Raw genomic sequence first — 57671 nt, 5'->3', positions numbered from 1 at the left:
TTTAATGGCGGTTGTTGATCAACAATCTCAAATGCTGGCAAAGATAGTTTCCAATAAATTGCTGCCAACCTAAGCGCTAAAGCGCCACTTATTGCTAATACCATCGCAATTTGTTGCGATAATCCAAGGTAACTTAAACCACAAAATAAAGCACCGCCAAGCAGTGCAGCTGTCGCATAGATTTCTTGGCGTAAGATGAGTGGAATAACATTACATAATACGTCACGTATCATGCCACCAGCGCAACCTGTAATTATCCCCATAACCATTGCCACTGCCATTGGTGATTCATAACTCAGTGCTTTTTGAGTACCTAAAACAGCAAAGAGTGCTAAGCCAAACGCATCGGCTATAAGTAAAAAGCGTCGTGGGATTCTACTTGGTTGGCGCACCAGTAAAATAGTCAATAGCGCTGTGATGACGATAATAAATAGGTAGCTCACATCCGATAGCCAAAATACCGGAACATCGAGAATGATGTCTCTAATAGTGCCTCCACCTACGGCAGTAACTGCTGCTAAAACGATCACGCCAAAGGGGTCTAATTGATATCGTCCAGCCATCAATGCACCGGACAATGCAAACACAGCAACACCAAAAAGGTCTAGCCAGTAAATTAACGTCATTACCTGCTCGCTATTGTTTGACTAGTGGAAGGTTGTTTTCTTGCCAGAGTTTAATGTCACCAGCTAAATGTCTGACATTTGTGTAATTGTTTTGTTTTAGAACTTCTTCAGCTTTGGCAGCTCTTCGACCAGAGCGACAATGAACGACAATGAGCGCGGACTTATCACCATTAAGTTTGGCATCAAGTTCAGTTAGTTTATCTGAAAGTAAATTGTGGCTGATATTTAATGCACCTTGAATGTGGCCCTCGTCAAATTCTTCTTGTGTTCTAACGTCGAGGATGATCAGCGCCGGTGACTTTGGTGCACTTTGCATACTAAGCAGTTGCTGTTGGCTAACTTGCGGTGTTTCATTGGCCAACGCAATATTTATAGCGACGAGTGAAAGTAATAAGGTCAGCGTTTTAACTAGTATATTCATGTTGTCTCCCCGAGTATTGCTGATAGCACAATAACCGCTCTTTTGTTAACTGACAATAGCAAGTGAAACAAAGAATGCGCCAATAATTATGGTAAATAACTGTAATGTGAGTACTTGCTTATTGGCGTTTGCTATATCGTTGATGTCTGATGGTTTGGCTGAGTCGTTAAATGAAACTCGCCTAACTTTTTTGTCTTGATACATGGCAACACCACCTAAATTCGTGCCTAGCGCTAGGGCGAAAAGGTGAACTAAAAAATCATTATTTAAGACAAAAAAGTGACCTCTAGATAGTCGCCATTTAAGTAAAAAGTTTTGGCCAATTGTGGTGAGTAATAGCATGATGCCAAGGATACGTGAAGGGAGCCAAGTAATCAGGTTGACGACAATACGGATTGGTTTGCCAAAATGGTTGAAATCAGGCTGTTTAACATTCCACTGGTGATGCATTTCTAATAATAAACGATAGCAAATAGCGACTAATGCATCAGTAGATAAGAAGATGATAACAACAACAAACTGTTGCTGTAGGAAATGCAAAATTTGGGCTTCAATATTAGCTTTTGATAGACCTAGCGGTGAAAGGTTGTCGGTTTTACGAAGTAGCATCGATTGTGCAAGTTGCTTTGCTTTATAGTTGTTTTGTCCTCGAATTGCCTGTGCGATTTGCGTAGATTTACTTTTTAACCCAAAACCGCCGATTGCAAAATACAGCAACATTGCCTGCCAGAGTTCAGGGACTAAGACAAAGTCTTCAAATAACCATAGAATAATGACAATAGGTGGTAAGGTGATAAAAATAGAAACCAAGCCTGATATGACTTGCTGCCTCTCAGAATTACGGTCGGGTTTATTGACTTTCTCTGCCAGTTGTCGACAAAAGAATGCAAAGATATGCAGTGGCTCCACATCAGAGAACCGAGTGATGAGTGTTTTTAGTATGAAAACACTCATCAAAACGATGCATTGTGAAACAATAAACGGTAATTGTTCAAACCACTGCATTGAGATCAATGAGCCTATTAGTCTAAGTTTACGCTAGTCAGCTCATCAAGCATGTTATTAACCAATTGTGATGAGTTTACAGACGCTGTCTCTAGGTATGCTTCGAATGATGTAGGTGACTCTTTACCTGCAATATCTGACATTGAACGAATAATTACGAATGGCGTATTAAATTGCAAACAAGTCTGAGCTATTGCAGCGCCTTCCATTTCTACCGCGGCCATCGTAGGGAAGTTTCTACGTGCTTTAGCGATATCATCATCAGCTGTCATGAAAGTATCGCCTGTTGTAATAAGCCCAACTAATGCATTGATGTTTTCTAACTTGGCGATACCTTTTGTTGCTGCTTCAACAAGCGTTGGATGAGGGATGTAAGCAGGTGGATTTGCTGGTAACTGACCAATTTCATAACCAAATGCTGTTACATCCACGTCGTGGAAGCGAACTTCAGAGCTCACAACAATATCACCAACTTTTAAGCTTTGATCAAAGCCACCTGCGGAGCCTGTGTTAACAACATAGTCTGGGTTAAATTTATCGATAAGAATACATGTCGCTAGCGCAGCAGCAACTTTGCCAATACCAGATTGCACGATAACAACGTCGTGACCATTCAAATTACCTTGATAAAAGGTAAAGCCACCGTGTGACATTGTGCTCATGTCAGTCAATTGTGACTTTAAAATTGCAACTTCTGGCTCCATTGCGCCAATAATGCCTGCTTTCATAATTTTCTCGTTTAACTAAATGATAATTAGCAAATTATAGCTTGAGTCTGTTTAGCTGTAACTAGCAAAGTTTTACTCGAACTATAAAAAAACGGACTTAGTGTCCGTTTTTTATTTGTGTCAAAATTAGTGTGGTAGAGCAGCGCGTGGAGGTGCACTCAATTGGGCGGCTACTTGCTGATCAGCTGCCAAACTGGCCGCAGCCTGAGAAACTACGCCGGTATTCTTTGGTCGAGGTTTTAGCATTGGTGCTGGAATAACACGACCTTTGAAGCGAGGTTTAGGCGCTTTGTTACCTAGAATCTTGGAATTGATACAAGCACGAATCTCATCCAGCGTGTAATTGCCCTTCACCTTGATGCGGATATGTGGAATTGATGCAGCTTCTAGTGCACCAGATACAAACCAATCTTTTTTGATTTTGTAGCCTTTACCTTGAGTGTCAACCAAATCAATCGTGCCAAGTAATGCCATTGTCTCTTTGTCACAAATAACGAAATCTAAGTATTTGCCTTTTGCATTATTCGTTGCAGCTTGCGTTGCTTTTGCAGAAACGCCATTTCGCACCGTGACGATATCACTTAATTTCACTCGGTTGATTACGCGAAAGTCCTCACCCACTGCTTTTTCGAGTAGAAGGTGGAAGTGTTTTTCTGCAGGGGTAAATACTGCTTGTTTTTTGTCGAATGGAAATGGAAAGCTATTGTCATTAAGCTTGCTTGCTAATAAAGCAACAATAACAATTAAGCTGATCATGGCAAATAAAATGAGTTCCATAGATAACTCCTACAAAATTTTGACGTTGTTTGGTGTTATCTATGGGTAAGCAGGGAGTGTGCCAGATCTATCTTGATCTTTATTTCTTGATAAACTCGGCAATCAAGGCATACGTCTCGATACATTCATCCTCGACTAAATCATGTAATAACATATATGCATGAATCATGTCTTTGAAATGATGGTGTTCAATATCAGCGCCCGAATTTTTTGCGGATTCAACATACATTAAACCTTCATCTCTAAGTGGATCACAGCCTGCGGTGATGACTAACGTACTCGGCAACTTTGATGATAGTTCGTTATGAAGCGGTGAGGCCTTTTTCAAGCGCTCTAGCGCCATATCATGTTGAAAGTAGTTGTGGAAATACCAGTCTATTTTCTCTTTTTCTAATAGAAATCCTTGACCATTTTGCTCAAATGACTCACTTGTCATTGTGTAGTCAACACTCGGGTAAATTAATACTTGTTTGTCAATTTTTAACCCAATATCAAACTGGCTTTTCATTGCTAAAGAAGAGCAGATAGCCCCTCCTGCGCTATCACCAACAATGAATACCTTCTCTAGATAGTTAATTCCCAATAGCACTTGCGAAATGTTCTTTAAAACAAATTCACAGTCAGTTAGGCCTATCGGATAAGGGAATTCTGGTGCTAATCGGTAGTCAACCGCGATGACTATACATTGGCAACCGTCAGCAAGAAAGCGACTAATTGGATCGTAAAGCTCAATGCTACCACACATATGGCCTCCGCCATGAAAATGCAGTAATACAGGCAGCGGTGCGTCGGGTTGAGGGTGATATATCCGTAATGGAATTGAATAGCCATGGTGATCGATTGACTGTGAAGTAACTTTAGCGATTTCAGGGCCTTGGGGCATAAGATTAGCTAAGTTGTTTAAGTTTGTTCTCGTGGTTTCAACTTCATATGGAGCGCCTTTCATATCCGCAATCGCTTGATTTACTTGATTTAAAAACGGCTCTAATTTTTTGGATACCTTACCCCTCATAAACATTTTCCTCTTTTAGGAGCTTCTTGGGCTGAGTTTCCGGCAGAAAGAAACTGCCAACAAAAAATGTCAAGCTAAGTACACAAATCATCGACAACGATGGCGCGTAATCACCTTGATATACGTCGACTAACTTACCGAATGCCCAAAGGATGAAAGTAGCCAATAAATAACTGATTGAATAAAACAAACTAAAAATTACAGTAACACGACTCGATGTCATGTTAGATAACTCATGGGGAATAGAAACAAGTGCCGTTATTGGAAAGAAAATAAAGAACCCAAGAACAATCGCAGACATCATTTGAACATGTGGAGTTTGGCTAAAAGATAAGCCGATTAAACTAATCGTCATGATAAGCCCTGACCAGCGAATGACAGGAAGTCGCTGTTTTATCTTTTGGCTATATAGAATGCCTGCAATTGTGCCTATGATACCAAATCCAATCACCCACTTACTCTGGCTAATGCCAGCTTTCGGGTAAAAAGTAAAAAGGCAAATATAAAACGCCAGCAAACCCGAATAGGTAAAAGCATATGCCCAGTTAAATTTATCTTTTAACCCTTGCGTATAGGTGTATATTTCTTCTTTCTTTGTGTTTCCATCTGCGTCAGTGCGCTCTTGTGAATCAAATTCAACGAATAACCAGATGAGTGCCAACAATACACTTGCTATTGAAAACAGGGTCAAGCTTGCCTGCCAGCCACCGGTGAGCCTGTTGATATCATTCATCAGCCAAAGTACAACACCCGTACCAACGTTAAATGCAACTGCGTTTAACCCGTTGACTACAGGGCGTTCCTGCGGGGTAAACCATTGCAAAACAATTGGGTTAAAGTAGACAATCATAAAAGCGCCACCTAAACCGACAAGAAATCGACTGACGAGCAATATTTCATAATTGGGGGAATAAGGCGTGAAGACCCCGACAGCAATCAGTAAACTCGCTATAAAAAATGCCATCTTTACGCCGTATCGAACAGCTAACCAGGCCGCACAAAATGTCCCAACGATTTTGGCAAGCGTTACTGCACCACTAATGAAGCTAGCGTCTGCAAGGCTATCGATAGCCATTGATTGCATGATTTGCCCCATGCTCGCCGTACCACCAACCCAGGCCATGGCGAATAAAACGTAACTGAGAAATACGAGACCTTCAACAAGGTACTTATTGGTTATTTTCATAAAAGATTATTTGACGATAAAGATTACTGATTGTTAGGTTATCCCAAGAAAAAATAAAAATAAGTACTACCTTAGTGCACTATGGTAATTCAGATATCATGTTAAGCTGTCATCAGGTATAGGCTACTATCTCCATAAAATATAAGGACTTTGCTTGTTAGTTTGGCAATCGGTGGATACTTGGTTAGTGACGATCATATCTGTCGCCTATTTATTACTCTTATTCGTCGTTGCCTATTGGGGCCAAAAAGCCACATCGTGGGCAAGTAAACCCTGGGTATATGCTCTCTCTTTGGGAGTAAGCTGCACGTCTTGGGCGTTTTATGGGACTGTTGGGCAAGCTGCTCAAACTCGAGATTGGCTAGCACCTATTTACATTGGCACAATATTCTTCTTTGTGCTGGCTTGGCCGATGTTGCTTAAAACATTGCGCATTATTAAGCAGCAAAATTTAACATCATTAGCTGATTTTATCGCTTGTCGATATGATAAGTCTCCCAAAGTGGCCGCGTTAGTCTCTCTCGTCGCACTTGCAGGTCTTGTTCCTTATATAGCATTACAGCTTCGAGCAATAAGTGCGAGTTTTGATTTGCTTACCGGAACCTTTGAAATCGGGATCAGCACTGCGTTTATCGTGACGTTAGTGTTGATTGCTTTTAGTATTCTCTTCGGCACACAGCAAATCTCTGCGAGTAAACAAAATCCTGGCTTAGTGCTAGCGATCGCCTTTAGCTCAATCGTAAAATTACTGGCGTTGACGGCTATTGGCGTGTTTGCAACTTTTTATTTGTTTGATGGCTTCAATGATTTGGCATCTCGACAAACTGACATCGCTGAGCCGATAGCAAGCAACGGTTGGTATTTGGGAATAGCGCAAGCGTTATTAGGGGCTATAACCATTTTCATTTTGCCCCAGCAATTTCATATGACGATGATCGAAAATAGCCATGAGCGCGAACTTAGAACTGCCCGCTGGCTTTACCCTATGTATATCATCGCCATAAACGTATTTGTTTTGCCTATTGCACTTGCTGGCTTGTTGAGTTTTCCTGGCGGAAGTGTCAACCCAGATTCATTTGTTCTCAGTTTACCGCTATTTCATCAACAAGCATGGTTGGGGGTTATCGCCTATGTCGGTGGATTAGCTGCAGCGACGAGTATGGTTGTAGTGGCAGCAATAGTCTTGAGTACTATGATTTCCACAGAAATCTTAACGCCAATTATTTTGAAGTTTAAGTTGTATCAAAGTAACACGTCTCCTCAACTGTCAGGTTTATTACTAAACCTGAGACGTATTACCATTGCTGTTATTTTACTATTAGCTTTTACTTTCGAGCGGCTGGTTGGTCAACAAAGTCACTTAGCAAGCATTGGTTTGTTGTCGTTTGTTTTACTCTCTCAGTTCGCTCCTGCGGTGTTAGGCGCGCTTTATTGGCGAAAGGCAAACACTGTTGCTGCCTTATCAAGCATTATCGTTGGTAGCCTAGTATGGCTATATACTTTATTGCTTCCATTAGTGTTTCCGCTAGCGGCATGGGTAGTGGATGGGCCGCTTGGTATTACTTGGCTTAAGCCTCAGGCATTATTTGGTGTCGAGCAGCTAGATCATATTAGCCACGGCGTGTTTTTTAGCTTGTTGCTTAACTTTCTGTGTTTTGTGCTTGTCTCTTTATTTAGTCGCCGGAGTATTGGTGAAAAATTACAAGCAGAGGTATTTGTTAACAAAACTCGAGCTGCGAATGAAGACCTGTTAGCCACAAAAGACTTATACAGTTTGTTGCAGCGCTTTATCGATAAAGAGGCCGCCGACAGTTTACTTGCTTATGCTAAATCCAAAAAAATACCGTTAGATGAGAGAAGTGAAGTATTACTAGAGTACACACAACGGCAATTGTCAGGTGTCTTGGGCAGTGCATCAACGAGTATGGTGATGAAAGTCACTTCAAATAATGAAGAATTGCCTCTTGCTGAGGTGGTTAGCATTGTTGATGAAGCCAGTAAGATGTTCCAGTTTAATCGAGAATTGTTGCAATCAGGTGTAGAAAATATAGAGCAAGGTATTAGTGTTATTGACTCTGATATGCGATTGGTTGCTTGGAATAATCGTTACATAGAATTACTTGCCTATCCAGAGGAGTTGGTTGTTGCCGGTATGCCAATTGATGCCTTGATTCGATTTAATGTTGAGCGCGGTATTATTTCCGGCGACGAAGCCGACCGACTAGTCGCAAAACGTGTTGAGCATATGCGTTCTGGAAACAGACATTATGTCCAACGCACGATGCCAAATGGGACCGTGCTAGAAATTAGAGGGCAGCCCATGCCGGGCGGCGGATTTGTTAGTACATTTAGCGACATTACGGCCCATATTGAAGCTGAAAAAGCCTTGCAGCAAGCTAATGATTTGCTTGAAAAAAGAGTAGCAAAGCGCACTGCGGAATTACAAAAAGCTACTGCCCTAGCTGAAGCGGCAAATAGCAGTAAAACACGATTTCTAGCGGCGGCAAGCCATGATTTGATGCAGCCCTTTAATGCGTTAAGTTTATTTACATCGATGCTCAAAAAGAAGGTTGAAGGTGAGGAGCTAACGCAATTAGCGAGCCATATAGACGACTCGTTAAGCGTTGTTGAAGCATTATTGTCGGATTTGGTTGAAATATCTCGTTTGGATGGTGGTTCGGCTAAAACTGAAATCTCCACTTTTGATATTGCTGATTTGCTCCAACCTTTGAATAATGAATTTAGTCTACTGGCAAAGCAGGAGGGTATTTCACTTCACTTTGTCAGTAGTTCAACCATCATCGAAACAGATATTCGTCTCCTTAGAAGGATATTACAAAACTTGTTATCTAATGCTGTGCATTATTGCCCGAATGTATCGGACAGACCTAACCATCGAGGTAAGATCTTACTCGGTGTTCGCAGATTTAAAGACTTTATTCGAATCCAAGTTTGGGATAATGGCCCTGGTATACCGACAGAAAAACAACGAAAGATTTTTCAGGAGTTTGAGCGATTAGAGCAAAACAGGGAAGTACCTGGATTAGGTCTTGGGCTCGCAATTTCTGAGCGAATCGCGAGTTTGCTTGGGCTTAAGTTACAGCTGAAATCTGACGTTGGCAAAGGTACTTGTTTTATGATTGACGTGCCGCGCAGGTATCACTGTGCTAGCGTTGAAGCGTTAAACCGAGAGACGTCAGTAGAGGCGAAGCATGCCTCTCAAATGAAATTATCTGTCGCATTACTCGATAATGATCCCTTGATGTTAACGGCCTTGTCTACACAGTTGTCGGAGTGGGGATGCCATGTAATGACAGCAAAAGATGAGGAAAGTCTACAGCAAGCTCTATTGGCTTTTGAAGACAAACCACACTTAATCATTGGTGATTATCACTTGGATAACGATCAAAATGGTGTTGACGTTATTGAGCAGGTATTGGCTGAAAACAACTGGGCAATTCCATGTGTAATTTGCTCAGCTGATCCGTCAGAAGCTGTGCGTCAACATACGAGTGATGCAAACTTCCAGTTTTTAAGAAAGCCGGTTAAACCGATTGCGTTGAAGCGTTTAATTAAACAGCTAACGGAGTTATGAGGCGAGTTCATGCTCCGATGATGTAAGCATTAACTGCTGATACTTTAAGCCTGCTAACGTTCGGTTACTCACCTCAAGCTTGCTCAATATTGCAGAAACATGTTTTTTGACTGTTGTTTCTTTTATGTCGAGATCGTAAGCGATTTGTTTGTTCAGCTGTCCATCGGCTATTAGTTTTAAAACTACGTATTGTTGCGGGGTTAACTGCGCCAATTGTTTAGCAAGTTGCTGGTGATCGATATCGCTTGGGTGCTCTTCCGTCAATGTGATATTTTCAGGTAACCAAATTTCCCCATCTAATACGCGTGTTATTGCTGCACTGATTGTCCCAAGATCGGCAGACTTAGGAATAAAGGCTGCGGCACCAAAATTTATCGCTTTTTGCATGGTTTGAGGATTGTCCTCTGATGAAACCATAATCACAACGAGGTCTGGGTAATGATTTTGCAATTGGGCTAATCCGCTGAATCCATCATTGCCTGGCATATGCAAATCTAGAAAAACAATCTCTAAGCTAGGATGTTCTTCAACAAGTAACAGCAACTCTGAAAAGCTTTCAGCTTCAAACGTAGTTGTGTGCTTGAGACACTCAGCAATGGCTTGTTTAAGAGCGGCTCTGAACAATGGGTGGTCATCTGCTATAGCGATTTTTGCTGGCGACATCTTGGGTTCCTGGCACTAAAACTTTATTTGATTATGAAAAAAAGAGCTGACCTTTGCCAGCTCTTTATCTCGTTCACAACTTAAAATTGGTAACTAACCGTTAAGCTAATCGTTCTTGGGTCTCCATAGTAACCAATCAATGTATTATCTCCACCCAGACCTGGTAAGTAATTCCCATCTGGCGTTGGCGTAACAAATTGGTAGCCACCAATCATGTATTCCTCGTCCGTCACATTTTTCGCGTGAAGGCCTGCACTCCAGTTGCCATCAATGCTGTACCAATTGATGCCTAAATTAAGCAAGCCATAGCCGTCTTGTGTTAAGAGGCTGTTTTCCTCAAATAAAACATAATCATCTCGGTAGTAATAATTAGCATTGAAGATAAAGTCACCTAGGTTTGACTCTAGGGTGTAATTTGCACCGATATTATAAGTGTAATCTGGCGTATTAGAGATTGTGAAATTCTCTGATTTATCAAAAGGGTTACCGTTTTCATCGTAATCGATAACTTCTTTAAATTCTGAATCTATTGTACCAATGCTTGCGGTTAGCAATAAATTATCAGTCGCTAGGTAAGTCAATTCAGCTTCAATACCTGTTGCTTCTGAGGTACCAATATTACCCAAACGTTGATTTAGGTCAGCTGACGTTTCTCCAGGTAAGACCGAAATATATTGTCTGTCTTTATGATCAAGGGCAAATAATGTGACGTTGGCGCGTAAACGATTGTCAAGCCATTCACTTTTCATCCCTAATTCAAAAGAATCGACATCTTCAGGGTTTGCCGCTGGTTCAGCTGTTGTTGCTCTTGGGTTAAACGTACCTGACTTGAAACCCTGTGCAAAGCTGGCGAAAAACATTAAATCTCTGTTTGCTTGGTATTCAACACCAATGCGAGGCGTGAATTTTGACCAATCTTCTTCATCATTAAGTACTTCTGGGACTAATTCGCCTTCCGGTCTTACGTAGCCAGGAATCCAACCTGATTCCGGGTAAACGGTCGCGAAAATGAGTCCATTATTAACATACGCTTCCTTTTTATCTTTTGTGTAACGTGCGCCAGCGGTTACAGACCACTTATCTGTGAAATCGTATGATACTTGCGCATACGCTGCTGTGCTTGTTGAGTTATTACACCCTGTGACTTCTCGTGTTAAACCAGGTGCACCTAACGCGTTACCTAACACTTCAAGAATCGCTTCAAATTGACCACATGACTCGCCATCGTAGTAATATAAACCCGAGACAAATTTGTAGTTATCACCAAAGTGGTTTAACTGTAATTCATGAGAAGTTTGCTCATCATCGTACACTGCCGGTACGTCGAAGATGCGCAATGGCGTATTGTCAAAGTCGATATTCGTTGGTGAGTAACTTTCACGCTTTGCTGCTACATATTTAAGGTTTGTATCAGCGGAAAGCTCCCATTGGGCTGTAAAACTTAAGCCTTCTAATTCGACCTTATTCCATGTCGGTAAGCTTGTGTATGAGTCAAAGACGCTATCCGGTACCGGAGCATCCGTCAAAATACTAGGTAATAATCGATAACCACCCTTTGCGTTAGAATCATCTGTTGTTTTGTCGTAATTTAATCGGAAAAACAGGTCATCCGTTGGACGAAACTCTAATGTGAAGCGGCTAGCAATAATATCTTTATTGTAGTTTTCTGTGTCTTGGTTCGGTAGGTCTGATGCTAAATAGTCACCAAAACCATCGCGGTTTAATGTTGCTGCACCAAAACCAAAATAAAGTTTGTCTTCAATGAGAGGTAACTGACCCGTTACCTTTAAATCGCGCTGATCATAGCTACCTATTGTGCCTTGGATTTTTAACTCCATGTCACCAGACATTTCTTTGGTCACATATTTAATGGCGCTACCTATGGTATTCTTACCGTATAAAGTACCTTGTGGACCGCGCAAAACTTCTACTCGTTCAACGTCAAGTAAATCCAGAACAGCACCTTGCGGGCGCGCCATGTAGACGTCGTCGATATAGATACCTACACCTGGCTCATAGCCCCAAAGAGGGTCTTGTTGGCCTACGCCACGAATAAATGCGGTGATGGTCGAGTTTGTGCCTCGACTGCGTTGAAGAGTGGTATTAGGAGAAAATTGTTGAACTTCGGTTATGACTTCAATGCCGTTTTCGGCAAGTTCATCAGCACTTATAGAGGTAACCGCTACTGGAACTTCTTGAAGGTTTTCCACGGTTTTTCGCGCCGTGACTTCAATACGTTCTAGACCCTGATCTTCTGCTGAGTTACTTTCCGCTTCTTGTGCAAATGCAACACCACTCGATAGCGCTGCTGTTATTGCAAGAGCAAGATAACTCTTTTGCGTGACACCTTTGTTCATAATTTTCCCCGATTTATTATTTTTTATTTCATTTTAACGCTGGCTTTTTAGCTAGCTTTCTTAACTGCTTAAAACTCTATAACAAGAATCAGAAAAAATAATTTGTACTATAGTAGTATGCTAGTTAAGTTATTGAATATTATTGTTTAATTTGTGTTTTTTAGTCTTTCAGCCAAAATTTTACAATGTTTTTCGATGCACTTATCGGTGCTGGAAGTAAATATGCTGATGGTGATTCAAATGAATTTTCTTGTCGGTTTATCATTAAACCATGACCAAAGTTTTCAACTTCAATTAATTCAAGTACTGGAATATTTTGTGTATTCTCCCAGACCGTTTTTTTGAATCCCTGATGTTGTTTTTCTTGCTTTGTTAAGGAGACATTTTGAAAAGCTAGCCACTGAAGCGCACCGAAAGATGAATTTTTGGGGTTCACAACTGAGTCGGTTAAGCCAGTCCAAATTGTTAAACGTGGTAGCTCAATGTCAGTTGAACGACGCTTTTGTATTGTCTTTGCCATTAGCTCTGCTGACTGGTTTGGTCCTGAGCGCATGCACGATATAGCTTTAGTCAGATTATCTGCACATGGATAAGGAATTCCCGCAACAATCGCAACGCCATCTAACAATTCTGGATATTGATACATAAAAGCACTAGCCATAGCTCCACCCGCTGACAAGCCAGCTAAATACAGTTGTGTACTTTGTGTTTTTTTTTTAAATGCTAAAACCATATTCTTTAGCGAAAGCATTTCACCGCTGTCTAAATCTGTATCTTGAGTTGAAAACCAGTTAAAACAGGATTGAATGTTGTTTGTAGATGCCTGTTGTGGGATAAGTAAATTAAATCCTTCTTTTTTTGCAAGCCCCAAAAAGCCGCTGTTGCTAGCGAATGTTTTACCGTTTTGTACACAGCCGTGAAGCAATATAACGCCAATTTTTTTCTGGGTACTTGTGGAGTAATACGTTGCAGAGAGTTCACCAGGATTTTCGCCGAAGTTGTCAAGAGGGTGCAATTCAGCATGGGCTGCAAAGGTATTCATTGTGAATATTAAGAAAATTACATAGTAGGCAATCTTTCTCATTTATCATTCCTATAGCATTAAACATTATTAGTGAGTGTTATCTTCGCTAGATACACGAAATAAATACATGGCACTTTAGTGCCAGCTGCATATTAGGTATCTTTTGGGGGCTGGTAAGCACTTTTTAAGATATCAACAAACGCCTGGGCGGCAGTTGATAACGTGCCATACCGTGCGCATACTATGCCGACCTGGCGGCTAATCTCGGGATGTTTTAAGCGGCGACAGATTACTCCTTGCGCATGCAGTTGATCTCGATATAAGGAAGGGATTGCACTAACACCAAGACCTGTTGCGACCATTTGGCCGATTGTCGCTAGATGATTGGTTTCATATGCAATATTGATCGATTGACTGACTTCTTCTAATGAGGACTCAAGTAGATATCTGATGCTTGATGGTTTTTGAAGCGCAATAAAGGGTTGAGATTCTATATCCCGCCACGTCACAACTCGTTGTTTCGAGAGCTTATTAGCCTTGTGAATCGCAACAATAAAATTGTCAGTAAATAATGGGATAAATGTAAGAGCTTCTGAAGCTCCAGGGTCGAAACTGACCGCCAATTCTGCCTGACCTGTTTTGACTAAATCTATGGCTTGCTCGGCAATAACATCATGCAATTTTATCTCTATTGATGGATATGCTTCTCGAAAGTTCATCAGGTGATTTGGAAGAGCTGTGCTGGCAAAAGATGGCATTGCGGCTATTGATAGCTTTCCTTTATTCAGCGAAAACGTGTTGGCTATATCATCAAAAGTTTCGTCCCACTTGTGTAGCAACCTTTTAGCGATAGGTAAAAAATATGCGCCTTCTGGGGTGAGAGAAATTTTGCGTGTTGATCGTTTTATTAGATTACCGCCTATCACGTCTTCAAGCTTTTTTAATGCAATGCTAAGAGCAGGCTGAGATAAATGCATTATTTCAGCGGCTTCAGCGAAACTAAGTCGTTCTGCTGTTTCGATGAATATTCTCAATTGCTTGACGGTAATTTGGGAATAATCTTTTTTCATTTTAAATAAAGTTTATTAATCGATTGAATTTATAAATTAGATTAATGTTTTGATGTGGGCAATGATTTTCTTCAACTCATGAATTGAAGATGGGAGAAAAAATGTCTGGTTTTAATAAAGTTGTGTCGACTTACCAAGAAGCGATGCTTGGATTAGAAGATGGAATGACGGTCATTGCTGGCGGTTTTGGTTTGTGTGGAATACCTGAAAATCTTATTCAGGAGATTGCTAATAAAAAAACGCAAAATTTAACCTTAGTTTCGAATAACTGTGGCACGACTCATTATGGGCTCGGCGTCTTATTAGTTAATAAACAGATCAGGAAAATGGTCGCGTCATATGTTGGTGAGAATGAAGTGTTTGAGTCACAAATGATGTCTGGCGAGCTTGAAGTTGAGCTTACCCCGCAAGGAACTTTGGCTGAAAAAATGCGTGCTGGCGGTGCTGGTATTCCAGCATTTTTCACTGCTACAGGGTACGGTACACCTGTTGCTGAAGGGAAAGAAGTGAAAATGTTTGATGGACGGAACTACATACTCGAAGAAAGTATTACAGGGGATTTTGCGATCGTAAAAGCATGGAAAGCAGATACTTTTGGCAATTTGGTTTACCGAAAAACAGCGCGAAACTTTAATCCTATGGCAGCTACCGCTGGAAAAATCACGGTTGTTGAAGTTGAAGAAATTGTAGAACCCGGTCAACTTGATCCTGATGAGATTCACACGCCAGGTATTTATGTCGATAGGCTCATTAAGGGGCAATTTGAAAAACATATCGAGCAGCGTACAACGCGCGATTGTTAAAAGGAGAAAAACATGGCTTTAACGAGAGAGCAAATAGCAATGCGCGTCGCACAGGAGTTAAAAGACGGTTATTACGTTAATCTGGGGATCGGTATCCCTACTTTAGTAGCCAATTATGTGCCCAAGGAGATGGCAGTAATGTTGCAGTCTGAAAATGGGCTGTTAGGCATGGGAAGTTTTCCTTTAACAGGTGAGGTTGATCCAGACTTAATCAATGCGGGAAAACAGACTGTAACATCGGTCACAGGTGCTTCGATTTTCGATAGTGCTGAATCTTTCGCGATGATTCGCGGTGGTCATGTTGATTTGACCGTGCTTGGGGCTTTTGAGGTCGATGTAAACGGCAATATAGCGTCATATATGATACCTGGTCGATTGATTAAAGGGATGGGGGGCGCGATGGACTTGGTCGCCGGCGCCGATAATATTATTGTTACGATGACGCATGCATCAAAAGACGGAACGTCAAAGCTACTACAAAATTGTCAACTACCATTGACGGGTAAAGGCTGTATTAGAAAAGTACTTACTGACTTAGCTTTTATTGAAATCAGAGAAGGGAAGTTTCATCTTCTTGAACGCGCACCCGGCGTGAGTGTTCGACAAATTGTAGAACTTACACAAGGAGAGCTAGAGGTCCCTGAATATGTTCCTGAAATGAAATTTTAGGTACTAAAAAAGAAGCCATAACAAGAAGGGAGGAAATTAAACACTTGTTATGGCTTATAAACGAGCATTCTAATGTTTACTGGGCAGTCCAAGCTCCATCCATAGGTAACGAGGAGCCAGTGATTGCTTTAGCAGCATCACTGCATAGAAACCTAATGAATTCACCAATTTGCTGTGGTATCGCCATTTCTGGTAACGGCTGTTTTTCGGTGACGAGTGCATATCTTGCCTCTTCAAACGGTAACCCTTGCTGATTGGCAATATCTTCTATTTGTTTGTTAATTAATGGTGTATCCACCCAGCCTGGGCATATTGAGTTTGCTGTGATGCCGTTTTCCGCATTTTCTAAAGCGACGACCTTTGTTAAACCTATGATGCCGTGCTTTGCTGCGCAATATGCCGATTTGTTTTTGGAGGCGACCAAACCATGTACTGATGCGATATTAATGATGCGTCCCCAACGATTTTGGGTCATATGTGGTAAGGTTTGTTGTATGAGGTGAAACGCAGCGCTGAGGTTTATCGCTAAAATGTCATTCCATTTTTCAGTTGGAAAGGTTTCTGTTCTCTCTGTATGTTGGATACCCGCGTTATTAATTAAGATATCGATACCACCGAACACGTTGACTGCATCAGTAACTAATGAAGAAATTTCTGTTGGCTCTTTTAGATTGGCATTACTAAAATGCGTGTTAACTTTATATGTCTGCTCAAATTCAATAGCAAGTGCTTGACCTTCTTGATCTGAAAGTAAGCCGTGAATCACAAGGTTAACACCATGTTTTGCTAAGACATGAGCAGTAGCGAGGCCAATACCACTGGTTGAGCCGGTAATTAATGCGACTTTTTTGTCTAACATTGGACATTCTCATTAAATTAAATCAATGTTGAGTGTATGAGAATGTTAAATGAATTGATTTAGTACCTTAGTACCATAACTAGAAAGGGATAGTTTGAGCGAATAGTTTGAAAGCTATTCGCTCAACGATGTATTAGCTCGGGTAGTTTGATTTTAATGCATCATACACCTGAGTTTGAAAGTCAGGATGGGTAACATCTAAAGTATTAACCACGTCAGCTAACACTTCATTGTCTTCTTTGCCATTCCATACCTTAATATACGTGCCTTCTTTATAGCCGTGATCTTGGCGAAAGAAATTTAAGGTGTTTTTACCTACGTATTGGCGGAAAAGTTCAGTTAAATCCATATCCATCAAGCGCATGCAATCTGCAAATGCTAGACCGTTAAATGCCTTATTTGACACTGCATCTGCCGCTAAAGACTCTAACGCAATCTTAAAATCTGTTTCATTGCTACTTAATGCTAAATCAGCTGTTAGCTGCTGTGTCACTTTTTCTACATCACTCTCAGCCATGAGGCGAAGGCTTAATCCAAAGTGAAAAATATCAACAAGCTCAAGTTGCACTTGTGCGACATCGATTTCTTGGTGCTTCCACCATTTCCAGCCATGATGGTCTAGCATTTCGGCACATTCTACCCAAATTGCACGGTACCATTCATAGTTGTTGGCACGCCATGTTTCACTCACACGAGAGTTCATAGCATCTTGCATTTTTAACATTTGGCTAATTTGAACTTTAGCGGTTTCTAAGTTTGTCATCATATTCTCAATTAAGACTTTAATGGTAATAGTTTGCCTAATAGCGTGAGGCGAAACAAGGTCACAAAATAAAAAAACGCGAAACAGTGGTATCTACTTTTCTCTTTTGAATGTAACGAAGACGGTGCAATCTATTGAGTGATTTAATTTTTGACATCCACAAACTAGACCCGGCCGAACAGTGCTTAAGTAACGTTAGATAGCCGAGCCTCTCGGACTCAGAAAACCCCAGAAAGCTAGTTGTGGATATCTGGGCTATTAGCCTTTGAGTGATAGCTGTCTTGGTACAAGGTTATTTGATTTCTACCGGCGCGCTTTGCTTGGTATAGTGCTTTATCTGCATGGTCTATAAGCATATTGGGGTATATGCGGTATAAAGCGTCGCAATAAGAAATACCGACACTTACGGTTACATGGCTTAATCTGTCATCACGATGATTGTGTGGAATATTGAGTTGATTAATGCCTTGGCAAATGCGCTCTGCAACTGCTTTTGCATGTTCAACGCTGACATCACTTAACAGAACAATAAATTCCTCGCCGCCATATCGAGCAATGACATCTCCTGGTCTTCGAGCAATATCGGCAGACTTTAAGAATTCTGCGAGTTCAATTAAACAATTATCGCCAGCAAGGTGGCCGTAGTTGTCGTTATACGATTTAAAGTGATCGACATCAAATAGCAAAATGGATAATGATTTCTTGTCTCTAAGGTTTCGTTTCCATTCTTTTTCAAACACGGTATCAAAATGACGCCTATTAGAGAGCCCTGTCAGTGCGTCTGTAGCAGCCGTCTCTTTCAGGTCAGCCATTGCTTTCTTCAAATCTGCTTTGGCTTTTTCTAAATAATTTGTTCTGATTTTAACTTTTTTCTCAAGCGCTTTATTTAATCTGAGCGTCTGCAATTGCCATCTGCGCCTCATTCGCCAGATGACTGTTAGCATTATGAGGCATAAGCTGAATGTTATGACCATTACCACAACAAATACTTTTACTGTATGTTGAAAAGGCAACAATGCTTCAGCTGCGTCAATTTCCGTAGTAAAACCAATCCCTAATTTAGGCATCCATAGCCAAGTTCCCAAAACGGTAACGCCTCTGTAGTCTCTGTACCCATTTAAATTAAATCCATTGATGCCTTGAGTCGCTTGTTGCGCCATTTGAGTCAGTGGCTTTTCGTGGTCACTCGGATAAATAGGAGGATTCTCTAACAGATTAACCCCGGGATCTGTGATCTTGATACCATCACTGCCGTAAAGCGGTTGCAAATGCGTTAGCTGTAGTTGGCTTGTAAATCGACTTTCTGTGATCATTCGCGCGTCTTTATCGAATGCGTATGTCTCTCCTGTATCGCCGATTCTTCCAAGTGACGCAAGCTTGGACAGGTGCACACGAGGATTGAGGCGTATGGCTATGACATTATTGATATTTCCATTCGGCTCAATAATTGGGGTGATAATAAACATAGTCACCGAGTTATCTACCAAAACACCGTATTGGTTTTTCAGTTTGATGTCAGATAATAGTGGAGGCGTTAGCACGGTTGCTCCCTTGAATGCTGACGCTAAATGCTCGGGGTAGTGGTGTTCAATTAAGTTCGTTGTTCCAATATTGGCATCGCGTATTGACGCGAGGTTGACTCTGTCTGTAGCAATAATAAAGAAGCCAAGATCTTGGTTGTTTTGCAATATAGGGCGCATGTAATGTCGCAACTCAATGAGCGCTTGCTTTTTCGCTATATCATCATTTAAAAGCCTGGATTGCGTGAGTTTTATACTGTTATTAATAACGTTATCTGATCTTGCTATAGCTTTGATGTAGTTCTTTCGACCTTCGATGTAAACTTGTGTTGCTTTTTCTACTGTAAAGAGCACAGTCTCAAGTGAATCTTTGATGTAGGTTTTAAATTTGTTTTCTAGATGAGAAACCGTTAATACACTGATCCCGCTTATTACTACAAAGAAAATAGCTAAATAAAGAAAGTAAATACGGGAAAACTGACGGTTTTTCATAATCCAAACAACTGCTTGATGTGCGATTAATAAAGGGCTGTAGCTTAGTTAAGTATATCAGCTTTAGTTGTTTCTTGGTATAAAAAAACGCCACTGAGGTAAACTCAGTGGCGTTTTCTAATGATTAAACGTGGTAATTTGCTTTATGAAGCTTGTGTGAATTCGCACTCAAGCACAAAGTCTAAAATCCCCATCGCAGCTTTACGGCCTTGGTCTATCGCCGTTACTACAAGGTCCGAACCCAATACCATATCTCCTCCGGCAAAAACATTCTGCTTTGTTGTTTGCATCGCAAAATCAGATTGTTCATTTGCTAGAACACGGCCTCGTTCATCGATACTCACCCCTGCTTCCGTCATCCACTTCGGTGGGCTAGGTAGGAAACCAAACGCAATGACTACAGCATCGGCAGGCATGATAAATTCAGAGCCTTGTATTGCCTCAGGCGAACGACGACCGTTGGCGTCAGGTGCACCAAGTTGTGTTTTGACAAATTTAACCCCAGTAACAGCACCACTTTCATTAATTTCGATATCCAATGGTTGAAGGTTAAATTCAAACTTAACACCTTCTTCTTTGGCGTTTTGCACTTCTCGAGGTGAACCCGGCATATTTGCTTCATCACGTCGGTATGCACAAGTAACACTGCTCGCTCCTTGCCTAATTGAAGTACGGACACAGTCCATTGCTGTATCACCACCACCCAACACGACGACTTTTTTATCTGTCATATCAACGTATGGCAGTGCACCGTCGGTAATGTTCATGACTTTTTGGGTGTTGGCGATAAGGAAATCTAACGCTTTATAAACACCTTGAGCTGATTCATTTTCAAACCCGGCCTGCATACTGGTGTATGTGCCTAGTGCGAGAAAAACAGCATCAAATTCGTCACTAATTGCACTAAACTCTATGTCTACACCAACGTTGGTATTCAGGCGAAATTCAATCCCCATACCTTCAAATATCTTGCGACGGCGTTTAATGACATCTTTCTCTAATTTAAATGACGGAATACCAAACGTTAGTAGACCACCAATTTCAGAGTGTTTGTCGTAAACAACACAATCAATTCCATGTCGTGTAAGTACATCAGCACAAGCTAAGCCAGCTGGGCCTGCACCAATAATAGCGACACGTTTATTGAGCTTAACAACATGTGACAAGTCTGGTGTCCAACCTTGTTCGAATGCTGTATCGGTAATGTATTTTTCGATATTACCTATTGTTACGGCACCAAACTCATCATTCAACGTACAAGCAGATTCACACAGCCTGTCTTGAGGACAAACACGGCCACACATTTCAGGCAAGCTGTTCGTTTGATGACAAAGTTCAGCTGCTTCGAAAATCTTACCTTCTGTAACTAGCTCAAGCCATTGCGGGATATAGTTATGCACTGGGCACTTCCACTCACAGTATGGGTTACCACAGTCTAAACAACGATCTGCTTGGCCTTTACTTTGTTCTGAACTCAATCCTTGATAGATTTCGACGAACTCTATTTTACGCTCGTCGATAGGCTTTTTAGGTGGATCGATTCTTTTAACATCAATAAATTGATAAACGTTTTTACTCATTATTCTATCCTTACCAACGATTATTGTGCTTGAACACGAAGCTCAGCAGAACTGCGGCTACGGTGACCAAGTAACGACTTAATATCAGCTGATTTAGGCTTAATTAACTTAAATTTGCCTGCATATGCATCGAAATTGGCAAGAATTTCTTGAGCATGTAAGCTGCCGGTCTCTTCAACATGTTGATTAATGATGCCACGAAGATGTTCCTGATGAATCACAAGCTCACCCATCTCTACCATTTCAATTGATTCAGTGTTTAGGCGAATATCAAGATCGTTATCTTCGTCTAAAATGTAAGCGAAACCACCCGTCATACCCGCACCAAAGTTAAGGCCAACCTTGCCTAGGATAGTAACGATACCACCAGTCATATACTCACAAGCGTGATCACCAGTACCCTCAACGACAGCATGCGCACCAGAATTACGCACGGCAAAGCGTTCACCAGCACGGCCACAACCGTAAAGCTTCCCGCCAGTAGCACCATATAAACAGGTGTTACCCATGATCATTGCTTCATTTGATTGGTACTCAACACCTTTTGGTGGCTTGATAACGAGCTGACCGCCGGTCATACCTTTACCAACGTAATCATTAGCATCACCGGTTAGCGTCATGTGTAATCCACCCGCATTCCAAACACCAAAGCTTTGTCCCGCAGTACCTTTTAAGTTGATCTTAATCGGATTTGCCGCCATACCTTGATCACCGTGCTGACGTGCAATTTCACCTGATAAGGCGGCACCAACTGAACGGTCAGTATTGGCGATATTTAATCGGAATTCACCACCTGAACTGTGGGCAACTGCATCACGCGTTAGTTCGACAAGTTGTTGATTTAATTTACCTTCATCAAACGGTGTGTTTTCTTCCGTTTGGTGAAGTGCTGTATTGCTACCAGCGACAACTGGCGCAATAATTGGCGATAAATCAAGCTTTTGTTGTTTCGCGCTAATACCTTTTAGAGGCTCGAGTAAATCGACGCGGCCAATAATAGCCGTTAGGCTTTCAACACCTAACTGCGCAAGGATTTCACGAACATCTTGCGCGATAAACTTGAAGTAGTTCATCACCTGTTCAGGTAAACCTTTAAAGAATTGTTCGCGTAGTACGTCATCCTGTGTTGCAACACCCGTCGCACAATTGTTTAGATGACATATACGTAGAAATTTACAACCTAATGTGACCATAGGAGCAGTACCGAAGCCAAAGCTTTCTGCACCTAAAATCGCCGCTTTTACAATGTCCGCACCGGTTTTCAGGCCGCCGTCAACTTGTAAACGTACTTTATGACGTAAACCGTTTTCGACTAATGACTGATGGGCTTCTGCTAGCCCTAACTCCCAAGGACAACCGGCATATTTTACTGATGTTAATGGACTTGCACCGGTTCCACCGTCATATCCAGAAATCGTAATAAAGTCGGCATAGGCTTTCGCTACACCTGACGCTATCGTGCCAACACCCGGACCGGATACAAGTTTCACTGAAATAACAGCTTTCGGGTTAACTTGTTTTAGATCGAAGATAAGCTGTGCTAAATCTTCAATTGAGTAAATGTCGTGATGTGGTGGAGGTGAAATCAGTGTTACCCCCGGGACTGAAAAACGGAGCTTAGCAATTAATGGTGTGACTTTGTCACCCGGTAATTGACCACCTTCACCTGGCTTAGCACCTTGTGCTACTTTGATTTGCAATACATCAGCATTTACGAGGTAGTGAGGCGTTACACCAAATCGACCAGAGGCAATTTGTTTGATACGAGAATTCTTAACGGTGCCAAATCGACGCTCATCTTCACCGCCTTCACCAGAGTTAGAAAAACCACCTAAGCGGTTCATTGCTATTGCTAACGCTTCATGTGCTTCTGGGCTCAGAGCACCTATTGACATCGCAGCTGAATCAAAGCGTTTGTATAACTCTGTATCTGCTTCAACCTTGTCAATGTTGATCGCTTTTGTATCGGCTTTAAATGCTAGTAAATCGCGTAACGTGGCAACAGGTCGCTCATTTACTTCTTTTGCGAATTTTTGATATTTCGCATAATCGCCCGAGCGAACCGCCTCTTGTAAGTAACTCACGACATTTGGGTTATAAGCATGATACTCACCGCCGTGGACGTACTTTAAGATACCGCCATGGTTCATTTTTTGATGTGGTAAGAATGCTTTGCGAGCAAGGTTAAAGTTGTCTTGCTCAATGTCTTTAAAGTCGGCACCTTGAATTCTGCTAGGCAAATCAGGGAAACACAGTTGCATGACATTTTCATGTAGGCCGATTACTTCAAATAGGCCTGCACAGCGATAGCTTGCGATGGTTGAAATACCCATCTTAGAAAGTATTTTTAAGAGTCCTTTATTAATACCATTACGGTAATTAATTAGCGCCTCGCGCGCAGGAAGATCAATATGACCTTTCTCACATTGTTGCTCGATAGTTTCGTAAGCTAAGAATGGGTAAACAGCCGTCGCACCTAAACCAAGCAATACAGCAAACTGATGTGAGTCTCTTGCAGAAGCTGTCTCAACAATGATATTGGAATCACAACGTAATTGGGCATCAACTAAACGTTTTTGTACCGCACCTACAGCCATTGCCGCCGGTATAGGCAGCAGCCCTTTATGTACTTGTCTATCAGATAGCACAAGAATTACAGTGTTTTTATCTCGTACTAATTCTTCAGCTTCATCACATAAACGACGAATCGCGTTTTCTAAACCTTCTTCCGGATCGTAGTTTAACGTTAAGGTATCCGAACGATAATGCTTAGGATCTAATTCTCGTAGCTGTTTTAAACCGGTATACATTAAGATCGGTGTTTCGAAAATAATGCGGTCCGCATGTCCGGTTGTTTCATTGAACACATTGTGCTCACGTCCCACACAGGTTGCTAAAGACATGACATATCTTTCGCGTAACGGATCGATTGGGGGGTTTGTTACCTGAGCAAACTGTTGACGGAAATAGTCATATAGAGAGCGAGGCTTAGATGATAATACAGCCATCGGCGTGTCATCGCCCATCGAACCTGTTGCTTCTTGACCATTTTCAGCAAGCGTTTTTACAACCTGCTGAATCTCTTCGTAACTATAATTAAATAGTTTGTGGTATTGAGCTAATTGTTCATCAGAAAAGATACGTTGGCCGATGAGTGACGCTTCCATTTTATCGAAAGGCACCAAGCGGCGAATGTTTTTGTCTAACCACTCGCGGTATGGGTGACGAACTTTTAAGTCGTTATCGATTGAGTGAGAGTCAAAAATTTTACCTGTGTAGGTATCAACAGCAAGCATTTCACCGGGACCGACACGTCCTTTCTTCAATACTTCATCTTCGCCGTAATCCCATATACCAACCTCAGACGCTAGCGTGATGAACCCGTTACGAGTGATCACGTAACGTGCAGGGCGCAAACCGTTTCTGTCGAGATTACAAGCAACATGACGTCCATTAGTCATCACGACACCTGCTGGGCCGTCCCATGGTTCCATATGCATTGAATTGAACTCATAGAAGGCTTTTAAGTCGTCATCCATGCACGGATTATTCTGCCATGCTGGTGGCATTAATAAGCGCATAGCACGATATAAGTCCATACCTCCAGCCAAGAACAGCTCAAGCATGTTATCCAAAGATGAAGAGTCGGAACCTGATTCGTTTACAAAGGGTGCGGCGTCTTTCAAGTCGGGGAGTAGCGGAGACTGGAAGCGATAGGTTCTTGCTCTGCTCCATTGGCGGTTTCCGCGAATGGTATTTATTTCGCCGTTGTGCGCTAAATATCTAAATGGCTGAGCCAATTGCCATTGCGGTGATGTATTTGTTGAGAAACGCTGATGAAACACACAGATTGCACTTTGCATACGAATATCAGCTAGATCCAAGTAGAAATTAGGTAGATCTGCCGGCATCATCAAGCCTTTATACACCGTAACTAAGCATGACAAACTTGCGATATAAAATACGGAGTCAGTGATGCGCTTTTCGGCACGACGACGAGCCATATATAGGCGGCGTTCAAGATCTTTATTTCTCCAACCTGGAGGTGCATTTACGAAAACTTGCTCGATGCGAGGTTGGTTCGATGCCGCTATTTCACCTAAGCAACCACTATCTGTTGGCACTTCACGCCAACCAACTAGCGAAAGTGTTTCTCGTGTCAGCTCTTCTTCTAATATTGCTTTTGTTTGCTCAGCAATAACAGGGTCGGGATTCAAGAAAATCATCCCAACGCCATATTTCTTGCCAAGGTTCCAGTTGTTTTCTGTAGCAATTGATTGAAAAAAGCTGTCTGGTTTCTGGATCAGAAGACCACAACCATCACCCGTTTTACCGTCGGCGGCGATACCACCACGGTGTTGCATTCTATCAAGGCCAGTAATGGCTGTTTTTATGAGCTTATGGCTCGCTTCACCCTCAAGGTGGGCAATTAAACCAAAACCACAATTATCTTTTTGCATTTGTGGATCATAAAGCATCATCTCTTCTCTCCTAAAAAGTCGCCATAGCTAAGTAGGATGCATGTTGAAGAATATTTTTATGATAATTATGCATATTTACCCTACTTTTTACGCTAGAGGAACTTTTAACATTAACTAGTTATTCATCATTCGTCAATAAAAATAGAGTATTTGCTCGTAGTTTTATTACAGGTTTATTAGAGTAAAATGGACTGGTTTATAAACAAAATGCAATATTGTTGGGTTTTTAGTGTGTTAATGGTGTATTTTTAACCTTGTGAGTTGTCTTGGTGTAATTAATTTTCATTTGAAGGTCAAAGGGATTAAATCTATTTATTATCGATATTTTGTATATTTATGCTGTAGGGCGGGTGTGCTATTCAGCTTGTTTACCTTGGGTTGGTAGCGCCATTATCATCACTATTTTTCTCCGTTTATGTGGATGAATTAAGTAACGGATATAAAAAAAGGCCCATTTTGGAATTCAAAATGGGCCTTTCTAAATTTGATTTGAAAACTTACGGTTGATAGCCGCCTTCAATACCTTTTGTGGTAACACTTACAGCGTCATGCGCATGTAATGACTCTAAATGATTTATTTTCAGCCAAAAGTCATCAAACTCAGTCGCTTGTAACATTGCGTGTTGTAAACGGCGAGCTGCGTCTTCACAAAACATTAGGTTTTGGCCATTTAAACGAGCAAACTCTTGCTCATCTTCACGCTTAACAGCAGCTTGTACTGGTGTTTGTAATGCATCTTCAATTAAATCGACTAAATCAGTGATTGGAAATTCACTCACTGATGCGTTTAGTTTCACCTTTACTTCAGCTACTGAACGTTGGCTATGAGGCGTAGCAACAATACCTTCAGTTGTGCCTAACCACTCGTGAACGTTCTCAAGGTTGATGCTATCTTCTGAGAATTTCTCTTTGAAAGCTTGCTGTATTAATTGGCGTGCCAAAGCAGCCGAGCATGGACAAGTTGATGAGTAGCGAACGTCAATTGCTAACTCAATATCCAATTTACCTTGATTTAAGCGACCGGTAATTGTTGTTGGGTAAGCTTTCCAACCGAGCTTTCCGCTCATTAAAGACTTTCTGCGCAAATGATAATCAAAGGCAAATTGTACTTTAGCATTATCACTGAGGTCTTGATGGCTTGATATAAAGCCGTCTAATAAGGTGACAAGCGTTTGGTAATTTAAAACGTTCTCACTTGATAGCTGATCAAGAAGTAAATATAAGCGCGACATGTGAATGCCTTTTGCTTTCGGATCTTTTAGATTCACAAATGCGTCAACGTGTGCTGAACACATACGTTGCGTTTCACCTTTAGATGCGATCATAATCGGCATTTCAATATTGCTCATACCTACCCAATCTAGAGTACCCTCTGTTTGAGCTTTAGATTGATTAGCAATATCAGGCATTGATGTTGGCATTACTTCTCCAATAAAAAATACAAGTGCGAAATATTCACTGTGTTCATTTAAGGGCGCATATTTTACCCGAAAATGATCGATTTCTTTAGTACTATTTCAACTATTTCATGGCGAAATCGTCGACAAAAACTAAACTTGACTAAAAAGGTCGGCTATTCTGAATGAAAAATGGTCTAAATGCAATAATAGCAGGGCACCAAACCATAGAACGGACTTATTGTGGAACGTTAGCTGAACGGCAACTTTTATTGTGCTTTAGATATTGTTCTAACATTAGATTTGGGTGAGCGTTTTGGTCTAGCCATTTTAAGATAGATTCGTTGTGGTTAAGAAGCTTCGATCCTTTAGCAATATGAAGGTACCAAGCTTTGTCGCCGAGGTGAAAAGCACGTTTTATGTAATTATCATGTAAGTTGCGTTGCGAAATGGCGTGAGTTAAACCGATATCAGAGCCTATAATTGCATCAACGCGACCTTTCTCAAACATTTGTAAACCATGCTCATAGCTTCGTACAGCAAGTTTATTAATGGAATTGTCTTGGTCAAATCTACTTTCAAACTGTGCGTTTTTGATAACAGCAATAGCATCAAGCTTTGCGAGGTCTTCATAGTCATTTACTGGCTTGTCCGGATCAGAAATCACAATTACCTTGGACATTGAGACTGGGCCTAAGTATGAGACTGACTCTTCGATTGCGATATTCTTAAAAATCAACGCAACATCAAGATTGTTGTTAGATAGTGCATGTAGGATACGAGCATACGGTAACACTTCTAGTTCACTTTGAATATTCAAAGACGTCAGCATATTTTTCAAGATACTGCTTGCAGCGCCTGGACATGGGAATTGAGTTGTTGTAACAAAGGGGGCAAATGAAGGTACGCTGTACACAACAGGTACACTAACCTCATCTTTAGCAAAGCTAAAAGCTGAAAGAGAAAGCAGTATGGCGTAAGCAATGTTGCAAAAGAATCGCATTGGTATCGATAGAAAATTATTTTGAATATATTTTATCACTATATAAGGTTATCTAAAGCCATAATGAACACAAAGTTCAAAAACTGATGTGAATATATCTTCACATCATAAGGTGTTATTTAATCTATTTATGGCATAATGAGCGAAGTTAACAATAGTGATTAGTAATTAAGAGTATTAATTGTGTCAGACAAACCTTTTATTGATGAAGCCTTACTAGGTGGTTATGTTGAAAGCTTAGGTAAAAATATTGTTCAGCAAATGTTTGATTTATATAAAGAACAGTCAGTGATTTATATAAATGATATTTCTGCAACATTACCGGACGGTTCTCAACAAGATTGGCATGAGCGTTGTCATAAGTTTAAGGGCGCTGCAAGTAGCGTGGGTCTATTGCGTATGCATGCATACATGGTAGACACTGAGCACTCGAAAGCGTCAACGGATGAAAAGCTGGGCTTTGTAAAAGAAATGATTGCCTTGAATGAGCAATCAGTCGCAGAATTCAAAAGCTGGCTCAACAAGCAATAACGCGAAGAGCCAGTCTTTTAAGATGGGAGCAGGTGGTTAGGCGTCTACCACACCGACAAAACGATATCCTTCACCGTGGATTGTGTTGATCAATTCCGGTGACTCTGTATCTGCTTCAAAATGCTTACGTAATCGGCGAATCGTCACATCAACGGTACGGTCGTTAGAACGTAATTCTCTACCCGTCATTTCTTTGATTAGTTGCGCACGCGTAACTATCTGTCCTGCATTTGCAATCAGCAAGCGTAATGCTCTGTATTCACCACGAGGTACAGCAATAACTTCACCTTGTGGTGAGGTCATTTTGCGAGAGTTGCCATCTAAATGCCAGCCATTAAACGCTATTATTGCATTGTCAGGCTCTTTCTTCGTTTGTGTGATGCGACTTAGGATATTACGAGCGCGAATTGTTAACTCGCGAGGGTTAAATGGTTTAGTAAGGTAATCATCCGCACCAATTTCCAAGCCTAAAATTTTGTCAATATCTGAGTCACGGCCCGTTAAAAAGATTAAGCCTAAATCTGGGTTTTTAGTCAATTCACGTGCAAGTAACAAACCGTTCTTTCCTGGAAGGTTAATATCCATGATAACTAAACTTACTGGGTTCGCTTTAAGTTCTTGTTCCATGGTTTCGCCATCAATGGCTTCTGATACATTGTATCCTTCGGCTTCAAAAAGATTACGTAAGTTGAATCGTGTTACATCTTCATCTTCAACGATTAGTATGTGGTTGTTTTGCATATCATTTTTTCCCTTTACTTACAGGTTTGATAGCGAGACTATCTTAAATTTGACTAAATTATAAACTATGTAAATTTTTTATTATGTTTGCTTATGTAATCTTATGCATTCAATTGTAAATAATAAGAAAAATTTAACCACAGCTTTTAGCGTGTTATTAACGAATGGGCGCTATTTTATTCGCTTTTTGTTAATATTTCGATAGGAAAGTCAATAATAAATGTTGCGCCGTCGTTTCTGGTCGCGTCGAGTTGAATGGTACCCTTAAGGGCTTGGGTGACTAAATTGTACACTAAATGCATGCCCAGGCCTGAACCACCTTCTCCTCGTTTAGTTGTTGAAAAGGGTTCGAAGATTTTATCTTGCATTTCCAGTGATATACCTGAACCATTATCACTGTATGTGATTGTAAGCCTGTCATTTATAGCTCGCACAGCTATCGATATTTCTGCATCATTGATTTCATTTTCAAAGCCATGAATAAAGCTGTTGATGATTAGATTGATTAAAACCTGTGTTATCGGGCTTGGCTTACTTTTTATGACTAACTCGTCGTCACAACTTATGTTTAAGTCGTATTGATGATTTTTGATTTTTGGGGTCAGTGTTAAGAAGACGTCATCAATTAATTGCTTCATATTGAAGTCACGTTCATCTTCAATGCTTTGGTCAACCGCAACTTGCTTAAAGCTAGAGATTAAATTAGCAGCTCTATCTAAATTACGAATAATGATTTGTAGGTTTTCTTCGCTCTCTTCAATGTACCTATCGAGTTGACTTGGCTTCAATGTTTTATTGTGAAATTCATTTTTTAGCCCCTCGAGTTTATCTATCATTAGGGTAGAGGCTGTGACACCAAGCCCAATAGGCGTATTAACTTCATGAGCAACACCTGCAACGAGATCTCCAAGGGATGCCATCTTCTCATTCTCAACAAGCTGTTCTTGATATTGGTGAAGCTGCTCTAAGGTTGACAGCAATTCGCTGTTTGATTCTTTGAGTGCGTCAGTACGGCTTGTCACCTTGTGTTCCAGCTCTAGGTTTTGCTCTTTGAGTAGCTTAGCGTTATTGAGATGTTTGTTTATCAGCTTATCTGTGCGTTCATATAACAAATTTATGTTGTTTGTTAGTACTTGAGCTTCGGAGAAGGGTTGTGCGCCACATCTTAACGTAAAGTCCTTTTTTTGTGTGACATCAATGACAGAATCAGAGATCAAAGAGAATGGACCTTTAACTTTTTGAAGTAACAAGTAGCCGACAATGAACGACAAAATAAATGACGCAAATACAAAGACTAACAAAAGGATAATAATATTCCGATTTGACGTGCGAATATCGGTAATGTTGCCATGTAAATATACGTACCCAACCAGTTCATCTTGCAGATAAATGGGATGTGCATATTCGATGATAGCCCCATCAAACTTCGTTTTTGATAATGCTTTTATCTCCTCAAAGTTGATAGCAAAGCTTGGAGCGTCAGGTTGCTTTTTAAAGCGACTGAAAATCGTTTCACTGTTCGTTATATTATCTACTTTGAAAATAAATATTTGATCAACGGTTGCTAGCGTATCGAGTCGCTTTAAATCCTGGTTTAGCAACTCGCTTTTATTCGATGCTATGAAGTCTAAGCTACGTTCGCCAATGACTTTAGCGACAGACTCGAATGAATTGGCAATTTGTTGTTTTTGATGATTGATATACAAGTAACTAGCCAGAGATAAGGCAAACATAAGGAAGATCAACACCGCACCGGTTGTTGACCAGAATATTTGCCTTGAAATCGAGATGTTATTTTTAGCCATTTGCCACTGTATTTTTTGTCTAACCTATTAAACTTATACTATCGATTGATATTTATCATGTTTTTTTAACGCTTTGCTTGATAAATCGTGAATCCATTCGACTTTGTTAGTTGGGAGACGCCACCAAAATGTTGCTCCATAATGGGTTGATATTTTAGAAAGCTATTTGCAACAATAGTTAGGCTGCCTTTGTTACTGATATGTTTAGATATCTTAGCCAAAAACGATTCGGTAGCTTGGTAATGGGTTTTTAGTCCCTGATGAAATGGGGGGTTTGAGATTACGTTATCGTAGACTCCAGTGATATTTGACATACTATCTGTGGCAATAAATTTGCCACTCAACCCATTCTCTGAAAAGGTTTTTTGGGCTGAAGCGATTGCTAATGCACTAACATCGGCAAGTGTTGGTTTTACGTTGGTAAAACGTTGTGTGATGAATGCTGCAATTACGCCGGAGCCACAACCAAAGTCTAACAAAGAACAATTATCGTAATCGGGTAAGTGCTCTAGCAGTAATCGCGTTCCTACGTCGAGCTTTTCTTGACTAAAAACTCCCGGTAAGGCAAAGACTGTGATTGACTCTCCATTTACGTCAATTGAATATTGTGTGAACCATTCTTTTTCATCAAAAGGTGTTGATTGCTTCAAAAAACAACCACTAAAAAGCATGCAATGTCTCGCCGCATCATCTTTTTGACAATGTTGTAAAAAGCCTTTCGAGAGTTTTTCAACGGATTTAACGCCTGAATTTTTTTCACCGACGAAATATATGACGGTGTTCTCATCAACGACATCGTTCAGCATGGCTAACGTATAGGCAAGTTCTGCCTTACTCTTTGGAAAAAGTATGATTACAATATCGTGGATCTTTTGACCGCGATAGACGTGAGAAAACTGGCTACTTAAACCGCGAGTTTGATGTGCGATATGAGTGCCGTAATGGCTTGTAAAACACTGAATGTCAGCATCTGGGAAAGTTGTTTTGTACTCGTCCAAGAATTGATCGCTAGGCAGGTTGATAAATAGCGGGTGCTTAGCGCCGAGAAGTGACAAATTCTTGATTAGAAGTTGACTTGTATTTGCAACAGACATAATGAAAATGGATAGCTGAAAAAGCTTATTATGCCATATCCTTCAATATTTTGCGTAAACGATTGTGTTTATGTGCTAGTTTTAACTTTATATTACATGGACGTTAGGTGTCATTATTTTGAACAAACTCCTGAAGCAACTCTTTACACGGTGGTTAGCAAGTAAGCTACGTATCTCTTGGCAATTGTTAAAGTATAAAATCAAATTCGCTTTATCCAGCAAGTCACCAAAGGTAGAGGTTTACCTTGCACTTAACGATCCTTATAGCTTTGTATTAGTGCAGTTGCTACCAAGGTTGCAAGAAAGATATAACATTTCGTTTGAAGTCTTTTTGATTGCCAATGCCAATAACGAGATGGTCGCAAACCATGCCCTATGGCAACAGTGGGCTGTTGTTGATGCTAATCAATTAGCTACCCGCTACGACTTGATTAAAATAAACAAGCTACCCGAAGCACATTATATTGAAACAGGGCAGCAAGAATGGTTGTTACAGCCTAAGACCATTGAAAATGCTCTCGACATTTTTAAGAAAACTTGGCTTGAAGAGTTCAACGAGTTTTACGCGTTATCAACACCTGTCATCAATTCCCTCGTTAACAATCAATATCGACAGAAAGTCAAAGGTCACTATTTACCTGCAACCATGCGGTTTGCTGGTGAATGGTTCTGGGGTGTTGACCGATTAAACCACTTGGAAAGCAAGCTTTCTCTATTTTCTTTGGGTAACTCAAAGGCATCAAGTCTATTTACAAAAACACAACTTAACCTAAGTGGTTTAACTACGCTAGACGATAATCAGCCGATACACGTTTATGTTTCGTTAAGAAGTCCTTATTCATACTTAGGGTTCGTTCAGGCGCAGCGATTAGCCCAGCATTATAAGCGCAAACTAGATATCCATTTAGTTATGCCAATGGTTATGAGAGGAATGAAAGTTTCGCGCAATAAACAAAAATATATTTTTACCGATGCCGTTCGAGAAGCAAGGCTTAAAGATATTCCGTTTGGTAAGTTTGCAGATCCGATTGGTCCGGGGATTTTGAATAGCTATCAGTTTTTTAGTTATGCGAAATATATAGGCAGAGCAGAAGACTATATCGCGGCTATGTTCAAGGCTATATACGTCGATGGTATTGATTTAAGTCGTGCCGATACCGTTCAATCGATCTGTCGTGATATAGGTCTAGATATAGAAGCAGCTGTCAATTATGCCAATCATGACAATTGGCAGACAACGATTGAAAAAACAGCGGATAAACTTCAAGAACAAGGTTTTTGGGGAGTACCCGTGTTTACTTGTGGTGATATTGCTTGTTGGGGGCAAGATCGTTTATGGCAAATTGAACAAGCAATATTAGAAATAAGCGATAGCTAAAGGTTATTGCCATGACGTGTTTAAACGTGGTTAAATAGCGCGTCTTTTTTATTCTTTGAAGTTACATTTCAAAGAAAACAAAGTCAGAAGAGGAGCATTAACCAGGTAGCTACTTCGAGGAGATCAAACTCCAAAGACGGGTAGTGAGGGGGATTAATGCCGAGACGACATGTTTTTTGATGGGCATGTTGTCGGTTGTATAGGTTGAATCCTAGCAATTGTCACCAGTCATGGTGGAGAGCTTCTGGTTTATGTCATATCTTCAGGGGCCTTTGCCTGCTGTCATATCACATGCCTTGAGCTTTTATTGCAGAGAGTTCAAGGCGGTATCCGATTTCATACTTTACCTTCTTGCTCTCTGTGACGTTTTTCAAAAAGAAGGTTATCAAATGAACTGGCAAGATACGCTATCACAATTAGAGCAAGGTACTTTACGTGCCGCATTTCAAGATGAACAAGGCCAATGGCAGGCAAATACTGACGTTAAACAGGCTATTTTAGAGGTTTTCAAGGCTGGCGAGAATGTCGCGTTTGATGGACAGTTTGCCGGATTTGTCGATAAAAACAATTTACCAACACAAACATTTTTACCGTCAGATGGCGTCCGAATGGTACCTGGTGGAAGTTCGGTGAGGGCAGGAGCTCATGTGGCGAGCGGTGTTATTATTATGCCACCGGCGTATATCAATATTGGCGCATATGTCGATTCAGGTACTATGGTCGACAGTCACGCGTTAGTAGGGTCATGTGCTCAAATTGGTAAAAATGTTCACTTATCTGCAGCGGTACAAATTGGCGGTGTGCTCGAACCTATTGGAGCAAGCCCGGTTATTATTGAAGATAACGCGTTTCTTGGCGCTGGCGTTGTTGTTGTGGAAGGACGTGTTGTTAAAAAAGGTGCAGTACTTGCCCCGGGTGTAAAGTTAACGGCATCGATGCCGGTCTACGATTGTGTGCATGAGTATCAATTAGAGCGTGGTGCTCCAATTCCAGAAAATGCGATTGTTGTCCAAGGCACGCGACCCGTTACTAGCGAATGGGGAAAACAGCAGGGCCTACAAATGAGTTGTGCGCTTATCGTTAAATATCGCGACGAGAAAAGCGATGCTGCCTTGGAATTAGAGTCTTTATTAAGGTAAACCGATGAGTAATGCGACAAACCTTACCAACATTATTGGGCCAGCATTTGTAAGGGATATTGAAGATCATTACCTTAAAGCTAATAGTGAACAAGGTTACTTCATTTATCACATCGAACAATTAAGACAACATCTTGCGAGTTTACAACAGCAAGATGTTGTCAAACTTTGGTTCGCAGTCAAAGCAAATCCATTATCAAAAGTACTCAAAACCATCGCAGAGCAAGGTTTTTGCTTTGATGTTGCGAGTCAGGGTGAACTAGAGCAAGTATTAGCTCAAGGTGTTGCCCCTGAGAATATTCTGAATACCGGTCCTGCAAAATCAAAAGTACAGATCGCACGATTTATTGATCGTGGAGTTAATACGTTTGTTGTAGAGAGTATTAATCAGCTAGCGTGGCTCAATGAAGTTGCGGCTCAAAAAGATGTCGTTCCGCAGGTGTTGTTAAGAGTTCAGTTACAATGGCCCGAAGGAGATAAAAACCCACTAGGTGGAAATGAGTTGACACCTTTTGGATTAAACGTTGAGCAGTGGCAGACGATTAAGTTATCCGACTATCAAGATGTTAACGTTTGTGGGATTCATATTTTCCAGTGGGGGAATATGCTTAGCAATGCCAAGATGTATGACTTATGGTCCCAAATGGTGGAACCTTTAGTCGCGCTCTCAAAACAGCTTAACTTTGACTTAGATATATTGGATCTAGGAGGAGGCCTTGGTATTGATTACTTACAGACAGGCCAAGCGATTGATTGGTCTACGGCGATAAGCGATCTTGCTGAGATTAAAGCGAAAGCTAATGTGAAGGAAATTTGGTTAGAGTTGGGGCGTTATGCTGTTGCGCAATCTGGATATTACGTCGCGCCAATTGTTGATAAAAAAATCAATGTTGATACACAGCAATTGATACTTTCTGGCGGAATCAATCACTTGCTGCGCCCTGCGATAACGGATCAGCCATTTCCTGCTCGGTTGTTAAGAACGTCTAATGAAGATTCAACTAGTTTTCATGTCCATGGTCCGCTTTGCACGAGTATGGATAAGCTTGGCGAGTTCAAGTTGCCTAATGATGTTAATGTTGGTGATGCGTTACTCTTTGGGTTATGTGGCGCCTATGGATTTACAGAGAGCATGCCGTTCTTTTTATGCCATGAAATCGCGGCAGAATATATTTTTGAAGATTTAACCTTTGAATTGATACGTGAACCTCAGGCTCCAAGTTGGTATTTAAGGTAATATATGACAATCATTAAGAAATCCGTCCTATCAATGGGCGAAATGGCCTCTGGTGCAAAACTAACGGTACCTGTGTACTTTATTAAAGGTACTGGCGATGGACCGAGTGTTTACATTCAAGCCAACATGCATGGTGCTGAGGTTCAGGGCAACGCTGTTATTTATCAGTTGTTGGAACAACTAAAACGCCTTTCGATTAACGGTGATATAACCCTTGTACCCTATGCAAACCCTGTTGGAGCCAATCACAAGAATGGTGAGTATACATTAGGTCGTTTTGATCCCATCACAGGCGTCAATTGGAATAGAATGTATCATTATGATGAAAGTCAGATAGATCGTTTTGTTGAGACGTTAACATCAGAAGACCAAGTCGAAATTGATCTGCAGTTTCAAGCCTTGTTGCTAGATGGCATTGCCCAAAAACTGGACCATAATCAGTATGGTCTAACAACAGGTCAACGAATAGCTTATCAACTTCAAAAAATGGCTCATCAAGCAGATTTAGTGCTCGATCTTCATACTGGACCTATTTCTTCAAAGCACCTTTACTGTCCAGAATATGCGCAAGGTAGTGCAAGTTATTTTGATATTGAGCATACGATTCTTATCCCAGATAGCTTTGATGGTGCGATGGATGAAGCTACATTTTGTCCGTGGTGGCATTTATCCAAAAAGCTTGCAAGCAGAGGTATTAATTATCAACTGCGAAGAGAGAGCTTTACTGTCGAACTGGGATCTCAAGAGCTAATTGATTTGGATGTTGCGGCTCAAGATGCAAAGAGCATTTTGAGTTATTTACAATATAAGAATGTGATCGATTCGTGTGAGTTTACACCTAAGGAAATCACGAGATATGCATGCTATTTAAAGGACTACAAGGCGTTTTATTCACCGATGGGCGGAATGGTTGATTACCTGGCAACATTTGGTGATGTGCTTAAAGCGGGTGAGCCATTAGCAAGAATCCTGCGCATGGATAACTATGGAGACGGTGATGCATTGCATTACATCAGTTTAGATCATGATGTCATTCCAATTCTCCACTTTGCATCGGCGAGCGTAAATCAGGGGACTGAACTATACAAAGTTTTTAGTAAATACTTCGAATTGACTTAATTTTTATGCCATTTGACGTAAAAAGGTAAAGTTAATATTTTTTCTTGGCTTGTTTTGAGATAGTATAACATTTATATCTTAAAACAGGCTTTTTTATTTAACAATGTCGTTTGTTCGTCGTGACGTGAATGATAAATCGTCGAAGCATGTGCTCAACATCATTTTTGCTGTTGTGTTTTCGCTTGTCTGGTCGTCTATCGCTCATAGCGCTCATCTCGAAAATATAGACTTACAAAGCAAAGACGTTGATTGTAGTGTCTGTTATGTCACCAAATACACGCCAAAAATAAAGCTATCTGTTGAGCCAACTAATTCCATTTTAGTATTCATTGATCAACGCTATCAATCGATACCTACTTTCGAGAAGCAATACCTACTTAACATCCCGTTAAGAGGCCCCCCTTCTCAACATTCAAATCACTAAATACAAATTTTAAGTTCAATCAATATTGGGAGAAGAGCAATGAGCTCGCGTATTAATTCGCGTCCAAATTGGGCGCGTACGGTGCTATCAGCTGCAGTATTGTCTGCCTTTGCAGTACCAGCATTAGCTAACACTATTTCAGGTCAGATCGTAGACAAAAAAGGTCAACCTGTCGCAAACGCACTTGTCGAATTAAATGAAACTAAGACAGTTAAATCAGACAGTATGGGTAACTTTAGCTTTGATAAAGTTAGCTTAGGTCAATCTGAATTACATATTAAAGCCGAATCTTTTGGTCATGTTACGCAAAAAGTAACTGTTACTGAACAAGGTTTGAACAACTTAAATGTAACTTTATCACCAACTGTATTAGAAGTAATTGATGTTTTTGCAACGCCATTACATGCTTCTTCAATTGAATCTGCATTACCGATTAATGTATTAGCTGGTGATGAATTATCAGCTAAGCAATCAGCAACACTTGGTGAAACGTTAAAGCACGAAGTTGGTGTTCATTCATCCTATTTTGGACCTAACTCAAGTAGCCCTATCATCCGTGGCTTAGATGGCCCTCGCGTTATGATCACGCAAAATGGATTAGATGTGGGTGATGTTTCTCGAGTTGGGGCTGATCATGTCGTTTCAACGGAAACGGCTACAGCAACGCAAGTAGAAGTACTTCGTGGCCCGGCAACTCTATTCTACGGAAGTGGAGCAATCGGCGGTGTAGTCAATGTAGTTGATACGCGCGTACCGACATCAACTGAAACGCAATTCGATTATCGATATGCATACAACAGTGTATCTGATGGAAATGAAGGCTCATTCAACTTTAATACTGGATCTGGTGACTTTGCGTTTCACGCAGATGGCTTTATTCGTGATACTGATGATTACGACATCCCTACCGATGAAGAGGTATTAGCTAATAGCTCGTCGGAAGCTGATGGCTTTACAATCGGCGCGAGCTACTTACTTGATAATGGCTTTATTGGTTTCTCATATGGTGAAATGAATAATACCTATGGTATTCCTGGTCATAGCCATGGTGAAGAGCATCATGATGACGAAGACGAACACCATGATGAAGATGAGCACCATGACGAAGAAGAGCATGAAGAAGAAAGTGTTTTTGCCGACATGAAGCAAAAGCGTTTCCAAATTTTGTCTGAGTTAACATTTGATGATCAATTCATTAATCGCATGGCAGCTAAATTTGCATACACAGACTACAAACATGCTGAGCTAGAGAATGGTGAAGTTGGGACAACGTTTGAAAACGACTCTACTGAATTGAGAGTTGACTTATTTCACCGAGAAATGGATGGATTTAAAGGGGCTTGGACACTGCATTACAAAGAGTCTGACTTTGAAGCGATTGGTGAAGAGGCATTTACACCACCATCAAAAACAACAACGTGGGCATTAGCATGGTTAGAAGAAAAGCATTTAAATAATGATGTATTGCTACAACTAGGTGTTCGTGCTGAAAGCGTAGATATTGAAGCGTCGCAAGATGCTGATATTCCAAGCTTTGATTTTACACCTGTGAGTGGCTCTATTGGTTTAGTATGGGATTACCAACCAGGCTACAATTTAGGCTTTTCAATGTCTTATTCTCAGCGTGCACCGTCTGCAGCAGAGTTATACTCAAATGGCCCTCACATCGGCACAGGCACGTTCGAGGTGGGTGCGATTTACGATGTAGAGATGCATGATGATCACATCGATGTTGAGTTAAGTGGTGTTGAGCCAGAAAAAGAGACATCTAAGAATATTGATATTACATGGCGTAAATTTGAAGGTGACTTTGGTTTCGTTATTTCTGGTTTCTACAACCAAATCGACAACTATTACTACTTAGACAATACAGGCTTATTTGCCGAGTTTAGTCATGATCATGGTCACGATGAACATCATGAAGATGAAGAACATCACGACGAAGATGAGCATCATGAAGATGAAGAACACCATGATGAAGATGAGCATCATGATGAAGACGGTCATGAAGATGAGCACGGTGACGAGCTACCTGTATACGCATACCGTCAAGCCGACGTAACAATTACGGGTATTGAGTCTGAGTTTGTTTACCGAGTAAACGACTCACTTAAGACAACGGTATTTGCTGACTACATTAGAGCAACGTTTGATGACAACGTTCAAGGCAAATACTTACCACGTATTCCGCCAATGCGCGCTGGTTTGGTTCTTGATTACCAAGGTAACCAGTTTGATACTAAGTTAGCTGTTTCACACTACTTCGAGCAAGACAATGTTGCCGAACTAGAAGAAACTACGGATAGCTACACGTTGGTAGACTTGAACTTCAATTATTACATTGAAGGTGTAGGTAACGACCTAGTTATTTTTGCTAAAGGTGAAAACTTACTTGATGAAGAAGCGCGAGTGCATTCGTCGTTTATCAAAGAGGAAGCACCATTACCAGGACGCAATTTTGTCTTAGGTGTTCGTGGAAGTTTCTAATCCATAAACAATGTTAAATTACAAAGGCGCTATATAGCGCCTTTTTTATTGCCTGTAACTGCACATAAGTTTTTGAAGAAAAGTCTACTATGCTTAATAAGTAAGAAACAAAATGAGTGGTGTCGTGTTACAGTCCTATCAAAGAATTCAGCATAACTTTATCAATAACACCACTGCAACTAATTGTGTAGTAGGAATACTGGGCGGAAGCACTTCTTTATTACGTATCTATGAGCTTGGTGTTTTACCAATTCACTTTCTTCATGGCCTTTTAATTATCTCGAGCCTGGTCACCTTTCTCTTTCGTCATCGTCTGTCCTACAAAGTCAAAGTCTATTCATGCATCGGTTTTTACGCCTTAATTGGTCTTGGTGGCTTTTGGCAATTTGGCTTGGTTTCTGCGGGGTATTTGGCTTTTTCTATCGTTATTTTCCTAGTCGCTGTCGTTGCTGGCAAGAGAGCAAGTGTCTACGCGTTAATTTTGACCACACTAATTATGTGTTTTTTTGGCGGGCTTTGGCATTATGGCATTTTGAGCTCGAACATCGACTATAGCAGCTACTTAACAGCAACTAATACCTGGGTGATGTTTACTATTGTCTTCTTTACCTTTGCTCAACTGCTCTCCAATGTTATGGGGACTACGATGGAAGAGTTGCGAGAGCGCTTGGCTCTTACCTATCAACAAAAACAAGAAATTGAACATCTAGCAAATCATGATCAGTTAACTGGCTTGCCGTCCCTAAGACTTGCGGATGACCGATTAGAGATGGCGATAGCGCTGGCTAACCGGAACCAATCACGAAGTGCGCTTGTTTATCTAGATTTGGATGGTTTTAAGTCGATTAACGATGGCTTTGGGCATGCTGCAGGGGATGCTATTCTGCAACAAATTGCCCTAAGGTTTAATCAAGCTATTCGGGCAACAGATACATGTTGTAGAATTGGTGGCGATGAATTTCTTATTATTGTCCCTGATATTGCTGGTCAAACTGAACTGCAATCGCTTTGTGAAAGGATAATTGAAGCTCTTAAAACACCTTTTCAGTTTGAGCAAAAGTCACTCACTGTTGGCGTTAGTATTGGTGTCGCAATTTATCCTGACAATGCTAGCGATGCTAAAGCATTGCGACAAAGTGCTGATGAAGCCATGTTATTAGTCAAGCGCTCAGGGAAAAACAATTACCAATTTAGCTGCACACAACCTAAGGCTGTTTGAGGCGTATTCCGTTCGGCTCAAGGGTAATTTTTTCAAGCTTTAACAAGTGGCCAACGGTTGCTTTGAACGCCTTTTTACTCACACCAAACGTTTTCTGAATTAGAGCTGGCGAGCTTTTATCATGAATGTCGCAATAACCGTTGTTATCTTCAAGGTAAGCGAGTAACTGCTCTTTGAAGTCGATGACTTTACCTTTACCTGCACGAGACAATACTAAATCAACGCGGCCATCTTCACGCACCTGTTTGATATAGCCTTTCAATCGTTGACCTGTGCGTAAGGGTTTGAAAATGTCACTTTGGAAAATCAATCCCCAGTGCTGATGGTTAATGATAGCTTTGAATCCTAAATCTGTTTTTCCTGCGATAATCAGGTCAACTTGCTCACCTTGCTCGTAATCTGCCGGCCAAATATCTAAAAATTTATCGAGTTTTGTTGATGCTACGATACGCTCGGTGCGTTCATCCGTGAGTACACGTACCAAATAAAACTTTCCAACTTCCATTGGACGTTGCTGATTGTTGAATGGGACAAGCAAGTCTTTAGGTAGTCCCCAATCAAGAAACGCACCTATTTTATTGGTTTGAACAACTTTCAGGCTAGCGAACTCACCACTTTGAGCTTTTGGACGTTGAGTTGTTGCAACTAAACGATCTTGTGAATCGGCGTAAATGAACGCATCTATGCTGTCGCCAATTTGACAGTTCTCAGGCACATAGCGATTCGGTAGAAGTATTTCACCTTTCTCTCCTCCATCTAGGATTGCTCCATGAGTAATTAAGTCGATTACCGAAAGTTGATTAAATGAGCCGATCTGTGCCATGTGAAAATTCTTGAGAGCTAAAACCTTTATTTTACCTTAAATGTTGAGGCTGCGTAGAAATTATTTCGCTGTTAATGCATTTGTTTTTGCTGAGATATACTCGTGATGGCGCAAATGCAATAAATCTGCAATTTTGCGAATGATATGTTGCTCAATACTGGCCACTTCACCATCAGAATATGCCAGTTGCCAAAGTAGCTCTACGATATGGATCTTTTGGGGAATATCGCATTGTTTGTTTATTTTTGACGTAAAAAAGTAAAGGTCATTTGCTTCTTCGCTATGGCTCAAGGCTTGCTCCATGACTTCTTCGACTTGTGAAGTATCGAGATGAAAATGATTGTGGAGCATTTGTTTAACAGCAATTTCTTCAGATTCATCAATCTCATGATCGGCTCGCATAACCTCGCAAAGCAGGACTGCACAGGCAAGTTCTAAAGATACCGTTGTTTTTTCTGTGTCGTCTAAACTGGCATTCAATTCTTCGAAAAAGGATCTAATCTTCGCTAGCATATGACTCTCTTATTAAACTACATACTTAATCTATAACGTGTTTCTATTCTTTCGACTAGTTTTAGTTTTTATCAATAAAGTTAAATTCTCGCTAAGTTTTGGTAAATATCACTAATAACTGTATAGGAGAGGTTGCTAGATGATGGGGAAAAAATGAAAATGTATTATTTAATGATGAGGTTAAGTTGCTGATATGTATATTAAAAAAATATTTTTTTGTAAGGGTTAAACTTTTTCGCCATTTCGGCATACCTATTGTAATAGTCCGTTACACATTGTTGACCTTTGATTACGAATTTTAACGTAAACTTGTAATTAATAGTCACTAGAGCTTGGAAATTGAGGAAATTATCGTGACACGGAAAAAACAAATTATCGTACCTATTGTTGTTCTCGTGATGGGCGTTGGTATATACGGTGCTTTTGCAAGCATGAAAAAACCACCGGCGGAAAAACCAAAAGTAGACAACACACCTATCGTAGCAGTGACACCTGTGAATGTTGAGTCGAAACAACTTAGTGTAGATTCATATGGTGTAGTTATGCCGAAGTATGAAACGGAATTAGTTGCACAGGTCGGCGGTCAAATCGTTGAGTTATCTGATGCCTTCGTCAAAGGCGGTTTCGTAAGAAAAGGACAAATCTTAGCTAAGATCGATCCGAGTGATTATGAAGCGGCATTAATTGAAGCAGATGCAAATCTTGCTAATGCTAAAGCAGCATTAGAGCAAGAAGTTGCTCACGGTAAAGTTGCTGAAAAAGAATGGAATCGTATTACCGATACAATGCCAACTGAACTGAGTTTGCGTAAACCTCAACTCGCAAAGGAGCTTGCGCGAGTTAAAGCAGCTCAAGCAAGCGTGCTACGTGCAAAACGTAATTTAGAGCGCACAAAAATCAAAGCGCCATACGATGCGATGATTGAGAGTAGAGAAATTGGCTTAGGCGCATACGTTTCAACGGGCCGAATGGTTGGTAAATTGTTAGGAACAGACGTTGCTGAAGTTCGATTACCTGTTGCCGATAGCCAGTTAGAGTTCTTGGTTGATGGTGGCAACAAAGCCGAAGTAGTTCTTTCGGGTACATACGCTGGTAAGAAACGCCAATGGCAAGCGACTATTGCACGAAGTGAAGGTGTCATTGATTCTAACTCTGGTATGAGTTACTTAGTTGCGCAAATTAATGATCCGTACGGGTTAAAGCATAACGACAAACCTGTTCGCTTTGGATCATATGTAACTGCAGATATTCTTGGTCTAAAGGTTTCTTCTGCGACAGCTATTCCTCGTTATTTAGTCGTTGAAAACAAAGTAGCTATTTTAGATGAAGAAATGAAATTGCGATATGTTCCCGTGGAAATTGTTCGTCAAGAAGGTGCTAACGTAATCATTTCGCAAGGCTTACATCAAGGTGATCAGTTAATTACTTCTGCATTAGACTACCCAGTAGATGGTATGCAGCTTGCTCTTCCTAAGCACTTGATTGAAGAAGATAGTGAAGTGGAAGGTGATACTCAAATAGCAAGTATCAAGGAGTAAGTCATGGATCCGACAAGAAAAGGCTTAATTGCTTGGTTTGCGCGCAACAGTGTTGCCGCAAACTTATTGATGGTGTTTATCCTAGTCGGTGGTTTACTTACCGCAAATACAATCAGTAAACAAATGTTCCCTCAATTCAAGATCAACTGGCTTGAGTTTAGTGCAGTATATCCAGGCGCTGCACCACAGGAAGTTGAAGAAGGCATTACCATAAAAATTGAGGAAGCACTAGAGACTGTTCAAGGTCTAGAGCGAGTGATTACTTACTCAAATCGAAATTATTCGAGCGGTTATTTTCGAGTAGACGATGATTATGATCCACAAGTTGTTTTAGAAGAAGTTAAGTCGCAAATTGATTCTATCTCTTCTTTTCCTGATGGCATGGAACGTCCAACGGTTGAGCGCATCAAGTATCGTCAAGAAGTCATGTGGTTGAGCCTATATGGCGATTTGTCACCACGTGAACTAAAAGTTCTTGGTAAGAAAATCCATGATGAAATTCAACAGTTACCATTGATAAATGTATCTGAGTTTTATTCGGGTTTAGGTTACGAAATTTCAATAGAAGTCAGCAAAGACAAGTTACGTGAATACAATTTGAGTTTTCCTGATGTTGCACGAGCTGTAAGGGGTTACTCTCGTAATATGTCTGCGGGCCAAATTCGCAGTGCTAATGGCTATATTAGTCTACGTGTAGAGAACCAAGCATACCGTGGTCATGAGTTTGAGCAGATTCCACTGATCACACTTCAGGACGGGACTAAAGTATTACTTGGTGAAGTAGCTACAGTGATTGATGGCTTCCAAGAAGGGTTACATTATCAAAAATTCAACGGCAAAAACGCTGTTACCTTCTTTATTGGTGCGGCAGAAGACCAAGATATTACAGCGGTTGCACGTGTAATTAATCAATTTGTTGAAGAAAAGCAAAAAGTCTTACCTGAAGGTGTGAGTATTGAGCCATGGGTTGATTTGACCTACTACCTTGAAGGTCGTCTAGATATGATGCTAGACAACATGAAAAGTGGTGCGGTGTTAGTATTCTTAATGCTTGCATTGTTTTTACGTATTCGATTGGCGTTCTGGGTAATGATGGGATTACCAGTATGTTTCTTGGGTACATTACTTGTTATGCCGCTTGAATTTGTCAATGTGACGATAAATATCACGAGCTTATTCGCCTTTATTCTTGTATTAGGTATCGTTGTTGATGACGCTATTGTTATGGGTGAAAGCGCTCATGCTGAGATAGAAGAATCAGGTCATAGTGCTGAGAGTGTCATAAAGGGTGTGCAACGTGTTGCAATGCCAGCAACATTTGGCGTACTAACCACAATAGCTGCGTTTGTACCCTTGGTACTGGGTGATGGCCCAGGGTCAGCATGGAGTCAATCTATCGGCTTTGTTGTTATTTTTTGTTTGTTGTTTTCACTTGTTGAATCAAAGCTAATTCTTCCTGCTCATTTGATCTCAATGAAAGTAAAACCTATCAATCCGAAAAACCCATTAGACAGAGCTCGAATGGCTGTTGATAACGGGATGAAGCATGTTATTGAAAATTTCTATCGCCCTTCGCTTAAGGTATTTCTAAACTACCGATACGGCGTAATGATGTTTTTCATTAGTATTCTAATTATTGCTGCAGGTATGTTTGAAGGTGGTGTTGTTCGCTTTATCGGTCAACCTAAAGTCCCTCATGACTTTCCGAGAGTTGAAATTCAAATGAATACGGATACTGCTGAACAAGCAACGTTAGATACGTTACTAACGATCGAGCGCATCTTGTATAAGGTTGATGAAGATATTAAGGCTGAATACGGTAAAGGTATGATTTCCGATATGGATGTGAGCCTACGTAGCCGAACTCGCGGTAATATCATGGTGAAGTTAGTAGAGCCTGAAGAGCGTCCTCTTAATACTTTTGAATTGGCGGATAAATGGCGTACGGCAATTCCGACATTACCGGGTGTTAAAGAGTTTAGAATTGATGACAATTTATTTGGTGGCGATCGTGAAGACGGTGATATTGGGTTTAGACTTGAAAGTCAAAGCGACGAGCAACTTCTTGCCGCTGCTAAAGAGCTGAAAGCTAAATTAAATAGCCTGAAAGGTGTTGGCGATGTCAATGATAGTCGCCAAACAAGCGCCAAAGAAGTTCAATTTACGCTGAAACCGCTTGCTTATTCGATGGGCTTAACGTTATCTGATATCGCATCACAAGTTAGCTATAGTTTCTATGGTTTAGAAGCACAACGTATTCTTCGTGATAGTGAAGAAGTGAAAGTGATGATTCGTTATCCACTAGAGCAACGTAGCGCTGTTGGCCATGTTGAAGACGTAATGATTCAAGCGCCAAATGGTGCTGAGCTACCACTGTCACAGTTAGCTGATATTGTGTTAACTGATGGTGTAACACGTATTCGCCGTGAAAATGGTAATCGCACAATTAATGTTTGGGCGAAGGTAGATGCAGAGCAAGTAGAGCCTTACAAAGTAGCAAATGACATTCGTGAGAATTTTGTACCAGAGCTACTGCGTAAATACCCATTAGTGAAAAGTGAAGTCTCTGGCCGAATCCAAGAAGAGATGGAAGGTCAAGCAAAACAAATGCGTGACTTCGTATTGTCATTAATGGTTATCTTTACTTTATTAGCAATTCCATTGAAGTCATACTCACAGCCATTAATGATTATGACGGTTATTCCATTTGGTATTGTTGGAGCCATGATTGGTCACATGATATTGGGCCTAGACTTAAACGTCTTATCTATGTTCGGAATTATTGCTGCCGCAGGTGTAGTAATAAATGACTCTTTGGTAATGGTCGATTATGTCAATAAGACAAGAGCACAAGGCGTGTCATTATACGATGCAGTAGTGTGGTCTGGTTGTAAGCGTTTTAGAGCGATCATGTTAACCTCATTTACGACATTTATCGGCTTAGTACCTATTATGTTAGAGACGAGCATGCAGGCTAAGATGGTAATCCCAATGGCTGTTTCGTTAGGGTTTGGTGTGTTGTTCGCGACCGTGGTAACACTGGTGATGATCCCTTCACTTTATCTAGTCATTGAAGATATCAAGAATCTGAGAAGACGTAGAAAGAAGCAACCGCAAACTGAGGTTGGAGTGAGCGATGAGCCACAAATAGCGACAAAAACAATGTCATAAGAAAAACGGAGCTTAGGCTCCGTTTTTTATTGCGTAAATTACTTAACGCCGAGTTCTTTTAGGCGCTCAAGTAAGTAACTCTCTTGAGTGTGGCGTTCAGAGAGCTTAACTTCGCTTCGTGGGTGTAAAAACAATGGTAAAGAAATACGAGATTTGTCACTCGCTTTACCTGTAGGGTTGATCACACGATGGCTAGTTGAAGGGAAGTATCCTTGAGAGGCTTCTTGTAACATATCACCAATGTTGATGATCAGGTTACCGAAATCTGAAGGAACGTCCATCCAGCTCCCATCTTGGCGTTGGACTTGAAGTCCTGGTTCATTGGCAGCCGGCAATATAGTTAGCAAGTTAATGTCTTCATGCGCAGCAGCTCTGATGGCACCTGGCTCCTCATCGCCCTGTAGCGGAGGGTAATGCAATACACGTAGTAATGTGTTCGGTGTATCTTTGATCATGTTAGACAGCTTTTCACTATAATGCGCTGATACATCAGCTGGACTATGTGCTTCAACCCAATCGAGTAATTCAGCAGCTAGATCCGAAGCAGTGTTATAGTAATTAAGAATTTCTTCTTCTAGTTGGCTTGGAATGCGGCCCCAAGGGTAGACATGATAATATTCTTTGATGTCTTTTTTAGTATGGCCCTTTGCAGTTTCCGACACTTCGGATGAAAAGAAGCCGTCTTGCTTCTCTGGATCGAAGGCGAAATCTTGTTTTTCATCAGTGCAGAAAAACTCGTACCAATTTTTATAGATAGACTCTACCATCTCTTTTTTAATTGGGTGGTTAATTAACACACCAAAGCCTGTTTCTCTCAAGCTTTGAACGAACTTCTGTGGTGCGTCATCAGCGAGATAATCAACTACTTGTACTTGCATATACTTTTATCCTCAAAAATTACATGGACATTTTAAAGGCAAATATAGTGAATACCATAGAAAATACAAATTTTTTTAACCATTTGGTCATCTTTTTTATTTAACTACACAATTGGCCATTAATATGAGATTGTTAATGTAAAGTAAGAAATAAGGAAATTTATGAATAGAATTATCGCTTTATGTTTTACGACAGTTTTTTTAGCGTCATGTAGTTCAACGACTGAGCAGTGTGAAGATCCCGCTGAAGTAAAAAAACAAATTCAACAATGCCAGTTATTGAATAAACAAATGAAGGAAGCGAAAGGCCAGCCAATTCGCTTACAGGAGCTAGAGCGTCGATATGAACAGGATTGTGTTAAGTCTCGCTATTACAAAGACGACCATCAAGTAAACTCGTGTAAAGCTGAAAAAGGTTAACAGACTTTCACTAAAGACAAATGAATATAATAAGTCAGTTAACAGGATGTTATTACTTGCGCCAAGTAGTAGATATTTGGCGTGGAAAAGTCCATTATGTGCTAAGTTTAATGCATAACTTTTTCATTTCGGTTGTATGACTAAGCCGCAACATCAACAACATTCAGCGCAAGATTACGCTGAACTTCAATCAGAAATTGATACCCTTAAAAAAGAGTATCAGTACCTTGCTGATCGTCACGATGCGCTATTTAAGCTCAACTCATTGTTGAGTGAGTGTAGTGATATTCACGATTTTTACTATCAAGTTCACAAAGTGGTTGCTTCGTTAATGGTCGCTGGCAATTTTTATATTGTGCTTTATGACCAAACCTTTGAAGAGTTAGAGTTTGTCTATCATGTTGATGAATTCGACACTGCGCCTGCGGGAAAAATTGCGTTTGAGCAGTTCAAAGGCTCACTAACAAACTACGTTATTCTCTCAGGCAAATCATTATTAGCTACGCCTGAATTATTATCAGAACTCAAAGCGCAAGGTAAGATTTCCAATGTTGGCTCGGATAGTATCGATTGGTTAGGTGTACCTCTGATCGACGATGGTTATATTATTGGGGTCATCGCTGTCCAAAGTTATTCTGAAAGTATGCGTTATCAGCAAGCAGATCTGGAAATGCTCAATTTTGCTGCTCAACACATTGTTTCGGCACTGACTCATGTTCAAGATACTGATAGATTGCAAAAAGCGGTTTCAGCAAGAACAAGTGAATTGATGGAACAAATTCGTGAGCGAGAAAAGTCTGAGTTGTTGCAGGAATCGTTATTCCGTATTTCTGAGTTGGCGTCGGAAGGCACCTTGGACTTAGATCATTTCTATTCTCAAGTGCATAATATTGTTGGCCAGCTGATCAATGCTTCAAACTTCTTTGTGGCAAAGTACCAAAAAGAAAGTGATACCCTCAGCTTTTTATATTTTGTTGATCAACTCTCTGAAAATCATGCGCACGACTTCAAACCGCGAAAGATGTCTAATCATTACACTGAATTGGTTATTCGGTCAGGTAAGGAAGTCTTACTTGATCGTTCGAAGATGTTGCAATTGCATGCTGACGGCGTGACGTCGAAACCCCAGGGCCATTCAACTTCTTGGCTTGGTGTGCCTTTAAAAATCGATGATCAGATCATTGGCGCCATGGTGATTCAAAGTTATCAAGCAGATGTTCTATATACTGAGTCTGATTCTGAGTTATTAAACTTTGTTGCGCAGCACGTAGCGAATGCAATCAAGCGACGAGAGTCCATTGATTATGAGCGCAGAACACATGAAATGCTCGAAGAACAAGTAAAAATTCGAACGCATGCGCTAGAAGAAGAAATTAAGCAGCGTAAGCAAATGGAGTCGTTATTAAAGCATTCGGCAGCGCATGACGCACTCACTGGATTGCCAAATCGAACGGTCTTTATTGACCTTGTTGATCATGCCATTGCTTGCCAAAAACGCCGAAACGACATGCAATTTGCTGTTTTGTTTTTGGATTTAGATCGATTCAAAGTCGTTAACGATAGTTTAGGTCACCACGCCGGCGATTTATTACTGAAAATCATCGCCAAAGAACTAAAGTACATCATCAGAGAAAAAGATACCGTCGCAAGATTAGGTGGCGATGAGTTTGTTATATTAATCGAAGATCTCGAAAACCATGATGAAGCATACGAGATAGCTCAGCGCATTACTGAAATGCTAGAAAGACCATTTGAGATTGAGAAGCAACCTGTGTTTATCGGGGCCAGTATTGGTGTGCTGTTTAGTGATGAACGCTATGCAAGTGCAGACATTATGTTGCGAGATGCCGATACAGCGATGTACCACGCCAAAGATAAAGGCAAAGGGCGTTTCGAAGTTTTTGATGCATCAATGCACCAAAAGGTACAGAATGCGTTGACACTTGAAGCAGACATGCGTGAAGCCATAGAACGTTCCGAGTTTTTGCCGTTTTTTCAGCCGATAGTTAATCTTGATGATGGTAATGTTGTTGGTTTTGAAGCGTTAGCCCGCTGGCAAAGTTACAAACGTGGGTTCGTTTATCCTGATGAGTTTATTTCATTAGCCGAAGAAACCGGCTTGATAATGCAAATTGATTTACAAATCTTAGAAAAGAGCTGTCAGAATTTAAAAATTTGGCAGGAAGAGCACAGTCTCAACGATGTTTATGTTAGTTGTAACCTTTACTGTAACCACTTTTTTAATCCGACCTTACCTGATGAAATAAAAAGAATTACCGAAGCGCATAATGTTTCGCCGCAACATATTCGTCTCGAAATCACCGAGCGAGCGTTATTAGAAAATAATAATGTTGTATTGGCCAATATGAAAGCCCTGAAACAACTTGGCTTTAAAATTTTGCTTGATGATTTTGGAACAGGTTATTCAAGTTTGAGTTACTTGCATCGCTTCCCAATTGATGTATTGAAAATAGATAAGTCCTTTATTAATAACGTCCAAGAGCACGAAAATAACCGTGCGATCATCAAAACAATTATTGATTTGGCAACCAATTTACAAATGGCAACGGTAGGTGAAGGTATCGAGCAAGAGCAGGATGCTAAATTACTACAACGTATGGATTGTAATTACGGGCAAGGCTATTTCTTCGCAAAACCAATGCCCGCTGAGAATGTGCCGACGATGATGAGTTTCGATGATTGAGGGAGAAGTTGATGAAATATCTTTTAGTTCTATTGTGCGGTTTGACTATAGTGGCCTGTAAGCAAGAGCCTGTTTCTCAAAATAAGCTAAGTGCCCAAGAGACACAGGTTGAAAAGCCAACGGATAATGTTAACCAATTAACGGTCACCGTCGAATACCTAACATTAGAAGGTGGTTTTTATGGCTTAGTGACTCAAAATGGTGAGAAACTTCTACCGATGAATCTCGCTAAAGAGCATCACCATGCTGGTACTGTATTAAAAGTAACGGGTAAAAAATTGACTGATGTGATGACAATACAGCAGTGGGGAACACCTTTTGAATTGACCTCTGTTGAATTGATTAAAAAAGGCGAAAGCAATCAAAAATAAAAAAAGCGCTTAGGCGCTTTTTTTATTCGCAAATGAGCGGTTGCTGTAAAAGCGTCATTGTTCGCTCATCTTCGTTTATGGTGATTTGAAATAATAACCTGAATTGACTCTCACTGATCTTCTTAATTTCCTCTCCAGAGAGAAAGCTAGCTAACACAGGTGTTGTGTTGCTATGGCCGACAACAAGAACATTTTGTTTAGCCTTTAGCAGGTCAACTGCGAACATATCAAGCGCCTTTGGCGAGTATTGCTTGACCGCCAAGCCAAGTTTATTAGCAACAGGCGTGGCGGTTTCTATCGTACGATTATATGGTGTACTGTATACGGCCTTTATATTTGCAAGCTCTAGTAATTCAGCGAGCTGGTGTGCTCTTGATATACCGCACTTTGTTAAGCTAGGGTTTTCTTGATCCGTTTGCTTTTCAGCGTGGCGTGTTAAGTAAACAGTGAACTCTTGCGCCATTAACCTTGGCGCAAGTAATAATATAGAGCTAAGAAATCCAATCGTTACTAGCTTCATGATTAGAATAATCTGTTTAAACCATTAAGTGCTGCGACCCGAAATGCTTCAGCCATTGTTGGATAGTTGAAGGTGGTTTCAACGAAATATTCAATATTATTGCCACCATTTTTTTGTTGCATAATCGCTTGGCCGATATGAATGATTTCCGCAGCGTTTTCACCGAAACAGTGGATACCTAAAATCTCTTTTGTATCTCTGTGAAAGAGGATCTTTAGTGAGCCTACCAAACTGTTGGCAATCTGTGCTCTTGCTAAGTGTTTAAACTGGGCACGACCTACTTCATACGGTACTTTAGCTTCCGTTAACTCTTGTTCTGTTCTTCCAACAGAGCTGATTTCCGGAATAGTATAAATTCCTGTAGGTATATCGGAAATTAATTTTGCAGTGCTTCTATGATCAATCATTGCCGACGCTGCCAGACGGCCTTGATCATAGGCAGCACTAGCTAAACTTGGGTAACCAATAACATCGCCAACTGCATAGATATTCTCTATGCTGGTTTGATATTGATCATTTACTTTTAGCTGACCACGGCCATCCGCTTCAAGGTTAGCATTTGCTAAATTAAGGTCGGCCGTATTACCTGTTCGACCATTAGCCCATAATAAACAATCAGCTTTCATTTTTTTACCTGACTCAAGGTGAACAATCACTGAGTCATCATTGGCTTCTACACGCTCAATCTGTTCACCGTGGCGAATAACAACACCGTTATTCCACAAGTGGTAACTTAACGAATCAGAAATTTCATCATCTAAAAATGATAACAAGCGATCGCGAGTATTTATTAAATCAACCTTTACACCTAAGCCTCTAAAGATCGACGCATATTCACTGCCAATGACACCTGCACCATAGATAATAATTGAACGAGGATCGTGAGCAAGAGATAAAATGGTATCAGAGTCGTAAACTCTAGGATGACTAAAATCAATATCATCAGGACGATATGGATGTGAACCTGTTGCGATAACAATTTGTTCTGCCGTTATTTGTTCAACAGAGCCATCTGGTTTAACTACCTTCAAGGTATGTTCATCGATAAATGAAGCTTCACCAACAATGTGCTCAACACGGTTTCTATCGTAAAAGCCACTGCGCAATTGAACTTGTTTACGAATTACCGCTTCGGCATGTTTCAATATATCTGAAAAAGTTAAATGTTTTGCTTTCTCGTGTCTACGAAATAGAGGGTTTGAATTGTATTCGATAAGTCGACTTACGCTTTGGCGAAGTGCTTTAGAAGGAATTGTGCCCCAGTGAGTACATCCGCCACCAACATCCTTATATCGTTCAATAATGGCGACGCGTTTTTGCTTTTTGGCCAACTCCATCGAGGTTCCTTCACCACCTGGGCCACTGCCGATGATGATGGCATCAAAGTCATATTGAACAGCTTTTTGCTGTGCGTCATTTTCTACTTTTTTCTTAGACACAATAAAAAATCCAATTCCTGCAATATCTTATTGAAAAGTTTAACAGGAATTGGATTTAAATTAAGTAATACTTAAGTTTATTTATGCAATAGATGCGCTCATCGTAACAAAGCTTTTCTTTTGTTCGTTAAAGCGAACTTTCAACTCAATGTATTGCTTATGTAATTCTGAGTTTTCTACGTCGCTCATTAACTCAGCTTTTTTGTTAGCTAAAAGTTGCTTTTTGGCATCGTAAAAGTCATTTAATTTCGCTACAACTAAGTCATATTCTGTTTGCAGTTTAGCTAACATCAGCTCTGCATTGGGATGTTTTGCCAAACGTTGTTGTGTACGTTTTAACGTCATCGATAACTTAGCTTTTTCTATTTTATCTTCTGGGCTGACACGAAGTTTAGAGGTCAGATTCAAATACTCACACCCTTTGATTAGCCATTTGGTTGGATCAAACTGCCACCATCGAATACCATTTCTGTAGTCATTTTCGAAAATATGGTGAAAATTATGGTAACCCTCACCAAAAGTAAAAAACGCTAAAAAGCCGTTATCTCTGGCGGTATTTTTGTCGGTATAGGTTTGCTTACCCCAAATATGAGCGAGAGAATTGATGAAAAACGTTGTGTGGTGACTTAATACAAGTCGCAGAACACCGACTAATAATAAGGCACTGATAATATCACCATTGATGAAGCCAAAAATCAAAGGTACACCAAAATTCATTAAGGCACTTAATACTAAATAGTGCTTGTGTTGCCACATGACGATTTTATCTTTTTGTAAATCACGGACATTCTCATAATTGCTATAACGACTCGCTTGATATTCACGAAGCATCCAACCGATATGAGAATACCAAAACCCCATTTTAGCGGAATACGGATCTTTATCATTGTTATCAACATGTTTGTGATGAATACGATGATCTGATGACCAATGAAGCGCACTATTTTGCAGTGCAAAAGCACCACCTAAAGCGAAAATAAAACGCAAACTCCAATGAGCTTGGTATGTTTTATGTGACCATAATCGGTGGTAACCAGCGGTAATTGACATACCACAATAGATAAAACAAATAACTGCCATCACGATTTCAGCCATATCAAAACCATGGGTAATTGCACGGTAAGGAACGGCGATTGCAGCAAATAGAAAGGTCGTTAAGAAAACGAAAACGTTTAGCCAGATAATCTTAGGCTTATTCATAAATCTTCCAAAAATGAGAATTGATACTTTCAGCTAACAAGTGTACGCCAAAAGATTAGGTCAAGCCAGCAGTCTATAGATAATTCGTTAATAATTTACGACGAAAGTATTAAGAAAATTCACCACTTCATGACAATGAACTAACCATTGCGTATGATAGTGAAAAATCGTTATTAGTAGAAAGTGGAAATGACTGGAGTTCGAGCCCAACAGAAAGAAAAGACAAGACGTCAACTGATTGATGCGGCACTAAATCAATTAAGTGCTGAGCGAAGTTTCTCGAGTTTGAGTTTAAGAGAAGTAGCAAAGGAAGCCGGATTAGCGCCAACGTCTTTTTATCGTCATTTTGCTGATATGGATGAACTAGGACTTACCCTAGTTGATGAAGCAGGTTTAACACTCCGACAGCTGATGAGACAAGCGCGACAACGGATTGAAAAAGGTGGTTCAGTTATCAATATTTCAGTGAAGACCTTTATGGAATTTATTGATGATAACGCGAATATTTTTCGCCTTTTATTACGTGAGCGCTCAGGTACCTCGGCTGAATTTCGTGCGGCCGTTAGTCGTGAGATTCGTTACTTTACGTTGGAACTTGCGGATTACTTACAAGCTGCAAATCAGCTTGATCATGAAATTGCTTTATTACAGGCAGATGCTGCTGTAACTGTAGTGTTTTCAGCGGGCGCTGATGCATTAGATATGAATGAAGCAGAAAGAGATCTGTTATCGCAAAGAACGATTAGTCAGCTGCGTTTTATTGCAAGAGGAGCAGCTGACTTCAGTGCCAGAATTACAAATAAGCAAAAAGCTAGTTAGTTTTCTTAATTAAGTAAACGCCAGTCTCTATGTGATCAGTAAAAGGAAACTGATCAAATAGAGCGAAATTTTTCACTTCATGAGTTTTACTTAACGTTTTTAAGTTATCTTTGAGTGTATTGGGGTTACAAGAAATGTACACGATTCGCTCAAAGCGACTCACTAACTCTAAGCTATCATCATCAAGGCCCGCACGTGGTGGATCGACTAGCACTGTCTCGTAATTATAATCCGTTAAATCAATATCAGCTAAACGTCGAAAGGTTCTTTCTCCATTCATTGCTTGGCTGAATTCTTCACTAGAAATACGAACAATTTTGATATTGTCTTTGTTATTTGAGGCAATATTTAGTTGGGCTGAGTTCACCGATGTTTTTGATATTTCGGTACCTAAAACGCGTGTAAAGTTGTCTGCAAGTGCAATACTGAAATTACCGTTGCCACAATATAACTCTATTAAGTCGCCTTGAAGGTTTTGAGTAACCGATTTTGCCCAAGACAACATGTGTTCATTTACCCCTCCGTTTGGCTGGGTAAAGCTATTCTCTACTTGTTGGTACTTTAGCGCCTGGCCATCTACATGAAGTACTTCATCAACAAAGTCTCTATCTAAAATAACTTTTTGTTTTCGTGCTCGACCAACGATATCAACCTTACCTAGCTGAGTATTTAATCTATCACGTAAAGCCATCGTTTGATTTTGCCATTCATCGTCTAACGGTTTGTGATAGAGCATACTAATAAGAAGCTCACCACTTTTGGTTGATAAAAAATCAACCTGGAACAGGCGTTCACGCAATACTTTCTTATCGCGGATATCATTAAGTAATACCTGCATTGCTCTATTGATCAGTTTGCTAGCAACAGGAAAGCTTTCAACCTTAAACTTTTCCTTAGTTTCTTTATTAAACATAATAAAGAAAAGGTCGTCTCCTTCGTGCCAAAGCCTGAACTCAGCTCTTAGGCGATAATTTTGTGGCTCAGAGCGGAAAATTTCAGTCTTAGGTAAATCAAACTCAGCAAATAATGTTTCCATTGAAATGCGCTTTTCTTCAAGCTGAGGTTCGTAATTCTCTGGCGTAACATGACTGAACATAATAAGTACCTAATAATAAATAACGAGCGAATTCTAGCGTTGAAATGTGGAATGTCTAGTTAAAGTTAGCTAATGAAATAGGAATAATAAAATATAGACAATAAAAAGCCCGCTTAACGCGGGCTTAAACTATTTAATAATATGTAAGGTATTAGTCGTCAGATTTCTCAGGGCGTTCTTTGGCTTCACGCACTTTTAGAGTTCGCTGCTGAAATTCTGTATCATTTAGCGCTTTAATAGCTTTATCACTATCTTTAGCTGAAATTTCAACGAAACCAAAGCCTCTTCTCTTCCCTGTGTTTTTGTCTTTCATCAAACGAACGGAGTGTACATATCCGTGTTCAGCAAATAAGTGCCTTACAGCTGCTTCATTTGCACGGTATGGTAAATTACCAACGTAAAGAGTCTTCACCTCGTCATTGGCACCATCGTCACTTCCACCTGATAACTGATTAGAAATAAGGAAACCAAGTAACGTACCGACAAATGCACCGATTGCAGCAGCTTGTGGTTCCATAGAAAGGGCGCCCGAAATAAAATACGTGATTCCGGCAATGGCAAGTGCAATTACAACTGCCTTTATAAAGAATGGGAAATTCATAAATATCTACCTAATTATTGTTTTTAAAATAAAAATAGCAATTTCTATGTTACCCACCTTTTACTATAGTGCAACAAATATAATGCCAATTTTTGACCAGAGTTAATAAATCGGGGAAAGCAAGGTAATAAGTAGTGGTAAAGACAGAAAGTACCATTTACATGCTAAAAACGTACATAAGTACTAAAACTCAGATCATATTTTGAAGAACACTTTGTTTATTTAGCTGTTTGGTGATTTATCCGAAATTTAACGTGTTTAAAACAATAACTACGACTTAGAGCGCTTATTTTATGCGGTTTGTATATAAAACGACCGAACAGTAAATTAATTTAAAATAAGTGTTGACGTGTGATAAAAAATCCCTAAAATG

At 40.4% G+C, this 57671-nt stretch carries 46 protein-coding genes and 1 riboswitch (1 of these 47 running past the window's edge); of the genes, 17 read left to right on the top strand and 29 right to left on the bottom strand.

What is annotated here, in order from left to right:
- The 7 genes from QQK05_RS17070 to QQK05_RS17040 all read right to left on the bottom strand — a co-directional run.
- Positions 1-626, bottom strand: partial view of a trimeric intracellular cation channel family protein gene (locus tag QQK05_RS17070; RefSeq protein ID WP_284300894.1) — the 5' portion only. 4 nt of this gene lie to the left of the window's left edge; only the first 626 of its 630 coding nucleotides appear in the window; its start codon is at positions 624-626; the stop codon falls past the left edge of the window.
- Positions 627-636: 10 nt separating this feature from the next.
- Positions 637-1047 carry a rhodanese-like domain-containing protein gene (locus QQK05_RS17065; protein ID WP_284300892.1) on the bottom strand — a complete coding sequence of 137 codons (411 nt, stop codon included), beginning with the start codon at positions 1045-1047 and terminating at the stop codon, positions 637-639.
- A 45-nt stretch (positions 1048-1092) separates the two neighbouring features.
- A complete protein-coding gene (locus QQK05_RS17060; protein WP_284300890.1) occupies positions 1093-2052 on the bottom strand; it encodes a cobalamin biosynthesis protein in 960 nt (319 codons plus the stop codon).
- A 17-nt stretch (positions 2053-2069) separates the two neighbouring features.
- Positions 2070-2780, bottom strand: a complete 711-nt coding sequence (gene mtnN / locus QQK05_RS17055; protein ID WP_284300887.1) for a 5'-methylthioadenosine/S-adenosylhomocysteine nucleosidase — start codon at positions 2778-2780, stop codon at positions 2070-2072.
- Positions 2781-2906: 126 nt separating this feature from the next.
- Positions 2907-3557 carry a DUF2726 domain-containing protein gene (locus QQK05_RS17050; RefSeq protein WP_284300885.1) on the bottom strand — a complete coding sequence of 217 codons (651 nt, stop codon included), beginning with the start codon at positions 3555-3557 and terminating at the stop codon, positions 2907-2909.
- A 79-nt stretch (positions 3558-3636) separates the two neighbouring features.
- On the bottom strand, positions 3637-4569 hold the full coding sequence (locus tag QQK05_RS17045; protein WP_284300883.1) for an alpha/beta hydrolase: 933 nt from the start codon (positions 4567-4569) through the stop codon (positions 3637-3639).
- Positions 4559-5755 (bottom strand): MFS transporter, encoded by a 1197-nt coding sequence (locus QQK05_RS17040; RefSeq protein ID WP_284300881.1) that lies wholly within the window; start codon positions 5753-5755, stop codon positions 4559-4561. The genes QQK05_RS17045 and QQK05_RS17040 overlap by 11 nt, the downstream gene beginning before the upstream one ends.
- Positions 5756-5909: 154 nt before the next feature.
- On the opposite strand from QQK05_RS17040, the gene QQK05_RS17035 reads away from it, so the two are divergent.
- Positions 5910-9350 carry a hybrid sensor histidine kinase/response regulator gene (locus tag QQK05_RS17035; RefSeq protein WP_284300879.1) on the top strand — a complete coding sequence of 1147 codons (3441 nt, stop codon included), beginning with the start codon at positions 5910-5912 and terminating at the stop codon, positions 9348-9350.
- Here the strand turns inward: QQK05_RS17035 and QQK05_RS17030 are convergent.
- The 4 genes from QQK05_RS17030 to QQK05_RS17015 form a co-directional block, all read right to left on the bottom strand.
- Positions 9345-10013: a response regulator gene (locus QQK05_RS17030; protein WP_284300877.1), complete on the bottom strand. Its 669-nt coding sequence runs from the start codon at positions 10011-10013 to the stop codon at positions 9345-9347. The two genes, QQK05_RS17035 and QQK05_RS17030, sit on opposite strands and share 6 nt — an antisense overlap.
- An 80-nt stretch (positions 10014-10093) precedes the next feature.
- Positions 10094-12370 carry a TonB-dependent receptor gene (locus QQK05_RS17025; protein WP_284300875.1) on the bottom strand — a complete coding sequence of 759 codons (2277 nt, stop codon included), beginning with the start codon at positions 12368-12370 and terminating at the stop codon, positions 10094-10096.
- A gap of 160 nt (positions 12371-12530) precedes the next feature.
- Complete coding sequence (locus QQK05_RS17020; RefSeq protein WP_284300873.1) at positions 12531-13454, bottom strand: extracellular catalytic domain type 1 short-chain-length polyhydroxyalkanoate depolymerase; 924 nt, start codon at positions 13452-13454, stop codon at positions 12531-12533.
- A 92-nt stretch (positions 13455-13546) separates the two neighbouring features.
- Positions 13547-14464 carry a LysR family transcriptional regulator gene (locus tag QQK05_RS17015; RefSeq protein ID WP_284300871.1) on the bottom strand — a complete coding sequence of 306 codons (918 nt, stop codon included), beginning with the start codon at positions 14462-14464 and terminating at the stop codon, positions 13547-13549.
- A 101-nt stretch (positions 14465-14565) separates the two neighbouring features.
- Here QQK05_RS17015 and QQK05_RS17010 point away from each other — a divergent pair, with 101 nt between their 5' ends.
- The gene (locus QQK05_RS17010; RefSeq protein ID WP_284300869.1) at positions 14566-15267 is read left to right on the top strand and encodes a CoA transferase subunit A; all 702 of its coding nucleotides are present in this window, start codon (positions 14566-14568) and stop codon (positions 15265-15267) included.
- A 12-nt stretch (positions 15268-15279) separates the two neighbouring features.
- Positions 15280-15936, top strand: coding sequence for a 3-oxoacid CoA-transferase subunit B (locus QQK05_RS17005; protein ID WP_284300867.1), 657 nt, complete (start codon positions 15280-15282; stop codon positions 15934-15936).
- Between the two features lie 76 nt (positions 15937-16012).
- Here the strand turns inward: QQK05_RS17005 and QQK05_RS17000 are convergent, their stop codons facing one another.
- The 7 genes from QQK05_RS17000 to QQK05_RS16970 all read right to left on the bottom strand — a co-directional run bounded on the left by QQK05_RS17000 (position 16013) and on the right by QQK05_RS16970 (position 28031).
- Positions 16013-16795, bottom strand: coding sequence for a 3-hydroxybutyrate dehydrogenase (locus QQK05_RS17000; protein ID WP_284300865.1), 783 nt, complete (start codon positions 16793-16795; stop codon positions 16013-16015).
- A 133-nt stretch (positions 16796-16928) separates the two neighbouring features.
- Positions 16929-17561, bottom strand: a complete 633-nt coding sequence (locus QQK05_RS16995; protein ID WP_284300863.1) for a dUTP diphosphatase — start codon at positions 17559-17561, stop codon at positions 16929-16931.
- 233 nt (positions 17562-17794) lie between these two features.
- Entirely contained in the window at positions 17795-19570 is a 1776-nt protein-coding gene (locus tag QQK05_RS16990) for a sensor domain-containing diguanylate cyclase (RefSeq protein ID WP_284300861.1), read from the bottom strand.
- Positions 19571-19713: 143 nt separating this feature from the next.
- Positions 19714-21150, bottom strand: a complete 1437-nt coding sequence (locus QQK05_RS16985) for an FAD-dependent oxidoreductase (protein WP_284300859.1) — start codon at positions 21148-21150, stop codon at positions 19714-19716.
- A gap of 20 nt (positions 21151-21170) precedes the next feature.
- Complete coding sequence (gene gltB / locus QQK05_RS16980; protein WP_407704905.1) at positions 21171-25631, bottom strand: glutamate synthase large subunit; 4461 nt, start codon at positions 25629-25631, stop codon at positions 21171-21173.
- 497 nt (positions 25632-26128) lie between these two features.
- Positions 26129-27052, bottom strand: a complete 924-nt coding sequence (gene folE2 / locus QQK05_RS16975; protein ID WP_284300857.1) for a GTP cyclohydrolase FolE2 — start codon at positions 27050-27052, stop codon at positions 26129-26131.
- Between the two features lie 214 nt (positions 27053-27266).
- A complete protein-coding gene (locus QQK05_RS16970; RefSeq protein WP_284300856.1) occupies positions 27267-28031 on the bottom strand; it encodes a substrate-binding periplasmic protein in 765 nt (254 codons plus the stop codon).
- 183 nt (positions 28032-28214) lie between these two features.
- Between QQK05_RS16970 and QQK05_RS16965 the strand changes: the two genes are divergently transcribed.
- Positions 28215-28562: a phosphorelay protein gene (locus QQK05_RS16965; protein WP_284300854.1), complete on the top strand. Its 348-nt coding sequence runs from the start codon at positions 28215-28217 to the stop codon at positions 28560-28562.
- A 36-nt stretch (positions 28563-28598) separates the two neighbouring features.
- Here QQK05_RS16965 and arcA read toward each other — a convergent pair whose 3' ends face one another.
- The 3 genes from arcA to QQK05_RS16950 all read right to left on the bottom strand — a co-directional run bounded on the left by arcA (position 28599) and on the right by QQK05_RS16950 (position 32202).
- Complete coding sequence (gene arcA / locus QQK05_RS16960; protein WP_284300852.1) at positions 28599-29303, bottom strand: two-component system response regulator ArcA; 705 nt, start codon at positions 29301-29303, stop codon at positions 28599-28601.
- 176 nt (positions 29304-29479) lie between these two features.
- A complete protein-coding gene (locus tag QQK05_RS16955) occupies positions 29480-31108 on the bottom strand; it encodes a sensor histidine kinase (RefSeq protein ID WP_284300849.1) in 1629 nt (542 codons plus the stop codon).
- Between the two features lie 65 nt (positions 31109-31173).
- Positions 31174-32202, bottom strand: coding sequence for a methyltransferase (locus tag QQK05_RS16950; protein ID WP_284300847.1), 1029 nt, complete (start codon positions 32200-32202; stop codon positions 31174-31176).
- 118 nt (positions 32203-32320) lie between these two features.
- Between QQK05_RS16950 and QQK05_RS16945 the strand changes: the two genes are divergently transcribed.
- The 7 genes from QQK05_RS16945 to QQK05_RS16915 all read left to right on the top strand — a co-directional run bounded on the left by QQK05_RS16945 (position 32321) and on the right by QQK05_RS16915 (position 41205).
- Positions 32321-33580, top strand: coding sequence for a DsbA family protein (locus QQK05_RS16945; RefSeq protein ID WP_284300845.1), 1260 nt, complete (start codon positions 32321-32323; stop codon positions 33578-33580).
- Positions 33581-33659: 79 nt separating this feature from the next.
- Positions 33660-33832: riboswitch (Lysine riboswitch) on the top strand.
- A gap of 137 nt (positions 33833-33969) precedes the next feature.
- Positions 33970-34719 (top strand): 2,3,4,5-tetrahydropyridine-2,6-dicarboxylate N-succinyltransferase, encoded by a 750-nt coding sequence (locus QQK05_RS16940; protein ID WP_284300843.1) that lies wholly within the window; start codon positions 33970-33972, stop codon positions 34717-34719.
- A gap of 4 nt (positions 34720-34723) precedes the next feature.
- Positions 34724-35956, top strand: coding sequence for a PLP-dependent decarboxylase (locus QQK05_RS16935; protein WP_284300841.1), 1233 nt, complete (start codon positions 34724-34726; stop codon positions 35954-35956).
- A 3-nt stretch (positions 35957-35959) separates the two neighbouring features.
- Positions 35960-37075, top strand: a complete 1116-nt coding sequence (locus QQK05_RS16930) for a succinylglutamate desuccinylase/aspartoacylase family protein (protein ID WP_284300839.1) — start codon at positions 35960-35962, stop codon at positions 37073-37075.
- Between the two features lie 103 nt (positions 37076-37178).
- Positions 37179-37499 (top strand): hypothetical protein, encoded by a 321-nt coding sequence (locus tag QQK05_RS16925; protein ID WP_284300837.1) that lies wholly within the window; start codon positions 37179-37181, stop codon positions 37497-37499.
- Positions 37500-37538: 39 nt separating this feature from the next.
- Entirely contained in the window at positions 37539-39986 is a 2448-nt protein-coding gene (locus tag QQK05_RS16920; RefSeq protein WP_284300835.1) for a TonB-dependent receptor, read from the top strand.
- 112 nt (positions 39987-40098) lie between these two features.
- Positions 40099-41205: a diguanylate cyclase domain-containing protein gene (locus QQK05_RS16915; protein WP_284300833.1), complete on the top strand. Its 1107-nt coding sequence runs from the start codon at positions 40099-40101 to the stop codon at positions 41203-41205.
- On the opposite strand, the gene QQK05_RS16910 is transcribed toward QQK05_RS16915, so the two are convergent.
- Positions 41192-42028, bottom strand: coding sequence for a CvfB family protein (locus QQK05_RS16910; RefSeq protein ID WP_284300830.1), 837 nt, complete (start codon positions 42026-42028; stop codon positions 41192-41194). The two genes, QQK05_RS16915 and QQK05_RS16910, sit on opposite strands and share 14 nt — an antisense overlap.
- A gap of 60 nt (positions 42029-42088) precedes the next feature.
- Positions 42089-42541, bottom strand: coding sequence for a tellurite resistance TerB family protein (locus tag QQK05_RS16905; protein ID WP_284300828.1), 453 nt, complete (start codon positions 42539-42541; stop codon positions 42089-42091).
- 353 nt (positions 42542-42894) lie between these two features.
- On the opposite strand from QQK05_RS16905, the gene QQK05_RS16900 reads away from it, so the two are divergent.
- Both QQK05_RS16900 and QQK05_RS16895 read left to right on the top strand, forming a co-directional pair.
- Complete coding sequence (locus tag QQK05_RS16900) at positions 42895-44079, top strand: efflux RND transporter periplasmic adaptor subunit (protein ID WP_284300826.1); 1185 nt, start codon at positions 42895-42897, stop codon at positions 44077-44079.
- 3 nt (positions 44080-44082) lie between these two features.
- Positions 44083-47250, top strand: coding sequence for an efflux RND transporter permease subunit (locus QQK05_RS16895; protein WP_284300825.1), 3168 nt, complete (start codon positions 44083-44085; stop codon positions 47248-47250).
- Positions 47251-47288: 38 nt separating this feature from the next.
- Here the strand turns inward: QQK05_RS16895 and QQK05_RS16890 are convergent, their stop codons facing one another.
- On the bottom strand, positions 47289-48128 hold the full coding sequence (locus QQK05_RS16890) for a 2OG-Fe(II) oxygenase family protein (protein ID WP_284300822.1): 840 nt from the start codon (positions 48126-48128) through the stop codon (positions 47289-47291).
- 162 nt (positions 48129-48290) lie between these two features.
- Here QQK05_RS16890 and QQK05_RS16885 point away from each other — a divergent pair, with 162 nt between their 5' ends.
- From QQK05_RS16885 to QQK05_RS16875, 3 genes are all read left to right on the top strand, one after another.
- Entirely contained in the window at positions 48291-48548 is a 258-nt protein-coding gene (locus tag QQK05_RS16885) for a hypothetical protein (protein WP_284300820.1), read from the top strand.
- A gap of 136 nt (positions 48549-48684) precedes the next feature.
- Positions 48685-51252: a sensor domain-containing phosphodiesterase gene (locus QQK05_RS16880; protein ID WP_284300817.1), complete on the top strand. Its 2568-nt coding sequence runs from the start codon at positions 48685-48687 to the stop codon at positions 51250-51252.
- 11 nt (positions 51253-51263) lie between these two features.
- Positions 51264-51623, top strand: coding sequence for a hypothetical protein (locus tag QQK05_RS16875; RefSeq protein ID WP_284300815.1), 360 nt, complete (start codon positions 51264-51266; stop codon positions 51621-51623).
- Positions 51624-51645: 22 nt separating this feature from the next.
- Here QQK05_RS16875 and QQK05_RS16870 read toward each other — a convergent pair whose 3' ends face one another.
- The 3 genes from QQK05_RS16870 to QQK05_RS16860 all read right to left on the bottom strand — a co-directional run bounded on the left by QQK05_RS16870 (position 51646) and on the right by QQK05_RS16860 (position 54782).
- Positions 51646-52143 carry a SixA phosphatase family protein gene (locus tag QQK05_RS16870; RefSeq protein WP_284300813.1) on the bottom strand — a complete coding sequence of 166 codons (498 nt, stop codon included), beginning with the start codon at positions 52141-52143 and terminating at the stop codon, positions 51646-51648.
- A gap of 2 nt (positions 52144-52145) precedes the next feature.
- Entirely contained in the window at positions 52146-53582 is a 1437-nt protein-coding gene (gene sthA / locus QQK05_RS16865; RefSeq protein ID WP_284300811.1) for a Si-specific NAD(P)(+) transhydrogenase, read from the bottom strand.
- An 81-nt stretch (positions 53583-53663) separates the two neighbouring features.
- Positions 53664-54782, bottom strand: coding sequence for an acyl-CoA desaturase (locus tag QQK05_RS16860; protein ID WP_284300809.1), 1119 nt, complete (start codon positions 54780-54782; stop codon positions 53664-53666).
- 189 nt (positions 54783-54971) lie between these two features.
- Between QQK05_RS16860 and fabR the strand changes: the two genes are divergently transcribed.
- Positions 54972-55601: an HTH-type transcriptional repressor FabR gene (fabR, locus tag QQK05_RS16855; RefSeq protein ID WP_284300807.1), complete on the top strand. Its 630-nt coding sequence runs from the start codon at positions 54972-54974 to the stop codon at positions 55599-55601.
- Here the strand turns inward: fabR and trmA are convergent.
- Complete coding sequence (trmA, locus tag QQK05_RS16850) at positions 55594-56697, bottom strand: tRNA (uridine(54)-C5)-methyltransferase TrmA (RefSeq protein ID WP_284300805.1); 1104 nt, start codon at positions 56695-56697, stop codon at positions 55594-55596. The two genes, fabR and trmA, sit on opposite strands and share 8 nt — an antisense overlap.
- A 151-nt stretch (positions 56698-56848) precedes the next feature.
- Positions 56849-57298 (bottom strand): RNA recognition motif domain-containing protein, encoded by a 450-nt coding sequence (locus QQK05_RS16845; RefSeq protein ID WP_284300803.1) that lies wholly within the window; start codon positions 57296-57298, stop codon positions 56849-56851.
- Between the last annotated feature and the right edge of the window lie 373 nt (positions 57299-57671).

The organism is Thalassotalea loyana (assembly GCF_030161435.1).
GTDB classification, from domain to species: Bacteria; Pseudomonadota; Gammaproteobacteria; order Enterobacterales; family Alteromonadaceae; genus Thalassotalea_G; species Thalassotalea_G loyana.
This window is presented reverse-complemented; position numbering and strand designations above follow the sequence as displayed.

What these genes read in the sequence shown, in the direction of transcription:
- QQK05_RS16995 (WP_284300863.1), bottom strand. Translation starts at nt 17,561, where the DNA reads ATGATGACAAACTTAGAAACCGCTAAAGTTCAAATTAGCCAAATGTTA.
- QQK05_RS16915 (WP_284300833.1), top strand. Translation starts at nt 40,099, where the DNA reads ATGAGTGGTGTCGTGTTACAGTCCTATCAAAGAATTCAGCATAACTTT.
- QQK05_RS16970 (WP_284300856.1), bottom strand. Translation starts at nt 28,031, where the DNA reads ATGCGATTCTTTTGCAACATTGCTTACGCCATACTGCTTTCTCTTTCA.
- folE2 (WP_284300857.1), bottom strand. Translation starts at nt 27,052, where the DNA reads ATGCCAACATCAATGCCTGATATTGCTAATCAATCTAAAGCTCAAACA.
- QQK05_RS16920 (WP_284300835.1), top strand. Translation starts at nt 37,539, where the DNA reads ATGAGCTCGCGTATTAATTCGCGTCCAAATTGGGCGCGTACGGTGCTA.
- QQK05_RS16895 (WP_284300825.1), top strand. Translation starts at nt 44,083, where the DNA reads ATGGATCCGACAAGAAAAGGCTTAATTGCTTGGTTTGCGCGCAACAGT.
- QQK05_RS16890 (WP_284300822.1), bottom strand. Translation starts at nt 48,128, where the DNA reads ATGCAAGTACAAGTAGTTGATTATCTCGCTGATGACGCACCACAGAAG.
- QQK05_RS16910 (WP_284300830.1), bottom strand. Translation starts at nt 42,028, where the DNA reads ATGGCACAGATCGGCTCATTTAATCAACTTTCGGTAATCGACTTAATT.
- QQK05_RS16905 (WP_284300828.1), bottom strand. Translation starts at nt 42,541, where the DNA reads ATGCTAGCGAAGATTAGATCCTTTTTCGAAGAATTGAATGCCAGTTTA.
- QQK05_RS16940 (WP_284300843.1), top strand. Translation starts at nt 33,970, where the DNA reads ATGAACTGGCAAGATACGCTATCACAATTAGAGCAAGGTACTTTACGT.
- QQK05_RS17005 (WP_284300867.1), top strand. Translation starts at nt 15,280, where the DNA reads ATGGCTTTAACGAGAGAGCAAATAGCAATGCGCGTCGCACAGGAGTTA.
- QQK05_RS17025 (WP_284300875.1), bottom strand. Translation starts at nt 12,370, where the DNA reads ATGAACAAAGGTGTCACGCAAAAGAGTTATCTTGCTCTTGCAATAACA.
- QQK05_RS17015 (WP_284300871.1), bottom strand. Translation starts at nt 14,464, where the DNA reads ATGAAAAAAGATTATTCCCAAATTACCGTCAAGCAATTGAGAATATTC.
- QQK05_RS16990 (WP_284300861.1), bottom strand. Translation starts at nt 19,570, where the DNA reads ATGAAAAACCGTCAGTTTTCCCGTATTTACTTTCTTTATTTAGCTATT.
- QQK05_RS16955 (WP_284300849.1), bottom strand. Translation starts at nt 31,108, where the DNA reads ATGGCTAAAAATAACATCTCGATTTCAAGGCAAATATTCTGGTCAACA.
- QQK05_RS16925 (WP_284300837.1), top strand. Translation starts at nt 37,179, where the DNA reads ATGTCGTTTGTTCGTCGTGACGTGAATGATAAATCGTCGAAGCATGTG.
- QQK05_RS17065 (WP_284300892.1), bottom strand. Translation starts at nt 1,047, where the DNA reads ATGAATATACTAGTTAAAACGCTGACCTTATTACTTTCACTCGTCGCT.
- QQK05_RS16985 (WP_284300859.1), bottom strand. Translation starts at nt 21,150, where the DNA reads ATGAGTAAAAACGTTTATCAATTTATTGATGTTAAAAGAATCGATCCA.
- QQK05_RS16950 (WP_284300847.1), bottom strand. Translation starts at nt 32,202, where the DNA reads ATGTCTGTTGCAAATACAAGTCAACTTCTAATCAAGAATTTGTCACTT.
- QQK05_RS17060 (WP_284300890.1), bottom strand. Translation starts at nt 2,052, where the DNA reads ATGCAGTGGTTTGAACAATTACCGTTTATTGTTTCACAATGCATCGTT.
- QQK05_RS16930 (WP_284300839.1), top strand. Translation starts at nt 35,960, where the DNA reads ATGACAATCATTAAGAAATCCGTCCTATCAATGGGCGAAATGGCCTCT.
- QQK05_RS17045 (WP_284300883.1), bottom strand. Translation starts at nt 4,569, where the DNA reads ATGAGGGGTAAGGTATCCAAAAAATTAGAGCCGTTTTTAAATCAAGTA.
- trmA (WP_284300805.1), bottom strand. Translation starts at nt 56,697, where the DNA reads ATGTTCAGTCATGTTACGCCAGAGAATTACGAACCTCAGCTTGAAGAA.
- QQK05_RS16885 (WP_284300820.1), top strand. Translation starts at nt 48,291, where the DNA reads ATGAATAGAATTATCGCTTTATGTTTTACGACAGTTTTTTTAGCGTCA.
- QQK05_RS16845 (WP_284300803.1), bottom strand. Translation starts at nt 57,298, where the DNA reads ATGAATTTCCCATTCTTTATAAAGGCAGTTGTAATTGCACTTGCCATT.
- fabR (WP_284300807.1), top strand. Translation starts at nt 54,972, where the DNA reads ATGACTGGAGTTCGAGCCCAACAGAAAGAAAAGACAAGACGTCAACTG.
- gltB (WP_407704905.1), bottom strand. Translation starts at nt 25,631, where the DNA reads ATGATGCTTTATGATCCACAAATGCAAAAAGATAATTGTGGTTTTGGT.
- mtnN (WP_284300887.1), bottom strand. Translation starts at nt 2,780, where the DNA reads ATGAAAGCAGGCATTATTGGCGCAATGGAGCCAGAAGTTGCAATTTTA.
- QQK05_RS16870 (WP_284300813.1), bottom strand. Translation starts at nt 52,143, where the DNA reads ATGAAGCTAGTAACGATTGGATTTCTTAGCTCTATATTATTACTTGCG.
- QQK05_RS16935 (WP_284300841.1), top strand. Translation starts at nt 34,724, where the DNA reads ATGAGTAATGCGACAAACCTTACCAACATTATTGGGCCAGCATTTGTA.
- arcA (WP_284300852.1), bottom strand. Translation starts at nt 29,303, where the DNA reads ATGCAAAACAACCACATACTAATCGTTGAAGATGAAGATGTAACACGA.
- QQK05_RS17040 (WP_284300881.1), bottom strand. Translation starts at nt 5,755, where the DNA reads ATGAAAATAACCAATAAGTACCTTGTTGAAGGTCTCGTATTTCTCAGT.
- QQK05_RS17020 (WP_284300873.1), bottom strand. Translation starts at nt 13,454, where the DNA reads ATGAGAAAGATTGCCTACTATGTAATTTTCTTAATATTCACAATGAAT.
- QQK05_RS16880 (WP_284300817.1), top strand. Translation starts at nt 48,685, where the DNA reads ATGACTAAGCCGCAACATCAACAACATTCAGCGCAAGATTACGCTGAA.
- QQK05_RS16875 (WP_284300815.1), top strand. Translation starts at nt 51,264, where the DNA reads ATGAAATATCTTTTAGTTCTATTGTGCGGTTTGACTATAGTGGCCTGT.
- QQK05_RS17010 (WP_284300869.1), top strand. Translation starts at nt 14,566, where the DNA reads ATGTCTGGTTTTAATAAAGTTGTGTCGACTTACCAAGAAGCGATGCTT.
- QQK05_RS17050 (WP_284300885.1), bottom strand. Translation starts at nt 3,557, where the DNA reads ATGGAACTCATTTTATTTGCCATGATCAGCTTAATTGTTATTGTTGCT.
- QQK05_RS16860 (WP_284300809.1), bottom strand. Translation starts at nt 54,782, where the DNA reads ATGAATAAGCCTAAGATTATCTGGCTAAACGTTTTCGTTTTCTTAACG.
- QQK05_RS17030 (WP_284300877.1), bottom strand. Translation starts at nt 10,013, where the DNA reads ATGTCGCCAGCAAAAATCGCTATAGCAGATGACCACCCATTGTTCAGA.
- QQK05_RS17000 (WP_284300865.1), bottom strand. Translation starts at nt 16,795, where the DNA reads ATGTTAGACAAAAAAGTCGCATTAATTACCGGCTCAACCAGTGGTATT.